68 protein-coding genes, 4 tRNA genes and 6 pseudogenes (1 of these 78 only partly in view) are annotated in these 54,309 nt (G+C 59.1%); 53 read left to right on the top strand and 25 right to left on the bottom strand.

Going from position 1 to position 54,309, the window contains the following annotated elements; genetic code table 11:
- The 8 genes from M3436_00875 to M3436_00840 form a co-directional block, all read right to left on the bottom strand.
- A protein-coding gene (locus M3436_00875; protein ID MDQ3562734.1) for a hypothetical protein crosses the window boundary here: on the bottom strand, positions 1–367 show its 5' portion. It extends 152 nt beyond the left edge of the window; the window shows 367 of its 519 coding nt (coding positions 1–367); it begins with the start codon at positions 365–367; the stop codon falls past the left edge of the window.
- Complete coding sequence (locus M3436_00870; protein ID MDQ3562733.1) at positions 288–944, bottom strand: terminase small subunit; 657 nt, start codon at positions 942–944, stop codon at positions 288–290. The genes M3436_00875 and M3436_00870 overlap by 80 nt, the downstream gene beginning before the upstream one ends.
- Before the next feature lie 59 nt (positions 945–1,003).
- The gene (locus M3436_00865) at positions 1,004–1,180 is read right to left on the bottom strand and encodes a hypothetical protein (GenBank protein MDQ3562732.1); all 177 of its coding nucleotides are present in this window, start codon (positions 1,178–1,180) and stop codon (positions 1,004–1,006) included.
- Between the two features lie 65 nt (positions 1,181–1,245).
- On the bottom strand, positions 1,246–1,620 hold the full coding sequence (locus M3436_00860; GenBank protein MDQ3562731.1) for a hypothetical protein: 375 nt from the start codon (positions 1,618–1,620) through the stop codon (positions 1,246–1,248).
- A 26-nt stretch (positions 1,621–1,646) separates the two neighbouring features.
- A complete protein-coding gene (locus M3436_00855) occupies positions 1,647–1,880 on the bottom strand; it encodes a hypothetical protein (protein ID MDQ3562730.1) in 234 nt (77 codons plus the stop codon).
- A 110-nt stretch (positions 1,881–1,990) separates the two neighbouring features.
- Positions 1,991–2,422, bottom strand: coding sequence for a hypothetical protein (locus tag M3436_00850; protein ID MDQ3562729.1), 432 nt, complete (start codon positions 2,420–2,422; stop codon positions 1,991–1,993).
- A 59-nt stretch (positions 2,423–2,481) separates the two neighbouring features.
- Positions 2,482–2,757: a hypothetical protein gene (locus M3436_00845; GenBank protein MDQ3562728.1), complete on the bottom strand. Its 276-nt coding sequence runs from the start codon at positions 2,755–2,757 to the stop codon at positions 2,482–2,484.
- A gap of 571 nt (positions 2,758–3,328) precedes the next feature.
- Positions 3,329–4,777 (bottom strand): helicase RepA family protein, encoded by a 1,449-nt coding sequence (locus M3436_00840; GenBank protein ID MDQ3562727.1) that lies wholly within the window; start codon positions 4,775–4,777, stop codon positions 3,329–3,331.
- Positions 4,778–4,807: 30 nt separating this feature from the next.
- Here M3436_00840 and M3436_00835 point away from each other — a divergent pair, with 30 nt between their 5' ends.
- Complete coding sequence (locus tag M3436_00835; GenBank protein ID MDQ3562726.1) at positions 4,808–5,074, top strand: hypothetical protein; 267 nt, start codon at positions 4,808–4,810, stop codon at positions 5,072–5,074.
- Positions 5,075–5,100: 26 nt separating this feature from the next.
- On the opposite strand, the gene M3436_00830 is transcribed toward M3436_00835, so the two are convergent.
- Both M3436_00830 and M3436_00825 read right to left on the bottom strand, forming a co-directional pair.
- A complete protein-coding gene (locus tag M3436_00830; protein ID MDQ3562725.1) occupies positions 5,101–5,352 on the bottom strand; it encodes a hypothetical protein in 252 nt (83 codons plus the stop codon).
- 39 nt (positions 5,353–5,391) lie between these two features.
- The gene (locus M3436_00825) at positions 5,392–5,595 is read right to left on the bottom strand and encodes a Cro/CI family transcriptional regulator (protein MDQ3562724.1); all 204 of its coding nucleotides are present in this window, start codon (positions 5,593–5,595) and stop codon (positions 5,392–5,394) included.
- 126 nt (positions 5,596–5,721) lie between these two features.
- Here M3436_00825 and M3436_00820 point away from each other — a divergent pair, with 126 nt between their 5' ends.
- Complete coding sequence (locus tag M3436_00820) at positions 5,722–6,141, top strand: helix-turn-helix domain-containing protein (GenBank protein ID MDQ3562723.1); 420 nt, start codon at positions 5,722–5,724, stop codon at positions 6,139–6,141.
- Positions 6,142–6,194: 53 nt separating this feature from the next.
- On the opposite strand, the gene M3436_00815 is transcribed toward M3436_00820, so the two are convergent.
- Positions 6,195–6,515 carry a hypothetical protein gene (locus tag M3436_00815; GenBank protein MDQ3562722.1) on the bottom strand — a complete coding sequence of 107 codons (321 nt, stop codon included), beginning with the start codon at positions 6,513–6,515 and terminating at the stop codon, positions 6,195–6,197.
- 264 nt (positions 6,516–6,779) lie between these two features.
- A complete protein-coding gene (locus tag M3436_00810; protein ID MDQ3562721.1) occupies positions 6,780–7,136 on the bottom strand; it encodes a hypothetical protein in 357 nt (118 codons plus the stop codon).
- A gap of 34 nt (positions 7,137–7,170) precedes the next feature.
- Here M3436_00810 and M3436_00805 point away from each other — a divergent pair, with 34 nt between their 5' ends.
- On the top strand, positions 7,171–7,431 hold the full coding sequence (locus tag M3436_00805; GenBank protein MDQ3562720.1) for a hypothetical protein: 261 nt from the start codon (positions 7,171–7,173) through the stop codon (positions 7,429–7,431).
- A 261-nt stretch (positions 7,432–7,692) separates the two neighbouring features.
- Here the strand turns inward: M3436_00805 and M3436_00800 are convergent, their stop codons facing one another.
- From M3436_00800 to M3436_00775, 6 genes and pseudogenes are all read right to left on the bottom strand, one after another.
- Positions 7,693–8,169: a helix-turn-helix domain-containing protein gene (locus M3436_00800; protein ID MDQ3562719.1), complete on the bottom strand. Its 477-nt coding sequence runs from the start codon at positions 8,167–8,169 to the stop codon at positions 7,693–7,695.
- 24 nt (positions 8,170–8,193) lie between these two features.
- A pseudogene (locus M3436_00795) lies at positions 8,194–8,358 on the bottom strand (transcriptional regulator).
- Between the two features lie 26 nt (positions 8,359–8,384).
- Positions 8,385–8,741: a hypothetical protein gene (locus tag M3436_00790; protein ID MDQ3562718.1), complete on the bottom strand. Its 357-nt coding sequence runs from the start codon at positions 8,739–8,741 to the stop codon at positions 8,385–8,387.
- A pseudogene (locus tag M3436_00785) lies at positions 8,738–8,890 on the bottom strand (DUF6516 family protein). The gene M3436_00790 and the pseudogene M3436_00785 overlap by 4 nt, the downstream one beginning before the upstream one ends.
- Before the next feature lie 200 nt (positions 8,891–9,090).
- A complete protein-coding gene (locus tag M3436_00780; protein ID MDQ3562717.1) occupies positions 9,091–9,414 on the bottom strand; it encodes a type II toxin-antitoxin system HicB family antitoxin in 324 nt (107 codons plus the stop codon).
- On the bottom strand, positions 9,411–9,662 hold the full coding sequence (locus tag M3436_00775) for a toxin HicA (GenBank protein MDQ3562716.1): 252 nt from the start codon (positions 9,660–9,662) through the stop codon (positions 9,411–9,413). Before M3436_00775 ends, M3436_00780 begins: the two co-directional genes overlap by 4 nt.
- A 206-nt stretch (positions 9,663–9,868) precedes the next feature.
- Here M3436_00775 and M3436_00770 point away from each other — a divergent pair, with 206 nt between their 5' ends.
- The 15 genes from M3436_00770 to M3436_00700 all read left to right on the top strand — a co-directional run bounded on the left by M3436_00770 (position 9,869) and on the right by M3436_00700 (position 18,785).
- Positions 9,869–10,051 (top strand): hypothetical protein, encoded by a 183-nt coding sequence (locus M3436_00770; GenBank protein MDQ3562715.1) that lies wholly within the window; start codon positions 9,869–9,871, stop codon positions 10,049–10,051.
- Between the two features lie 34 nt (positions 10,052–10,085).
- Positions 10,086–10,295, top strand: a complete 210-nt coding sequence (locus M3436_00765; protein ID MDQ3562714.1) for a hypothetical protein — start codon at positions 10,086–10,088, stop codon at positions 10,293–10,295.
- A gap of 236 nt (positions 10,296–10,531) precedes the next feature.
- Positions 10,532–10,702: a hypothetical protein gene (locus M3436_00760; protein MDQ3562713.1), complete on the top strand. Its 171-nt coding sequence runs from the start codon at positions 10,532–10,534 to the stop codon at positions 10,700–10,702.
- Positions 10,699–10,983 carry a hypothetical protein gene (locus M3436_00755; protein ID MDQ3562712.1) on the top strand — a complete coding sequence of 95 codons (285 nt, stop codon included), beginning with the start codon at positions 10,699–10,701 and terminating at the stop codon, positions 10,981–10,983. The genes M3436_00760 and M3436_00755 overlap by 4 nt, the downstream gene beginning before the upstream one ends.
- A 174-nt stretch (positions 10,984–11,157) precedes the next feature.
- Positions 11,158–12,093, top strand: a complete 936-nt coding sequence (locus M3436_00750; protein ID MDQ3562711.1) for a YqaJ viral recombinase family protein — start codon at positions 11,158–11,160, stop codon at positions 12,091–12,093.
- A gap of 505 nt (positions 12,094–12,598) precedes the next feature.
- Positions 12,599–13,669, top strand: coding sequence for a hypothetical protein (locus M3436_00745; protein MDQ3562710.1), 1,071 nt, complete (start codon positions 12,599–12,601; stop codon positions 13,667–13,669).
- Positions 13,666–14,676 (top strand): hypothetical protein, encoded by a 1,011-nt coding sequence (locus tag M3436_00740; protein ID MDQ3562709.1) that lies wholly within the window; start codon positions 13,666–13,668, stop codon positions 14,674–14,676. Before M3436_00745 ends, M3436_00740 begins: the two co-directional genes overlap by 4 nt.
- Entirely contained in the window at positions 14,658–15,140 is a 483-nt protein-coding gene (locus M3436_00735; protein MDQ3562708.1) for a hypothetical protein, read from the top strand. Before M3436_00740 ends, M3436_00735 begins: the two co-directional genes overlap by 19 nt.
- The gene (locus tag M3436_00730; GenBank protein ID MDQ3562707.1) at positions 15,140–16,876 is read left to right on the top strand and encodes an AAA family ATPase; all 1,737 of its coding nucleotides are present in this window, start codon (positions 15,140–15,142) and stop codon (positions 16,874–16,876) included. Before M3436_00735 ends, M3436_00730 begins: the two co-directional genes overlap by 1 nt.
- Positions 16,877–17,135: 259 nt before the next feature.
- Complete coding sequence (locus M3436_00725; protein MDQ3562706.1) at positions 17,136–17,672, top strand: hypothetical protein; 537 nt, start codon at positions 17,136–17,138, stop codon at positions 17,670–17,672.
- Positions 17,665–17,877: a hypothetical protein gene (locus tag M3436_00720; protein MDQ3562705.1), complete on the top strand. Its 213-nt coding sequence runs from the start codon at positions 17,665–17,667 to the stop codon at positions 17,875–17,877. The genes M3436_00725 and M3436_00720 overlap by 8 nt, the downstream gene beginning before the upstream one ends.
- Positions 17,874–18,107 carry a hypothetical protein gene (locus M3436_00715; protein MDQ3562704.1) on the top strand — a complete coding sequence of 78 codons (234 nt, stop codon included), beginning with the start codon at positions 17,874–17,876 and terminating at the stop codon, positions 18,105–18,107. Before M3436_00720 ends, M3436_00715 begins: the two co-directional genes overlap by 4 nt.
- A gap of 10 nt (positions 18,108–18,117) precedes the next feature.
- Positions 18,118–18,315 carry a hypothetical protein gene (locus tag M3436_00710; protein ID MDQ3562703.1) on the top strand — a complete coding sequence of 66 codons (198 nt, stop codon included), beginning with the start codon at positions 18,118–18,120 and terminating at the stop codon, positions 18,313–18,315.
- Between the two features lie 138 nt (positions 18,316–18,453).
- Positions 18,454–18,606, top strand: coding sequence for a hypothetical protein (locus M3436_00705; protein MDQ3562702.1), 153 nt, complete (start codon positions 18,454–18,456; stop codon positions 18,604–18,606).
- Positions 18,603–18,785 (top strand): hypothetical protein, encoded by a 183-nt coding sequence (locus M3436_00700; protein MDQ3562701.1) that lies wholly within the window; start codon positions 18,603–18,605, stop codon positions 18,783–18,785. The genes M3436_00705 and M3436_00700 overlap by 4 nt, the downstream gene beginning before the upstream one ends.
- Before the next feature lie 162 nt (positions 18,786–18,947).
- On the opposite strand, the gene M3436_00695 is transcribed toward M3436_00700, so the two are convergent.
- Positions 18,948–19,160 (bottom strand): hypothetical protein, encoded by a 213-nt coding sequence (locus M3436_00695; protein ID MDQ3562700.1) that lies wholly within the window; start codon positions 19,158–19,160, stop codon positions 18,948–18,950.
- Here M3436_00695 and M3436_00690 point away from each other — a divergent pair.
- The 6 genes from M3436_00690 (at position 19,146) to M3436_00665 (ending at position 23,239) form a co-directional block, all read left to right on the top strand.
- Positions 19,146–19,799 (top strand): hypothetical protein, encoded by a 654-nt coding sequence (locus M3436_00690; protein MDQ3562699.1) that lies wholly within the window; start codon positions 19,146–19,148, stop codon positions 19,797–19,799. The two genes, M3436_00695 and M3436_00690, sit on opposite strands and share 15 nt — an antisense overlap.
- Before the next feature lie 11 nt (positions 19,800–19,810).
- Entirely contained in the window at positions 19,811–20,194 is a 384-nt protein-coding gene (locus tag M3436_00685; protein MDQ3562698.1) for a hypothetical protein, read from the top strand.
- Complete coding sequence (locus tag M3436_00680; protein MDQ3562697.1) at positions 20,195–20,401, top strand: DUF4224 domain-containing protein; 207 nt, start codon at positions 20,195–20,197, stop codon at positions 20,399–20,401.
- A 417-nt stretch (positions 20,402–20,818) separates the two neighbouring features.
- Entirely contained in the window at positions 20,819–21,382 is a 564-nt protein-coding gene (locus tag M3436_00675) for a hypothetical protein (protein MDQ3562696.1), read from the top strand.
- A gap of 632 nt (positions 21,383–22,014) precedes the next feature.
- Positions 22,015–23,016, top strand: coding sequence for a tyrosine-type recombinase/integrase (locus tag M3436_00670; protein ID MDQ3562695.1), 1,002 nt, complete (start codon positions 22,015–22,017; stop codon positions 23,014–23,016).
- Positions 23,017–23,026: 10 nt separating this feature from the next.
- Positions 23,027–23,239 carry a hypothetical protein gene (locus M3436_00665; GenBank protein MDQ3562694.1) on the top strand — a complete coding sequence of 71 codons (213 nt, stop codon included), beginning with the start codon at positions 23,027–23,029 and terminating at the stop codon, positions 23,237–23,239.
- 101 nt (positions 23,240–23,340) lie between these two features.
- On the opposite strand, the gene M3436_00660 is transcribed toward M3436_00665, so the two are convergent.
- The 4 genes from M3436_00660 to M3436_00645 all read right to left on the bottom strand — a co-directional run bounded on the left by M3436_00660 (position 23,341) and on the right by M3436_00645 (position 23,794).
- Positions 23,341–23,416 (bottom strand) — tRNA-Lys (locus M3436_00660).
- A 27-nt stretch (positions 23,417–23,443) separates the two neighbouring features.
- Positions 23,444–23,518 (bottom strand) — tRNA-His (locus tag M3436_00655).
- 73 nt (positions 23,519–23,591) lie between these two features.
- Positions 23,592–23,668 (bottom strand) — tRNA-Arg (locus M3436_00650).
- Positions 23,669–23,717: 49 nt separating this feature from the next.
- A tRNA-Pro gene (locus M3436_00645) sits at positions 23,718–23,794 on the bottom strand.
- A gap of 1,470 nt (positions 23,795–25,264) precedes the next feature.
- Here M3436_00645 and M3436_00640 point away from each other — a divergent pair.
- The 6 genes and pseudogenes from M3436_00640 to M3436_00615 all read left to right on the top strand — a co-directional run bounded on the left by M3436_00640 (position 25,265) and on the right by M3436_00615 (position 28,339).
- A complete protein-coding gene (locus M3436_00640) occupies positions 25,265–25,441 on the top strand; it encodes a hypothetical protein (GenBank protein MDQ3562693.1) in 177 nt (58 codons plus the stop codon).
- A 27-nt stretch (positions 25,442–25,468) separates the two neighbouring features.
- Positions 25,469–25,657 (top strand): DUF6496 domain-containing protein, encoded by a 189-nt coding sequence (locus tag M3436_00635; GenBank protein ID MDQ3562692.1) that lies wholly within the window; start codon positions 25,469–25,471, stop codon positions 25,655–25,657.
- 219 nt (positions 25,658–25,876) lie between these two features.
- A complete protein-coding gene (locus M3436_00630; GenBank protein MDQ3562691.1) occupies positions 25,877–26,314 on the top strand; it encodes a CBS domain-containing protein in 438 nt (145 codons plus the stop codon).
- Positions 26,315–26,323: 9 nt separating this feature from the next.
- Positions 26,324–26,572: pseudogene (locus tag M3436_00625) on the top strand (hypothetical protein).
- Between the two features lie 282 nt (positions 26,573–26,854).
- The gene (locus M3436_00620; GenBank protein ID MDQ3562690.1) at positions 26,855–27,658 is read left to right on the top strand and encodes a DUF3014 domain-containing protein; all 804 of its coding nucleotides are present in this window, start codon (positions 26,855–26,857) and stop codon (positions 27,656–27,658) included.
- A 6-nt stretch (positions 27,659–27,664) separates the two neighbouring features.
- On the top strand, positions 27,665–28,339 hold the full coding sequence (locus tag M3436_00615; protein ID MDQ3562689.1) for a protocatechuate 3,4-dioxygenase: 675 nt from the start codon (positions 27,665–27,667) through the stop codon (positions 28,337–28,339).
- Between the two features lie 291 nt (positions 28,340–28,630).
- Here the strand turns inward: M3436_00615 and M3436_00610 are convergent, their stop codons facing one another.
- Complete coding sequence (locus tag M3436_00610) at positions 28,631–28,834, bottom strand: hypothetical protein (protein ID MDQ3562688.1); 204 nt, start codon at positions 28,832–28,834, stop codon at positions 28,631–28,633.
- Between the two features lie 176 nt (positions 28,835–29,010).
- Between M3436_00610 and M3436_00605 the strand changes: the two genes are divergently transcribed.
- The 12 genes and pseudogenes from M3436_00605 (at position 29,011) to M3436_00550 (ending at position 41,925) form a co-directional block, all read left to right on the top strand.
- Complete coding sequence (locus M3436_00605) at positions 29,011–30,630, top strand: glucan biosynthesis protein (protein MDQ3562687.1); 1,620 nt, start codon at positions 29,011–29,013, stop codon at positions 30,628–30,630.
- Complete coding sequence (gene mdoH / locus M3436_00600) at positions 30,615–32,741, top strand: glucans biosynthesis glucosyltransferase MdoH (GenBank protein ID MDQ3562686.1); 2,127 nt, start codon at positions 30,615–30,617, stop codon at positions 32,739–32,741. The genes M3436_00605 and mdoH overlap by 16 nt, the downstream gene beginning before the upstream one ends.
- A gap of 857 nt (positions 32,742–33,598) precedes the next feature.
- The gene (locus M3436_00595; protein MDQ3562685.1) at positions 33,599–34,462 is read left to right on the top strand and encodes a hypothetical protein; all 864 of its coding nucleotides are present in this window, start codon (positions 33,599–33,601) and stop codon (positions 34,460–34,462) included.
- Between the two features lie 452 nt (positions 34,463–34,914).
- Positions 34,915–35,511, top strand: a pseudogene (locus M3436_00590) (ribonuclease HII).
- A 318-nt stretch (positions 35,512–35,829) separates the two neighbouring features.
- Positions 35,830–35,979, top strand: a pseudogene (locus tag M3436_00585) (DUF4396 domain-containing protein).
- Between the two features lie 174 nt (positions 35,980–36,153).
- The gene (gene gstA / locus M3436_00580) at positions 36,154–36,753 is read left to right on the top strand and encodes a glutathione transferase GstA (protein MDQ3562684.1); all 600 of its coding nucleotides are present in this window, start codon (positions 36,154–36,156) and stop codon (positions 36,751–36,753) included.
- Between the two features lie 36 nt (positions 36,754–36,789).
- Entirely contained in the window at positions 36,790–36,948 is a 159-nt protein-coding gene (locus M3436_00575; GenBank protein ID MDQ3562683.1) for a hypothetical protein, read from the top strand.
- Between the two features lie 108 nt (positions 36,949–37,056).
- A complete protein-coding gene (locus M3436_00570; protein ID MDQ3562682.1) occupies positions 37,057–37,710 on the top strand; it encodes an MFS transporter in 654 nt (217 codons plus the stop codon).
- Entirely contained in the window at positions 37,641–38,267 is a 627-nt protein-coding gene (locus tag M3436_00565) for an MFS transporter (protein ID MDQ3562681.1), read from the top strand. The genes M3436_00570 and M3436_00565 overlap by 70 nt, the downstream gene beginning before the upstream one ends.
- A 415-nt stretch (positions 38,268–38,682) precedes the next feature.
- The gene (locus tag M3436_00560; protein ID MDQ3562680.1) at positions 38,683–39,057 is read left to right on the top strand and encodes a TlpA family protein disulfide reductase; all 375 of its coding nucleotides are present in this window, start codon (positions 38,683–38,685) and stop codon (positions 39,055–39,057) included.
- Positions 39,058–39,414: 357 nt separating this feature from the next.
- Positions 39,415–40,368: a M28 family peptidase gene (locus M3436_00555; GenBank protein ID MDQ3562679.1), complete on the top strand. Its 954-nt coding sequence runs from the start codon at positions 39,415–39,417 to the stop codon at positions 40,366–40,368.
- An 810-nt stretch (positions 40,369–41,178) separates the two neighbouring features.
- Positions 41,179–41,925 carry a hypothetical protein gene (locus M3436_00550; protein MDQ3562678.1) on the top strand — a complete coding sequence of 249 codons (747 nt, stop codon included), beginning with the start codon at positions 41,179–41,181 and terminating at the stop codon, positions 41,923–41,925.
- A 149-nt stretch (positions 41,926–42,074) separates the two neighbouring features.
- Here M3436_00550 and M3436_00545 read toward each other — a convergent pair.
- Positions 42,075–43,345: pseudogene (locus M3436_00545) on the bottom strand (Glu/Leu/Phe/Val dehydrogenase).
- 334 nt (positions 43,346–43,679) lie between these two features.
- On the opposite strand from M3436_00545, the gene M3436_00540 reads away from it, so the two are divergent.
- The 11 genes from M3436_00540 to M3436_00490 all read left to right on the top strand — a co-directional run bounded on the left by M3436_00540 (position 43,680) and on the right by M3436_00490 (position 54,204).
- Positions 43,680–43,955, top strand: coding sequence for a hypothetical protein (locus M3436_00540; GenBank protein ID MDQ3562677.1), 276 nt, complete (start codon positions 43,680–43,682; stop codon positions 43,953–43,955).
- Between the two features lies 1 nt (position 43,956).
- A complete protein-coding gene (locus M3436_00535) occupies positions 43,957–44,328 on the top strand; it encodes a type II toxin-antitoxin system PemK/MazF family toxin (protein ID MDQ3562676.1) in 372 nt (123 codons plus the stop codon).
- A gap of 92 nt (positions 44,329–44,420) precedes the next feature.
- The gene (lexA, locus tag M3436_00530) at positions 44,421–45,017 is read left to right on the top strand and encodes a transcriptional repressor LexA (GenBank protein ID MDQ3562675.1); all 597 of its coding nucleotides are present in this window, start codon (positions 44,421–44,423) and stop codon (positions 45,015–45,017) included.
- A gap of 129 nt (positions 45,018–45,146) precedes the next feature.
- The gene (gene imuA / locus M3436_00525; GenBank protein MDQ3562674.1) at positions 45,147–45,770 is read left to right on the top strand and encodes a translesion DNA synthesis-associated protein ImuA; all 624 of its coding nucleotides are present in this window, start codon (positions 45,147–45,149) and stop codon (positions 45,768–45,770) included.
- A 21-nt stretch (positions 45,771–45,791) separates the two neighbouring features.
- On the top strand, positions 45,792–47,231 hold the full coding sequence (locus M3436_00520) for a DNA polymerase Y family protein (protein ID MDQ3562673.1): 1,440 nt from the start codon (positions 45,792–45,794) through the stop codon (positions 47,229–47,231).
- 190 nt (positions 47,232–47,421) lie between these two features.
- Positions 47,422–50,517 (top strand): error-prone DNA polymerase, encoded by a 3,096-nt coding sequence (locus M3436_00515; GenBank protein MDQ3562672.1) that lies wholly within the window; start codon positions 47,422–47,424, stop codon positions 50,515–50,517.
- Positions 50,518–50,752: 235 nt separating this feature from the next.
- On the top strand, positions 50,753–50,962 hold the full coding sequence (locus tag M3436_00510; GenBank protein ID MDQ3562671.1) for a hypothetical protein: 210 nt from the start codon (positions 50,753–50,755) through the stop codon (positions 50,960–50,962).
- Between the two features lie 255 nt (positions 50,963–51,217).
- Positions 51,218–52,075 (top strand): hypothetical protein, encoded by an 858-nt coding sequence (locus M3436_00505; protein MDQ3562670.1) that lies wholly within the window; start codon positions 51,218–51,220, stop codon positions 52,073–52,075.
- 26 nt (positions 52,076–52,101) lie between these two features.
- Entirely contained in the window at positions 52,102–52,572 is a 471-nt protein-coding gene (locus tag M3436_00500) for an AAC(3)-I family aminoglycoside N-acetyltransferase (protein MDQ3562669.1), read from the top strand.
- Between the two features lie 87 nt (positions 52,573–52,659).
- Positions 52,660–53,460, top strand: coding sequence for a class D beta-lactamase (gene blaOXA / locus M3436_00495; protein ID MDQ3562668.1), 801 nt, complete (start codon positions 52,660–52,662; stop codon positions 53,458–53,460).
- Between the two features lie 126 nt (positions 53,461–53,586).
- Positions 53,587–54,204 (top strand): class I SAM-dependent methyltransferase, encoded by a 618-nt coding sequence (locus M3436_00490; GenBank protein ID MDQ3562667.1) that lies wholly within the window; start codon positions 53,587–53,589, stop codon positions 54,202–54,204.
- The last annotated feature ends 105 nt before the right edge of the window (positions 54,205–54,309 follow it).

Here is a 54,309-nt window from a genome sequence, read left to right as displayed (position 1 = left end):
AGTCACGGATGGAGATGTCTGACGAATAACTCGACGCCATCCAGCGGAGATCAGGCCGCCCGCCAGGTCCCCACTCCCACGCCGGCCAGAGCACCGAGACTATGAGGGACTTCGCGTACCCCGGGGGCTCGTTAATTATCAGATTCTGAATCTTGCCCGCACTGACAGCCTGGAGATGCACGCACTTGGCATCGAGGTGCCAGTTCCAATCGAGCGCATCGTTCGGCTCGACGTAGGGCCAGGCGCGCCGGACGAACTCGGCGAAGGACCCCGCGCACGCCAGCTTGTCAGCGCGGCGGTTCTTTTCCCGCAGCAGCAGGTAGTGCTGGCGCAGCGGCGGCAGCCGATCGAGCTTCGGCGTCAGCAACGCGTCTGTATTCCCCCCGGCCAAGCTCAATGATTCTCTCCTCTAACTCCTCATCAGGCAGCGTAGAGATTTCGCGCTCCAGTCCCACGATCCGCACCTTATCCTCGTACATCCCGAGGTGCCGGCAGAGCTTATCCAGCGCCTCGACCTTGCTGCAAAGCCTGATCTTAGTGACCCTCGCAGGACCACGATGGCCGTTCCTCTTACCATCTTGGATCTCCGTTACCTCGATCGAGCTTATCGCCGCGGCCACCTCTTCTGGCAGCTTCGGTACCTCAATGAACTGCCCGGTCTCATCGAACAACCGCCTCGGATCGAAGAACCCGATGCGCCCAAGTTCCAGCCGCACCCGATCCTGCGAAATCTCGGTGCGGCGTTCGATTGCAGCGCGCCGCGCGGCCATGAGGGCCTGTACCTTCGGATTACGCAGCAGCCATGACACACCCGTCCAAACGACCCCAGGACTGCGCCCTTTGTAGCCCGCCTTCCGGTACGCATGCGGGCCATCGAGTGTCCTTAGGTACTCATCGACAAACGTCTCGTAGCGCTTCTCGGTCGTCTTTTTCGGGACTGCCATTGCACCTCATTAGCATAATCCCAATCGCGCCTGAACCATTCGTAAGCCCAGCTCAGCCGCTATCGCACATGCGTCCAGGTCCAGTAATTCGCCGCCGACCACACCGTCATGACCCCGACCCCGAGCTTCCTAGCAATCTTCTGATACGACACCCCAGCCTCCCGAAGCACCCGGATAATGCGCACATCCTCCTCACAGAGCTTCGCCTGCGGGTGGCGCTCGCCGTGGCAGTACACGCGGCTACCTTGGGCAACCTCGGGGAGCGCCAGGGCCTCTGCGTGCTCGCCGGGCTATCGTTGGGTCATGCGGCATCACCGCCCTCTTCCGCTTCCTGGAACAGCTCTCCCTGAATGCCGAGCGAGCCGATGCCGCATATCATGGCGAGCGATTCATCCACTCGATCGAGACCGCCCTTGACCAACAACTTCCGGCGCGCTAAGGCCATGTTCACGGCCCGCCTGTTCAACCCTTTGCCCACCATCCGCTTCACGCCCACTTTGATATCCAGCCGCCTCTCCGCGATTTCCTCCTCGATTTTCTCGATTTTCTTGAATTCCCTGATGACCATCGCCCGCAGCTCTGGCGTAGTGACCAGCGGTGTATCGTCCTCAGCATCGCCATCGACCTTCGCCGTCCGCCCGATTCGACCGATTTCACCTGTCTGCTCGTAGTGCATAGAAACCTCCGCATGTGTTATTGAAATTACGCCTCAAACTTCATCCGTCCCGACAGGACGACGAATTCCGCCTGTATAAACACGCGCTCAAGCCCGTCCTCCCAGCGCACCTCCGCGCGCCGCTCGACGCGCATCACCGACTCTCCCCCGCAGTGCTCGCACTGCATGCGACAGCGGGCTTCCTGGACCAGCCCGTAGCGATGCATACCGGCATCGCAAACCAACCGCCGCCTACCCAGCCGCCGCTCAATCACGCCCAAAAACCCCCGCGGTCCTCGGGCGATACCTTCCCCGACAAAATCGCCTCAATACGTCGACCGCTAGTTCTCGATTGGCGAGATGCCAAAGTCTCGCTGCTTCCTTCTTTCGCTCAGGATCCTTGTATGGCATAGTCAAGCTTCTCCTTAAGCTCCATGGCATTGTCAACACATAAACCGCACCCGCCAGCGCCGTTCACCATTTCCAAGAAATTGGCTTGCTCCAATTCCGGCTTCTTGCCGCGACGCTTAGTTTCCACGGCCAAAAATCGTCCTCCGCGCAGCAATCCAACGATATCACTTGCGCCAACCTCTCCCCACTCCAACCAAGCAACCTGATTGCGATGTAACAGCCTGGCAGCGACACAAGCATCGAGTTGCGCCCTAAGCACTTTGTATGGGTTTGGCACACCAGCCTCGGGCCGAATAACAAACCCCTTTCCAACTGGATTTCGTGCCGCCCAAATAACAGCGGGATGAAAGGCCAGCAGCTTCTTACACGCCGCAAGCACGTCCCGCTCCGCGATGCCTGGGAGACGCTTCACCCGCACTCTTGCCTCACCCGTGAAGTTGAGAACTCCCTGGGATGGCCACCTCAGTCGGGTCACGTGCGGACCCTCACGAACCACAGCGCCGCCTTGTGCTTGCAGACTGCATTGCCCACCTGGTAAGTGCGCATCTCGTGGCTCATGGCAATCTCTCTCCGTGCATACAGGCGCTTGAGCGTAGCGCGGATGTTCTCGACATCGGTCTTGAGGGCGGTAGCGACATCGCTCGCGGTCAGCTTCTCGCCGCGGCGCCCGGTGAGTAGCTGGACAACTTGCTCCTTGCGGGTCTGGGACTGGGCGGTGCGCGTGGTGGTGGCGGTGGCGGGGGTCATATCTCGTTGTTGAAATCCCCGATAATCACCACAGGGTTTCGCCCCTCTTCGTGCGGGCCTCCCGGCTTTGGTTTTAGCCTAATTCTTTGTAGAAGCCTGACGGCTTTTCAACATCATCCGGGATTGAAGGAAACACATAACTGTCGTCATCTCCTTGTTCAATTACGATCGGTTTTAACATGACCTACCTCGTTAATGCGTCCGTCAACCAAACTGCGCAAACCTCGCCACCCCTTATGTGCGCCGTGTGTGGCGAGGTTTGCGAACTGTGTGGATGCAGCTCCGCCGGAATAACGCGCAGTTCGCGCTTCAAACCTCGCCACCACTCCCCTCTATGGGTAATTCGAAGACCGTTACGTCGCTACGCTCCTAACTATTACCCATAGGGGAAGTGGCGAGGTTACGCAAACGCCTGGCGCACTTGTCGTCGCAAACCTCGCCACATAAACCTCGCCAGTGCGCAAACTATGTGGCGAGGTATAAAAAATAGCCCCTCTTCGAGGCTGTGGCTGTAGGGTTCTGTGGCTAATCCACGGCTTTCGCCGTGGGCCTCAGTCAGACTCCCGTAGCCTTAATCAACAGGGTGGAGGTAGGTACCAGACCCCCGCCGCTTATCCTCTTCAGGCCGCTTCTCAGGCACGACACGATTCTGTGCCTCCAGCAACGCCATGGCAGCCCTGATTTCGTTTCTCCCCATTGCAATCACATCTCGAATATCCTCAAGCTGCTTTTTGCTGTAGCGAGTCCCGATCTGTAACTCGGAACGCAGGTATCGCCACACCTGATCCGCATCCTCCTGAGCGCTGCGCTGCGCTCGCTCTCGTTTCTCCTCCTTCGTCTGTTTCTCGAAGGCCGATTGCCACCGCTCCACCACGCCAACGTTGTCCGCCTCGAACTGCGGGGTTTCATTTCCAAGACAAACACTATGAAACTCATACCATTTGCGGTCCTTCGCCTTGGGCATGAAGTTCGCTTTCCCGTTGACGACGCAGAAGTAATAGCCCCTACGGTCATCTTCGACCCCCAGCTCTTCTGCATCCGCGCCGCTCATCGGGGCCATCAACCGCGTCGAGCGCGCGACGTTCACGATGCTTGTCGCGCCCCGCACGTCATCAATGGTGATTTCCTGGCCATTGAGTTTCCTTGAGTGGTGCTGGATCTCCACCGCAACCGCAGCATCCTCGGCTATCCCGCGCCACAAACTCATCACCTTCTCCTGCTTTACCGGATCGTTCTCCGAGACCTGATGGCTCGATACGCTCGGATCCACAATGATGGCGTCCATGGCAGTACGTTTGCACTCGCGAATGATCCCCTCCACGTCTGGCCGGGCGACCACAGAGACCATCCCTCCCTCCGCCCTCATCTCGACCGCCACACACACCGGGCGATCGCGCCCGGAATGCAGATAGAGATTCGGCAGGGACTCGTTGACCCCGTAGTGCAGGCAGACAGCCTCTATTTTTCGCATCATCTCGTCCTCGGGATCTTCGAGGGCCAGATACCAGACCCGCATCGGGCCATAGCGGATAGACTCGCCGGTGAAGAGACAACGGCCGAGTGCCATCGAAATCGCCTCGACAATTCCGAACGAGGACTTGCCACCGCCGCCCGGCGCGACCGTGGCGGAAACATAGCCCTTGGCGTAGTGCCTCGCGTAGACGAATGGACGAGGTGCAATCGTCCGCGGATCAATACGGCAATAGGACTTCGGAAGTAACTCGCAGGGCTCGACCATCGCGCCTCGCGCTCGCTCCACCATCCGATCGAGGGTGAGCACGTGGACCCCGATATCCTGTGCGATGCCGTCGCGCACCAGGTCGTAATCGACCTCGGAAGCCTCGGCCAGCTTGCGCAGACCGGCCCGCAGTTCCGGGCTATCGACGGCCTCCGAATACCCGTATTCATGCGGACTATGGTTGGTGCCGTTCTTGCGCCGTGCTGGCTGCTGCTGGCTAGTGGGCTTGGCCCGCGCATCGGAATGATCTGTTTCATCGGGGCGGTGGTCCAACGGATCCATGCCAGGGAATGCTCAGTCGCCGGATGGGTCATGCCGAGGGGTGTTGCGTGCGGCTTCCAAGTGGCGCCGCTCGGGGAGTGGAAGGATGTGCGAGAGACCCCGCAGGATCCGAGCGGCGTCCTCTGTTCGACCGCTGTCGAAGTATTCGAGGCAGACTTCGAGCCGCGCGTTCAGGGCTTTGAGAAGTTCTTGCACAGCACTCCCCCGGCCTGGTGCAGGACCAGGAAAAAAGGCATAAAGAGTTCCCATCACCACAGACCCAAGCAGCAGCCCCTCATCATCGCTACCACTCCCTGAGACTGCCGTAGGGCAGCCCCGCTCGATTACTTACATTCTTCTGTGCCTACCAATCCCGAACGCCGTGCCCTCTCGAACAGTACCCTCTGGGCATGCCAGAGGCCCATCACCCGCTCGGTGACCATCTCCCGGCAAAGCTCCGCCGCATCCTTGCCGGAGGCGTCCGCCAGCACGTCCACGCGCGATTTCACCTCGGGGTCGAGCCGCAGGTGGATGGATTTCAACTCCAAACTCATCACGTCATCCCTGATAGCCTCCCCGCCCAAGGCCGAACTCACATAACCGCCCTCCGCTCCGGGCTAGGACCGCCGCGCCGGTTAGGCCGCCTCGGTGGAGGGGGTTTCCACTGCCTCGACTGGCGGGATCAGCCCCCGTCGTATCGCGAGCAGGGTTATTTGGCTACGCCTCGGTTCGTCGATTTCCCCGTCCGGCCATTGGGAAACCGCCTGGCTCGTTACCTCGACCGCTCGCGCCAGGGCAACAACCCCTCCAAATAATTGGATTGCCTCAGCCTTTGTCATGCTAAATAGTAAATCCACTTACACGGCTTTTGTCAATCATAATTACGCCATTGTGCGGTAAGTTTGCTTACCGTGAGCTTTGGCGAAAGAATTAGGAAGCTACGAGGCGACAGAACGCAGTCGGAAGTGGCTCGCGCTGTAGGAGTAACCCGCGAGGCAATCTCTCAGTGGGAGTCAAGCGGAATCAAAGACTTGAAACCGGATAACCTCTTGGCTGTTGCCGATTATTTCGGTGTATCGATTCGATGGTTGGTCACAGGACGTGACAGTAAAGGACCACCTCTAGCAAAAGCGGCTGTCGGTGATGCTCGGAAATCTGGCCCTGCTCTTTCGCCGCCGGCACTAACCTCAGTAAGCAACCGCGGCGGCGCACTGCCGCCATTGGCGGAACCCGACCTCGACCCGAACGTGCTCGCGCTCGCGCGCACGATCGAATCCCTGCCCACAGAAAAAAAGGGCCATCTGTCGGCGGTTGTTGATGCGTTTACTAAATCGCTCGCCGGTGAGGTTTGGGACGGACGGGTAGAGCGGAGGAAGAAGCGCTGACCATGGATAGCTTCGCCATTAAGTACAGGAAAGAGGCGCTTGCCAGCATCGAATCACGTATCCGATCTAACAAAAACGCGCTCGTAAAGACGGAGAAAAAAGCAATGAACCTCCACGAAGAACAAACGCGCCTTCAGCAAGTAAATGCGCGCTTGCGTTCTGAAGAGTGCCCTTCGCTTGTATGTCCTGCGTGCTTCTACGAGCGTCATACGCCTTCCCCGCTTCGGTCCATACCCTTTCGCACCGAGGGCGTAGATCTTTTCCAATGCCAGGTCTGCAAGCAGGAGTGGGAGCAACCGGAGGAATGACAATATCTGAAGTTCGTTGGCTTCAGCGAGCATTTTATCGATGATTTTATCGGCTTCATCACTCATCGTAGCCTCTCATCAAACCGGGATCGCGAATCAGAGGCCGCTTCTAAACGCGATTCGCGCGCGGACAAAGCCATCTCAATTGCGCGCGAGGCTTCGGCTTCCGCAAAACGAGCCAACCGCATCGCTTTGATAGCTACGGCGATAGCAGCCGCACCCGTGATCAAAGAAATAATCGTCGAAGTATTCACATGAGCGCCCAGGCCAACCTTCAGAAGGTTACTGATGCGTTTGTTAAATCGCAAGCCCTAGTGAGTCACACCGGGATCACTTATGACCGACGCGAGAAAAGAACTTATGCAGGCTGCTCAGCGCATAGCAAACGACATCAAGGGTCGCTCGCTGGCACTTGAGCCAGAGAAACGCAGGATACAAACGCGCCTTACTGAGATAGATGCCATAGGCAATCTTGCGAGCCTCGCGTTGAAGCGCGCGGCCGAGTTTGTCCCAATAAGCGGGGTCTTTCATTCTTGCCCATCGTGCTGGGTTTCGCACGCGAAAAGCGTCACCCTCCAACCGCGTGAATCCGCAACGGATGCAGATCTCTTCGTCTGTAAGGAATGCGGGTTTGAGTTCCAAACCCAGATGCTTGGCTAGACGATCGATAGCGACCTTTTTGTCCAACAGACGTATCTCTCGATTCGGTGTAGGAGAAATCATGCCCAGCACGAAACCATTGTCAGACGCTGTTGATATTCTCGGCGTACAAGTCAGCGCGCTTTGGATGGTTTTACGCGCTTTCGCTGCGACCCATCCCGACCTTGGCGCGCTGATCCAACAGCTCTTGATGGTCGAACAAAAGCTGCTCGATCAGGGGATTGCCGATCCGGTTTCCGACCGCGCTTTGGAATTGTCGCATGCAACGCTTCGAGAAATGATTGAGTCGCTGGAGACGGCCCATAAAAATCGTCACACGTAATGATAGACATTTTCAAGAGCCTGGTTCCCCTCAATGATGGGATTTACGAGATAGATACCATCGAACACGAAGGAATGCTTTGGCTCGTGCCAGAATGGCTCGACACTCCACGTAAAGGCTGGTCAAGGCCAGCAAGAATAGTGTGCCTGAGCCTGCTGGAGCATACTCCAATGCCTCCTGAGTCCGGCTGTCGATTTAGAGTCAAGCAGCCACCACGCCCAAAGAATGCGGGCAACTGTGTAATCATCCGCTCCTAATTTCTCAAGCCGCCAAGTCCAATTGAAGTTGCCATTTCCTGTTATTCGAGCGCCTAGCAGTCATCCTTTGACCATCAATCGCATCCTCTAGGTCAGCAAGCTTCTCTAACTTGCTTCGGATACTTGTTCCGGAATTGTCGTGGATATGCTCGCGGTAGAGGACTCTAATAAGTGACTCTGCCGGCTTTGGAATATCGGCTTTGTTCTTTTCCCAACGATAGACGGTTTGCTCCGTTATCTCGAACAGTTTCGCAAGACTTGCCTGAGACAAGAGCATCTCCTTCCTAAGAAACCTGATTTCATTTCCAGTCAGGTCCTTTTTGCTCTCTATAAGTATTCTGCCGATCTCACGATGAAGCCCTTCAATATCATTAATTTTCAGATGCTTTCCTGAAGGAAGATCGACAAACTCATACCCATTGGCAAGCCAGATGTTATCTAGCCCACTCTCGGCGTAGTGATAGTTGTTTGTTATAGTCATAGTCATCATACTCGCATCAAATTACCGTAACAACTGAGAAATCCTTCTCTCGATGTCTCCCAAGGCTTTGGCGACGAAACTCGCATCGCCATCGGCTTCTTCGATACATGCCTCCAGATAGGCGGCCATCTCCTCCTCGGTTCTGAGATGCTCCGTTACGTCATAGCGTGTCGTGCGTGTCTTGGTCATAAGTTCTCCTCAGGTTTCGCGCTTGCCTACGCGGCGTCCCGCAGTCCCGCCCGAATAACGATCTCATCGAACGGAGCCGAGATGCGGCCGCGGCTGTCTTTATCGAGCAACCCGACTTCTACGAGTGCTTGAACATCCATGTAAACATTCTTGTAGTCACGATCGAGCATCTTGGCGATTTGGCGCGTGTTCAATCCCTTGTGTTCTAATACAAACCCAATGATCTCAAGCCGCTTCTCCGTGATAGCGGAAAACACCTCCGCCCAGCTTTCAAACCCGATGCGCGGGACAACCTCCTCACCGCGTTCGGCTTCCCGCCACGCCTTCTTGAACGCCTGCAGGGCCGCCTGCGACTGCAATACCTCGATTTCCACCGTTCTCATAACCACCTCCATCCGGCCAGCCTGACGCAATCGGCACGAAAATCTGCCACCAACTTTTCTAAAGACTCAAAGAGATATGGCTCTTCATGGGCGCCGTAGTGTCGATGATCGCCTTTGCCAACCTCGTTGTCGTAGCGCACCACGCATTCCTCGCCGCGACCGCAATCGCATCTCCGCCGCCTTAAGGTCTCTATCTCTCGCTAGGCCGGGCCGATAAGCTAAACGCGGCCGGTTCCTTCTGTCGGCCGGCCGCGTCGTTCACCGCGTCCCGTCCGCCTGATGAGGCGGGGCGCGGGTTTTAGCCCGCGCCCCGCCACAGGGCGCGCGTAACGAGTCGGGGGCGATGGCCTCAATCTCCCGCCAACCTTACGCTCACCAACCGGTTAAGACTCACTCCTTCTTCCGCGGCCTGCACCGTCAGCAGACGATGCAGCTCGGGCGGCACCCGCACCACAAAGCGTCCGCTATAGTCCCGATCTGCATAGGGATCTGGGATCATCTCCCCTGACTGCCTCAGATCAGCCACAACCTCAGCGACACGCTTGCGGATCCCTTTGAGCGCTGATTCAGGCGTCTTGGCCAGCCAACTGAGCGAGGGAAATTCCACGCACAAACCCACATGCTCCTTATCTCCCGCCGACCATGTCACACGATAGGTGTAGTGATCGCTCATGGTTTGTTGGCCTCCATCTTGTCGATCGCGCGCAATACTTGCTGCACTTGGTAAACCTTTGCTTTGCCTTTGCTACTCTGGATGTTAATTCGAGGGTCCCCAGGCCACGGCGTTTTGAAGACGAGGTGACTTGTCCCGGATTGTTTTGGCCGACCGAAATAGCTTTCGCATACTCGCCGTAGCTCGGCAAAACGCACCCCGGCAGGGTTGAGCCGCATCCTTGCGACGAGATCCGCTATCCGAGGCATATTCGCAATAGTATCACTATTGACCCTGTAGCGATACCTTTCAGCGACGGAGCCGCATAAGGCCACGCTTCCCTTAGTCCCTCCTAAGCCCGCCAGGGGGCTCTATTTCCGGCCCCTGGGCCTTCGCTCACTGGCGGGTTCCTGTTGAACGATTACTTACGTAAGTCTGCTTGACAGGTTATTAGGATGTAAGTAGCATTACGCCCATGCTCATCCAACTGCGCGACGAATCCGGTCTGACGCTTCAGCGGTCCTTCGCCCACGACGACATGGAGGGTGCCGCCGATTACTGCCTGGAACATTACGACTGCGGGGTCACCTGGCTCCCCGAGGGCGGCGAAGCCGACTGGGACGAGGAGGTATTCCTCGCGATGCTCGAATCACGCTAGGGGAGGGGGATTTAACCAACCTGGAGGTAATGGAATGAAAGCAACAGCAAGGAGACAACCGGCAGCCGTAGTGGCGGCCATTCAGACCCTAGTCAAACTCGGAGCCACCCACGGCGTCGAGGCCATCAACCTGGCCTACGCCGAGAGCATCGCCGAACACATGGCGTGTGAGACCCGCGATGTCTGGCGGGCGCGCATTACTGATGGCCAACTCGAAGCGTTTGCGCAGATCGAAGCTCGATGAAGGCCCCTGAAATAATAGTGGCTATTTTCATGGCCGTCATGTTCATTTGCTCATTGTTAACATCGTGAACAGAAAGGCCAGCGCGAACTAACGCTCATCGGAAACTAAGGAACATGGCTATCCCCGCTCGTGACAGCGAAGCACCCCTCCTCCCAGGAGGCCGCCCTCCTCCAAGGGCGGCCATAGTGCTTGGGTCTTGAGCGGGAAGCCACCTACCAAAGGAGAAGGAATTTGACATGAACAGTCGCCATGACGGGTATCCGGTGTTCGAGATTGAAGATGCGATCGAGGCCCTGGAAGATACGCTGTCAGGCGCGGATGAGGATAGAGAGCACGACAGCCGAATTTCGGGCGTCATTCGATTATTGCTGCACCTCAAAGCAGAGGGCGCAGGACTAAACAAATGAACGAGATTCTCGAAAACTTCCCACGCACGGTTGCCGCGCTGGGCTCTCTCATGGATGAGTTCCGAGAGTCGGCTACTGAGAATCCGCGCCTGATATTGCGTGAACTGGACGAGAGCCGCGACGATGAGATCCGCGAGAAGATTATAGAGCTGGCCCGCGATGCCGTGGATTACCCGCCGATTTCTGCATGGTACCGCGAGATACTGGATAGAGCATCACTTCGATACGCACAACGAAGGATAAAGGAAATAGAGAACGAGACACGGGAGGACAAGACGTGAAGGACACCAACGACTACTTGGCGAAATGCGGTTGCGGGAGAACAACCTCGAAGGCTTATGCGCTCGCACACGCGGGCCGCTGCAAGGCGTGCGTGAGTGGCACTACGGATTTTGAGCGAAGGGGGTATGGAATAGGCTTTGGCCTCGATTGTAAGCCAAATCGTGATGGAAGATATGATGAGCACAAACCTGAGTAAATCAACAGAATGGCTGGCCACTCATCGAGCGACAATCGGCGGCAGTAACGCCGCCGCCGCGGTTGGCCTGCACCCGTACAAGACCCCTACCGCCCTCTACTACGAGATGGTGCTCGGCCAGGCCGAGGACCTGGAGAGTAACCCCGATGCGCTGCGCGGCACGCTCCTTGAACCCATTGCCCGCGAGCGGCTGCGCACCGTGCTCGGAATACAGATCATCGAGCATGACCAGAACGACTTTATCCGCAATAAAAAGTATCCGTTCGCGCATTGTCTGCCCGATGGCTGGATCGTCTTCGAGGGCGAGCGCATCCCCATCGAATTGAAGGTCCCGCACCCCCGTAACTGGAGGCGGTTGGATGTCGAGGTCCCGGACTATATCCAGGCGCAGGGGGTCCACAACGCGGCCGTCTGCGTGGCGCCGGCGCTGATGCTGTGTTGCCTCAATCCAGTGACCATGGAGATTTACAGGCAACTCTACGAACCCAGCCAGGACGCCATCGACGCACTGATGGAAGCCGAGGAGCGGTTCTGTGACCAGTACATCATTCCCAGGATCGCGCCTCCCCCGCAGACCCACGACGACCTGAAATTACTTTTTCCCAGGCACATTGATGGCAAGCGTATAACGGCGACAGAGGATATCGAAATCGCGTGGAACGAACTCATCGCCGTCGGAGCGACAGCGAAACATGCTGAGGAACGCAAGAAGGATCTAAGTTTCGTAATCAAGAACTTCCTTGAAGATGGGGAGACATTGGTGAGCGAGGGGGGGAAGATTTTAGCTACGTACAAATCTCATTTGGAGACCCGCATAGACACGAACAAACTGAAAGCGGACATGCCGGAAATCTACCGGCAGTTCGCTAGTGAAAAACCAGTACGCACATTTCTCGTAAAAAAGCCGAGATGAAAGCTTGTTCAATAACAGGCTGTGATGGGCGTGTGCTGGCACGTGGTCTATGTATGCGGCATTACGAGTCGTGGCGCAATTATGGAGACCCGCTTGCAGCAAAACAGGCAAGGACAAAGGGAAGCGGGACAATTACAAAGGGTGGGTATCTGCATAAGAGAGCTGGGGGCAGGAGGGTGCAGGAGCACATTCTGATCGCCGAGAAAGTTCTCGGAAAACCCTTGCCTGATAATGCCCAAGTGCATCATGCCAATAACGATCGTCTGGATAATAGCCACGCCAACTTGGTCATTTGCCAAGACCAGGCGTATCACTCTTTGTTGCACGTAAGGCAGAGGGCAATGGACGTGTGCGGCAACCCTAATTTTAGGGCATGTGCCATCTGCCGCGAGTACGGAGACCCGGCGCAGATGGCCATTAAAGACCACTGTGGCAGCGGGACCTATGTTCACCGCAAATGCAGACTAGAACGTCAACAACAGTACCAACAGAAAAGGAGATCGCTATGTCAGACACAGCCAACGCCCTGATCGACAAACTGAAAGCCCTCGCTCCGCAGCAGGAGAAGGGCCTGGCCCACACCAACATCGCGACCATGCTCGCAGCACAAGCCAAGGCCGCAGTCGAGGCGCGCTTCATCATGGCGCTGAACAGGCCACGCAATTGGGACGACGTTCGCATCAACCTTCTCGCTGAGTGCCGCCGGCCGGCCTTCGCGCAGAACAAGAGCGCCTACTACATCAAGCCGATCGGCAAGGGTGTCGAGGGCCTTGGGATCCGCTTCGCCGAAGTCGCGCTCCGGTGCATGACGAATGTCTTGGTCGAGACGACCACTCTGCACGACGACACGCTGACTAGGATGATCAAGGTAAGCGTGACCGATCTCGAAGCGAACGAGACCATCGATAAGTCTATAACGCTCACGAAAACAGTGGAGCGCAGCAAGCCGCTCGATGACGGCAGTTATATCTCGGTGCGTCAGAACTCGCAGGGCTATAAGACCTACATCGTGCCGGCGACCGATGACGATCTCCTGAACAAGGAGGGTGCGCTTGTGAGCAAGGCCATCCGCGTACTCGCGCTCCGCATCATTCCAGGGGACCTGCAAGACGAGTGCGAGGCCATCATTCTGGAGGTACGCAAAAATACCGCGGCGAAGGACCCGGCCGCCGAGCGCAAGAAAATCGCCGACGGGTTCGCGGAGATCAACGTCAAGCCTAGCGACCTATCCGAGTACCTGGGGCACGACTTCGGCGCCTGCTCACCGGCGGAGTTGGTCAAACTGCGCGGATTGTACGGCGCTATCCGTGATGGCGAGACCACCTGGGCGGCTGTCATCGATGCGGCGCGGGCTTCGATGGCTGAGGCGGGCGCAAAGAATGTCCGTGACGCTTTGAAGCAGAAGCCGGCGGCGGCAGCCGGCAAGAAGCCGCCCGAGCCCGATCACACGCCGAGGGCTGGCGTACCACCCGGAAACATCGGCGCAGATGAGAGCGATGCCGGCACGCAGGAAGCGGAGCCACCCCCCTCCACGCGCCAGAGGGTCAAGGCGCCGGCGGGGATGATCGTGGAATGAGACCTGAACATCCGGCAGCAGCCATCTTCCCGCTCCTCATTGGCGAAGAGTTCGAGGATTTCTGCGCTGATATCGCAGAGCATGGACTATTACAGCCGATCCAGCTTCTCAGCGACCACATCATTGATGGCCGAAACCGCTACCGCGCCTGCATCAAGCTCGGCATCGATCCGGTGTTCGAGGAGGTCGATGTACAGATGGATGCGCTTGCCTACGTCGTCTCCGTTAACCTTCATCGCCGGCACCTCAACGAAAGCCAACGCGCGATGATAGCGGCCGAGATCGCGAACATGCCAGCCTGGAGGCCGCAAAGAAGTCCGCCAATTGGCGGACTTTCTCAGCCGCAAGCGGCGAGGATGCTCGCTGTCAGCGAACGCTCGGTACAACGTGCGACGAAAGTTCGTAAGTCCGCCGCCCCCGAAGTCGTCGAAGCGGTGCGCTCGGGCCAACTTCCGGTAAGTCGGGCAGCCGACATCGCGGAGATCGCGCCAGAGGCCCAAGGCGTCGCGCTCAAGCAAAAACATGGTGTTCATTTCTCCAGTGAGACGCCAGAGCATTACACGCCCAAGGTCGCGCTCGATGCGATCATCTCCTGTCTTGGCGAAATTGACCTCGATCCCTGCGGCAATCCAGGCGAGCCCAACGTACCGGCGCATCGCCATTACACCGAGGCCGATGATGGACTCGCGCAAGACTGGCACGGACGCGTCTTCATGAATCCACCCTATGGCCGGGAAATCGGGGCCTGGGTCAGAAAACTACATAGCGAATATGGGGAGGCGCGCAGAGTCACGGAAGCGATCGCCCTCGTTCCATCACGAACCGACACCGAATGGTTCCGTGTGCTCCGCGATTATCCGGTGTGCTTCATCTCGGGCAGACTCACGTTCGTTGGGAACTCCGACCCCGCGCCGTTTCCGTCGGCCATCTTCTACCTTGGCGACAACCTGCGCTCCTTCACGTCATCTTTCTGTGGTCTTGGAGACATATGGGCACGCGTACGCTAACGCATTCATTCCAAGCGAAACTCCGCCAGGGTGAAGCCGTCGAACGCGACCTCGACGAGCATTTCAGCGAGAGGTATTCGATACGCAGGGTCTCGATGGACGATCAGCGCAACGGTATCGACAGAGTGTTCACCGACAGAGAATCAGGCGAGCGTTTCCGCGTCGAATACAAGGCCGATTGGCGGGCTACCGACACCGGCAATGCCTTCATCGGGACCGTCTCTGTCGATACGACCGGCGTGCAGGGGTGGGCGCTGACCTCGCAAGCCGATTGGGTGGTCTACGCATTGCCACCGCTGCGGAAATATCTGCTCATACGCCTCGCGGAGCTGCGGGCCGCCCTCACGGAATGGTGTGAGAACTATCCGACGGCCGGCGCGAAGAATCGCGATTACACGACGCACGGGGTATTGGTCCCGCTCATGGAGTTCGCAAAACTCGCGCATGCCGAGGAGGAGTACTGATGCGCATCAACCGCATAAAAATTCAAAACTTCCTCGGCATAAGCGCACTGGATATAAAAATAGACAAACCTCTGCTTTTTATCGCTGGGTCCAACTGTTCTGGAAAAACCTCTACCGCACATGCGCTACGCTTCGTACTTAATGACGAACTCTGCCGGGTTGAGCACAAAAAGAATATCCGTGAATTAGTCAAGGAGGGCGCCAAGAACGGAAGCGTCGAACTTACGGTTGATGGTGTCGCCTACCAACGAAGTGCCGCCACAGGCCATATTGTCTCGAAGGATCAACCACCGAAGCCGCATCCAGCATTGCACTACGTTTTAGACCCGCCCGCCTTCGCGGAGATGGATGCGAACGCACGCCTTAGTTTTTTGTATTCCTTGATGGGGGTCAACAGGAGCGCGACCAGCATCACCAAACTCCTCGAAGAACGCGGCCATGCCAAGCCGCATATTGAGCGCATCGAGACCAGTCTCAGCGGTGGGTTCCAGGCGGCGCATCAGCACGTTAAGGAGTGCATTACACTGCTTACCGGGGAGTGGAGGGGCGTTACCGGAGAAAATTATGGATCTGTAAAGGCCGCGGCGTGGTCGAGCGAGGTGCCAGGCGTCGCGCCTTCCGACATCACCCGGCTCAAGGCGGAAATCACAAAACATGAGCATGAGATCGGGCAACTGCAAGCCCGCTTGGGTGCACAGAAGGAACGCACGCGGTTCGAGCAGTCTATGAGAGAGACCAAGCGCATCGCCAGAGAGCTGGAGGCGCGCACGGCCGCGACAAAGGAATGCCAAAAGAAGATGGATGATTTAACCGCCGAGGAGCGCCAGATCAGTGAGGCGCTAGGGAAAGCCCAAGCCGCGCTCACGATCGAATCGCATGCCGTACAGGGATCGTTTTTCCAGTGCCCGGCGTGCGGTGAGTCCCTGGTTTACTCCCGTGGTGAGTGCAAGATGGTGGGCAATCCGGTCGCCGTGGACGTGAGCGCCGAGATTGAGGCGACCGAGGCGCAGGTGAAGGAACTCAAGCTCGCGCTGACTGAGGTGGGGAATCGCAAGCACATCGGTGATCGACTGATGGTCGATACCCTGAATGCCGTGGGGCAATCGCAGGCGGCAACGAACGCGCTCGCCGATCTGAAAGAAGCGCACGAGAGCGACACACAAGGAGCGGCGGGAGTCGAGGAGCAAATTACGGCGATGACCGCCGCACGCGCCGAGGCAAGGCAAGCGTTGGATCAACTCGAAGCGGCTACCCGCAATCATCACGAGGCCGTCAACAATACCCAGCGGGCGACTGCGCTCCACGAGGAAATCAAAGCCCTCACCACGTTGGCCGCGGATCTCGCGCCCGATGGCCTGCCGGGGGAGTTGCTGTCACGTGCGATGCGGCCCATCAACGAACGGCTGCGCGATAGCAGCATCATGGCCGGCTGGTCGTCAGTCAGTATCACCACCAATGGGATACTGATTCATAGCCGCCCCTGGGCGCTCGCGTCCGGATCTGAGCGCTGGCGAGCCAACGCGATGATTGCCGAGGCCATCGCGCACCTCTCGGGTGTCCAGTGCTTCGTGCTTGACTCCCTCGATATTCTGGAGCCAGCGCAACGCGCGCAGGCGCTTGGGTGGCTTTGCGAAGTCGCGAAGGATCACGAGACGGTGATCGTGCTCTGCACACTGAAAGCCCAGCCGAAGGAGCTGCCGGACACTATTCAATCTGTGTGGTTGGGGGGCGCGTGACAGAAGAACGAAACATATACATGGACGCCCTTCTTTGGTGGAAGGCAGAGGCCCTTTTGCAGGTGTGCGGCAGAGGGGCGGGACGAGACCAACTATTGATCGCGGCTGTAATTCTAGTGCCAATACCCAACGATGTTGCCGAACAACACATGAAGGATGCCCAAGCGGCCATAAGGGAAACGGAGTCCGCTTCTGTAACCGATCCGCCGCCTAAACCGGATATCAATCTACAGGGAAGCACTCGCGGGCATGACGGATCATGCCCCTGAAATGTCCCCACTGCGGGCGAACCAACGCCCACAAAGACAACGACGCCGCTTCCGGCACGATGTTCTTCCCGGTGCTGGACTCCAGCGATAAGGATCTCGTCTTCTGTGTTGCGTGCCGGAACGTCGTCTCCGGCCCACCTGGTAAGGGTGGGTGTCTCGTTCTCCCGAGTGATGAGCGGCTGGCGGCAGAGCTAGAGGCTATCCAGCAGACCGCAAAGCTCATCCTGGATGCCGAACGGAAAGTAAACAAGAAAGTCGAACCACGGCCCCATGAGGAGGGCGATTCCCCCGGCGAGGGGTATAACGTCCGCGACGATGGCGCGATCGAGTTCTGTTTCAAAAAATCCCGCACTGAGAGGTTCGTGATGAACATAGTGAAAGGGACCCTCGATAAGCTCGGTTTCGCCAATGCTCACCAGACAGGGGGATCCTCGGCCTTGTGCCGCCGACAGTGCCCGAGCAAGAAAGGCTACCAGCATGTCATGGTGAAGATCGTCGCTATCACCGTCGAGGCCGAAAATGGATGATAAGAAGAAACTCGTCGAGGAGTGGAATGCCACCTATCCAGTCGCGACACGGGTGATCGTGACTCTGGATAGTGGCAAAGGAATGGACACAAAAACCAGAAGCGAGGCGTGGTTATTGGGAGGCCATACAGCGGTCGTTATGGTCGATGGAATCGTAGGCGGTTATAACTTGAAACGCTGCCGCGCGATACCGGCGGACTCATGAGCGACATCACCCTCGACGAGCAGCTTACGTGCGTGCGGCGCGAGATAGCGATGCGCCAGCGCGTGTACCCCAAGTGGGTCACGCTTGGGAAGCTCTCCGCGGTGAAGGCAGACCACGAGCTTCTTTGCATGCAGGCGGTGCTGGAGACACTGTTGAGAGTCCAGGGCATTGAGAAAGACTACCTTGAAGCGAAGAACAGGTTATCCACACAAGACACCAACGAGCAATGATGAATGGCAAATGGCCGTTGACATCGCCGAGGGCGTCCTGGTGCTTGACTCGGCGCGCAAGTACCGCCTGGTCACTGGCGTGCCGAAGGTCAACGTGGACAGGTGCGTCAAGATCCTTAACGCGGGGCGCGCGCGCGACATCGTGCCGAGTCCGGATGCCGTTGAGCGCTTCGTAGCATGTGTACAGCATGAACAAAAACCTGACTGACGCTTGGGACGAAGCCGGGCGCAATCCAGGGACCCCCGTGGATATAGGTCAAATGGTTTGTTGCGATTTCTGCTCGGAAGATTTTAGCGACTCTGACGCCCAAGGGGGTTCCTGTTCGGGTCGTATGGGGTGTGCCCGGTGTGCGCCGAGAGCTTCGAGTTGCAGGTCCATGCGTGCGGGGAGGGTAAGTATATCCGCGCCAGCGCCGAGCCCGACGAGACCTTCAGGGCGTTCGTCCTGCGCATCCGGGCGGGAGATAACACCGTGTCGATAAGACGCTTCAGCGTATGACCCACACCTACGCAGTTCTCGAAGTGAGCCAGGCGACCTACGACGAGATCAAGGCCAAGCTCATCGAGGCCGGCTACAACCACGCTTTCCACGCGCACCTGATCGACATGCATGGCATCGCGTTGAAGCCGCCAGACCACCCCACCCCTGAATACTTCGGGGTACACCCAGGCGCATGAGCAAACCGCCAGATGCCGTAGCGATAGGATCACGGGCACCTGCTCGGTGACAACAAACTCGGCGAGCACCTTGCCATCCGTCTCCTGCAATGGCAGATCACCGTGCGTCTCACCGAATATAAACACCGGGAACCCGCTGCGTAGACCCCAAGCGGCAAGCTCTCAGCCGCGATCGAGGCGAAGCAGCAGGATGACCCGAAGCTTCTGCGAGCGCGAATTGCCGAGCTTCAGCGCGAACTCGCGAAGAAACCGCAGCAGCCCGACCCCAAAGAACTGGAGGGCTTGCTGGAGAGCACACGGCGACGTGGCCTCATTGACGGCTACGACAAGGCGCTGCACGACATAGCCGGCGAGATCTCGGTGACGAAATGCCAAGAGCAGTTGGAATCGGCGCTAACCGGTCTGAAGGCGCTGCACAAAGCATTGGGGAAAACGCCGCATGCCGAGCCAGGTCTAGTCGCAGAAACTGCAAAACGGCCCAACCCTGTAAAGTTGTCAAGTACAGCTTTACACCCGGTTAAGCATTCCGCCGACGGCAATTCGCATCTTCGCGCGGGAGCTGTGCGGATTCTTCGCGAGCTCGCCGCTCGTTATCCCGCTGGCTATTCCCGCCCCCAGGTCGGCGTGCTCACACGCTTCACGCACACGGGTGGCACGTTCCAAACCTACCTTGGCGATCTGCGGAGAGCGGGTTACATCGAAGAGATTGACGGTCTCATCTACGCGACGCAGGCCGGCATTGAATCGGTAGGGGCTGACATTCCGCAAGCGCCGACATCGCACGCTGAGGCGATGGCGATGTGGCGTGGCGCACTGCGCGCCGGGGCGTTCCGCATGCTTGAAGCCGTTGTCGCGGCAGGCAAGCACGGCCTCTACAGGGAAACCATTGCCGAGGCGGTCAACATGGAGAAGACCGGCGGAACGTTCTCGACTTATCTGGGAGACCTGCGCCGCAACGGACTGATCACGGAGCGCGGCGGCATCGCCATCGCCAACGATATTTTGTTTCCATGAATAGCACGCTCATGAGTAACCAGACCGCAAACTACAGTCCCAAGCTCCGCGAGGCCATGAGCGAGATCATCGAGATCATCAAGCGCCACGACATCGCCGCGCATGTAGTGCTCTATGAGGACCACCTTAGTGAATTTCTGCTCGCCATCGACCCCTCGTGGAGTATGGCGTGGTTCGAGGGTCCTGGCTTGCGGATACGCTCGAAACTCGAAGACTACGGCGGCGATCGCGATGCGCAACGTACGGCATTGGAGCGCACGGTCGGCATGCTGCGGCATTTCTCCGATCTGGCCGAGCGTGACCACAACCTATTTGAAGCGGTGCTCGCGGACCTTGGCAGACGGTTCGACATCGAGCACACCGGCGGCGAGGTAGCCCCAAGGAGTGATCATTAGATGTTCCTCACCGACGAACAACTCGTGATCCTCACCGGCCGTAAGCGGCGCGCAGGGCAAATTGCCTGGCTCGCCGAGCGGCGCATCCCGCACATCGTCTCAGCCGCCGGGTTTCCGGTGGTCGCGGTGCGCGAGGTCGAGCGGCGGTTAGTGCAGGACCCGAAGATTAGAACCAAGGACCGGCCGCGGTTGGAGCTGGTGAGATGACCATAAAACTACCATGGCAAAGCATGGACGAGAGCACGGCAAAGAGGGTACAGCGCTTTGCACAACTTACGGGCTTGAAGCCGTCCTTAGCGCATCAACGAGTTTTCGGAGAGCACGGCGAGCGTTACCCGCATGGGGCTGACCATACAAATGTGTGGCGCGACGGAGCGTCCTACGTTATCACCACAGAGCCCTATCGTACTGCCGACACCAGCGGACTAGAGTCGTGGTGTACGCTGCACGGATGGATCTGGCGCACGGTCGCCGACCTTGACATGTGGAACCCACCGCACACGATTCTGTATCTATTGTCGCCGCCTATGATTGGTGGGGATATCGAACGCATTCTGAGGCGCGTCGTGGGAAGATCCGCCAAGTTGGAACCTGACCGCTAACGGGGCTACTGGAGCTGGTGAGATGACGGCCTGCGCGTTGACATTCGCACGGCGGCGGGTTTACCCTGCGTCTTGGAGTCTGAGAAACTCCGAGACAAGCGGTAAAGCCGCGACCGACAGACGCGGCTTTGTTGTGCCCGATGCTTTCATTGTCGGGGCGGCGCGAATACAAGACCCGAAAGGGGAATTACCGCGACCGACTTGTCTCGGTTTCTTAAGCCCCGACGCCTTCGCGGGCGCGACTAAGAAACGTTCCTGCGAGGGATTTATTAACCTCGGCAAGGAGTGTTTCTATATGTCAACTCAAGACCTCCCGGCGTTCACGCCGGAAACGTTTTTCATCCCAGATCCCACTGCTTCGCACGAGCTTCATCTGGACCTCTTGTCCACGCTTCTCGCTCGCGCTCATGGAATCGTCATGCTGCTCTCATCCGATGCGGAGGAGCGGCTGGCGGAGGGCAATTCCGTGGAACTGATTTACGTTGCTAACGCTCTGGATGCCGTCGATGGTCTGCTGAAACAAGTGGATACCGTCATCCTGTATTCAATCATGGCCGAGGCCGAGAAGCTCCAGCAGGAGCGGTGAGATGAGAATCACCGCCACGATGTTCCAGGCGATCGAGTCTGCCAGGAAGAATGGTGGGAGGCTGAGACTCTACGATTTTGGTCATTGGGCTGGGGACGATGGGATTGGTGGAGAAGATGCTCCATACACCAAGACCATAGAAGCACTTGTCCAGTACGGGTTAGCTAGGTATACCGCTTGGCGCCATGTCAAGCCATCGATATGCCGAAGAAAGAAACAACCTATCGAAGTCGCCCTGATCACCTCTGCCTGTGATGGGATCAGGCAGGGAAAGTGGCCACGCACGCCATTTGAAGTAAGATTTTGGCACAAGGTTAATAAAACAGAGACGTGCTGGCTTTGGACTGGGCACACCAATTATTCAGGGTATGGACTGTTCAGACGCAGTAGGGGCTCTCAAGAAGTACGTGCGCACAGGGTTTCCTGGGATCTTCATTATGGCCAGGTGCCTGAAGGGCTGCTTGTACTACATAAATGCGATGTCAGAAATTGCGTTAACCCAGATCATTTATTCTTGGGAACGCAACCAGACAACGTGCGAGATTGTGAGGTTAAGGGCCGGGCCTGGCATCAAACTTTGGATACCAATGAGGTATTAAAGAAAGCCTGGACCACAAGGAGGAGAAAAGGTCATGTATGATTCTGGCGCTATGGGCCGCAGCAAGATCCACAACACCCACCTCCCGCCCCGGATGGTTCTCAGGCACGGGGCCTTTTTTCACACGCCACGCATCGGCGGGCGCCAGCAGATGGTGCGGCTCTCCGCCAACTTCACCGAGGCCATCAACCTCTACTACCAGCGGGAACAACGGACCCTCGCCGGCAGCACGGTCAACGACGCGCTTAGCCGCTACGACCGCGAGGTCCTGCCTGGCAAGGCCGAGAAGACGCAGAAGGACTACCGGCGCTATATTCGGCATCCTGGAGAGCTGCGCAAGGTTTTCGGCGACTCCCAGCTCACTTCCGTTCGCCGTTCCGACATCGCCCAATACCTCGATCGGCGATCGGCCAAGATCGAGGGTAACCGTGAGATCGCTTGCCTGTCCTCAGTCTTCCAGTCCGCCATCCGCTGGGGCTGGTGTGACGAGAACCCCTGCCGCGGCGCTCCTCGCAACCCCGAGCGCAAGCGGAAGCGCCTGCCGAGCGATGCCGAGCTGGCCGCCATTCACATTGCCGCTAGCGAGCAGCTCTGCTGCATGGTCGATCTGGTGCTTCTAATCGGCTTGCGCAAGGGGGACATGCTCAAGATCCGACTGTCCGACATCACGGCTCAAGGCTTGCGGGTAGAGGTCCAGAAGACTGGCGCCATTGTCACCTTCGAGTGGTCCGAGGCGCTGCGGGAGGTCATCGACCGGGCTAGAGCCCTGCGCCGGCGCGTGGGGTCGCTGTACCTATTCGCCAACCGCCGCGGTCAGCAGTACACCACCAGCGGGTTCGACTCGATCTGGAAGAGCGCGTTACGGCGAGCCGGTGTCAAGGGTTTGACGTTCCATGACCTGCGCCGTCGGGCCATTAACGAGGCCAACCGCCAGGGAGGGCTCGACTACGCCCAGTCGATCGGCGCGCACAAGAGCCGGCAGGCGACCGAAGGGTATTTGGTGCCTGGGGAAATCTTGGTGAGGCCGTTGCGATGAGGAACGGGTGATGGGAAGACACAAGGAGTCGAACATGCATTTGCCGCCGCGCATGGTGTTGAAGCACGGGGCTTACTACTGGACGCCCCGTGTTGAGGGCCGGCAGGTAATGCGGCACTTGGGAAGGGACTACCAGTTAGCGCTAGAAGCCTACTACGAGCTGGAGGGGGTTGCTCCTGGAAGGGACCGGCCAGGCTTGTGGGATAACGAGCGCTTTTGGTGATGGCCTGTTAGTTATTTTGTTAGTTATCCGTTATTTCTGTGGCTCAGAAAAAACAAAACGACCACTCACACGCGCGGCGCCATTTGCAAGTTATTGATTTTTGGTGGGCCGTGTAGGGCTCGAACCTACGACCTACTGATTAAGAGTCAGCTGCTCTACCAACTGAGCTAACGGCCCATTATGTACACCAACATGCCCGAGCGATGGGGTGAGCGATGGGACTCGAACCCACAACAGCCGGATCCACAATCCGGGGCTCTACCATTGAGCTACGCCCACCATGACCTTGCGTCTTAGCACGCAACTTGGTGAAGGGCTTCCGCCGCAGACCAAGCTTTTCCCAAGTCCACATTGGCGCGCCTGGCAGGACTCGAACCTGCGACCCTCAGCTTAGAAGGCTGATGCTCTATCCGGCTGAGCTACAGGCGCGTATCCCAAGATGAGTCTTTCGCCCATGTAAACCCATGCGCGGCGAGGTTGGTCGGGGCAGAGGGATTTGAACCCCCGACTCCCTGCTCCCAAAGCAGGTGCGCTACCAGGCTGCGCTATGCCCCGCTAGACAGATCCCGCGAAAGCGAGGCGATAATACGCACGGCCGGTGATCACGTCAATCCTTCCTTCACGCGTGTCCTGGGTCCAGGAGCGGGGACTTTCCGGGATATTTATCGGCCCGAGGCGCCAGGTTTCGGAACGTTTTGGCGTCTTGCGCGAGTGCGGACCAAGGGAGGTTGTGGGCTCAGTGAGCTGAACCGGATGGGAGGGGTAAGAGTCTGGGATCGGGCCATTCGAAGTCGATCGAATGGCCGCGCCGGTGAGCGGGGCGGTGCCCGGGCGGACAAGCTGAGATGGGTGAGGATCTTGGCAATAACGTGGGGATTTTCGATGGCGGCGATGATCTTCAAGGTACCGCCGCAGTGGGGGCAGTGCTCAATAGGCCTCTCCTCTCAACGTTAAAATAGGTCCTCGCACTCCCTTAACTCTGCCGCAGCGAGATTTACCGGCGCTAACACCGAATGGCTGGCGACCCACTGGGTATATAACCAATAAGCGTGTCTTTTGTGATAGTTCCGCAGAAACCTATTAACGACCCAAGCGCCAGACACGAAACCGAAAAGAAACGGTAACACCAATACAATATCCATAATCCTATACTCCTATTTCTTTACCGCGCGCGTTGAAAAGTCCTCGTGGAATTTTTTTCTCCTGGCCGAGGACTGGCTCGCCCTCGGGGTCTATCCTGGAATCCCTTAGTGCGTTTACGCTTGCCATCAGTCCTATTACCGAAGCTACAAACGTGTACGCAGTTACGCCTATCAATGACGCCAGTGCAAATTTGGAAAATCGTATAGCCATATCCATATGTTAGGTCCTGTCGTTTATTCCTATGATGCATAGTATCGGTTACGCGCGCGCAACCGGTCAAGTTATTTATACGTATAGCGTATAGGATTTTTAAACGCCCTTTTTCCTCAAAAGTGAAGGTACTGCTTACCCTGCAGGGTGTCAATCACGCGTGTCCTGGGTCCAGGAGCGGGGACTTTCCGGGATATTTATCGGCCCGAGGCGCCAGGTTTCGGAACGTTTTGGCGTCTTGCGCGAGTGCGGGCCAAGGGAGGTTGTGGGCTCAGTGAGCTGAACCGGATAGGAGGGGTAAGAGTCTGGGATCGGGCCATTCGAAGTCGATCGAATGGCCGCGCCGGTGAGCGGGGCGGTGCCCGGGCGGACAAGCTGAGATGGGTGAGGATCTTGGCAATAACGTGGGGATTTTCGATGGCGGCGATGATCTTCAAGGTACCGCCGCAGTGGGGGCAGTGCTCAATATCGAAATCGTAACCCGCTTGAGCAGCCGGGCCCAGCTGATGGGTGCAGGCGCCGTGGGCTGTGCAGCATCGCCAGCGCCTTCTTACTTGACGGCTCGTAGAGGTAGCTGACACCATGCTCGGCTTTGCAGAGCAGCAAATTTGTAGAAGTAGAAATTTGATCTGACAGCTTCTCGTCGGCGTGTGGACGCGGGCGGCGGGCGTTGTGATCGCGATCAACATGGTCATCGCGGTAATGCATGCGTACCAGGTCTTCACGATGTCCAAAACGGGCGGCTGGGCGCTCGAGCTGCAGGGGATGTTCGTCTTTGCGGCGCTGGCGGTAACAGTGCTGGGCGCGGGACGGCTCAGCATGGGCGGCATCAATGGTCGCCTGAACTAAAGGACCACTTAGGATAGGGAGAACGCAATGGCAAAGTACGGGAAAAAGGCATCGGAGAAAGTCAGGAAGGTCATGCACGAGCGCAAGGCAGGCACGCTGAAGAGCGGCAGCACCGGCAAGAAGGTCAAGAGTCGGAAACAGGCGATCGCGATCGGGCTTTCCGAGGCCCGGCGCGCAGGCGCCAAGGTGCCGCGCAAGAAATCATCGTCGAAGTAGCAGCCGAATCGGCAGCGACAGGAAAACGGCTCGAGCGCCGGGACATTCGCCGCTCGCGAGGGCGTGCGACCGCGCGCATATAAGATTCAGTCATATAGGATCACTCATAAGAATTCTAATGGTCGAACTATCATCGTAATGTTGATAGGGCTTTTGGCGCTTGGCTACTTGCATTAAACCAACGACAATAAGCTTTATAATTCAAGAAAGGCCAACCCCATGAAGAAATGTAATGAAGTGATGACGAAAAACCCGATTTATTGCTTGCCAACCGACGCGGTGGCAAGGGCGGCGCAATTGATGAAGAACGAGAATATCGGTCCGATTGCTGTCATTGAAAACGAACAGACTAAAAAGTTAGTCGGCATCGTGACCGATCGCGATCTGGCTTTAAAAGTGGTTGCCGATGGGCGCGACCCCAAATCCACGAAAGTGGAAGAGGTGATGACGCGCAAGGTCGTGACCTGCCGTCCTGATGATGACCTGCAAAAGGCGCTGGATGCGATGTCTGAGCATCAATTGCGCCGCATTCCTGTCGTTGACGATGACAATAAACTTGTCGGGATCATCGCCCAGGCGGACGTGGCGACGCGCGTTAACCAGCCTCAGAAAACCGCTGAAATAGTCAGAGAAATTTCACAATCCAGCCCGAAGTAAGAGAGCGATCGGCCGGTCAACCTGACCACCCTGGCACCGCACATCGTCGCAGCCATCTTGGACGACACCTCGCCGAATCACACCACGCTGTTTGATCTAGCCGTCGATCCACCCGTGCTGTGGCATGAACAGCGGGAGACGATCCGACATTCCGCGTCAATTCCCGACTTGCCTGACGCATCACGGCAATCCTCGAGGAGAGAGCTAGTCCGCCATGATCAGAGCCACGAGGATATCCGGCGAGCTTGTCATTCCTGAAAATTCATACGCAACGAATTGACGGCCACACGGTAGCTTTTAGTGCATCACGGCGTGTACTGGAATTCGATGATAGATCGCTTTTCGGGAGTTTTGCGGGACTCAGTACGACACCGTTAGACACTGTCCGCCATTTCACGTGCAACGGGCGCGGGCAGACAGTTAATTAAAACAATAAGTTACGATCCGAGCGGAGTCCTCATAATGCTGAGGTCGGTGGTTCGAATCCACCCATAGCCACCAATAATATCAATTAATTAAACCCATCCCGAGCTAAGGCGCATGACGACAACGAGATGGATTGTCCTGGCGATCGCGGCGGTGCTCACTGCCGCTGCGGCCGTTTTTTATTACAGGCAAGACCCGCAACCAACGGAGACCGCGAGCGCTCCGCCGCCCAAGCCGTCAGCGCGGGCGCCCGAAACCGCTCAACCGGAGATCCACTACCCCGTTCCGGCGACCGAAGCGCCGGAGCAGGCGCCGCCGCTGCCCGCGCTCGACGAGAGCGACGAAGCCGTGCGGGGCTCTATGGAGAAAAGCTTCGGCAAGGCGCCCATTGATGCCTTTCTTCTCCCGACGGAGATCATTCGACATTTGGTCGCGACGATCGACAGCTTGGATCGCGGCCCCGTGCCGCTACACTTCCGCCCCATGAAGCATGTCCCTGGGCTGCCGGTGGTCAACGCCAAGGGCGAGACAATCATCACCCTGAGTCCGGACAATGCGAAGCGCTATGAGCCTTACATTTCGGCACTGCGCGCAGTAGACGCCAAACGGTTCGCGGATGTGTACCAGCATTACTACCCGCTTTTTCAGAAAGCTTACGAGAACCTGGGCTATCCCGGCCGCTACTTCAACGACCGCCTGATCCCGATCATCGACCATTTGCTGGCAACGCCCGACATCAGCGACCCCATCCGGCTCGTCCAGCCCAAGGTGCTCTACCAGTTCGCCGATCCAGAATTGGAAAAACGTTCCTGGGGCCAGAAAACCCTGATCCGCATGGGACCCGCGAACGCGGCGGCGGTCAAGGCAAAGCTGCGCGAGATTCGGGCGTCGATCGCCGTCAAGGCTGATACGCCGTGAATACTCATGAGTAATTCCGTGCTGCTCCCGAACCGCCGTGTCTTTCTACGTACACTCACACTAGGCGTGATGACCTTGATGGCTCGCGGCGCAGGCGCCCAAGCGCTCGTGCCGACGCCGAGGCAGACCGAAGGGCCCTTCTACCCGGATAAGCTACCGTTCGACACCGACAATGATTTACTTGTCACCAACGAGGACCTAACGCCCGCAGTGGGCGAAGTCACGCACCTCAGGGGCAGGATCCTCGATGTGCATGGGGACCCCATCAGGAACGCTCTGGTCGAGATCTGGCAGGTGGACAACCAGGGCGTCTACCTCCATTCGGGTAGCGCCAACCGGAAGAAGCGCGATATGAGCTTTCAAGGATTCGGGCGTTTCCTGACCGGGCAGAGCGGTGAGTACTATTTCCGGACCATCAAGCCAGTCCCCTACCCCAGCCGTCCCGCCCCTCACATCCACTTTGCCATAAAGATGAAAGGCCGAGGAAAGTGGACCACCCAGTGTTATGTCCAAGGCCACCCGGGGAACGAACGCGATGGCATCCTCAATACCATCGAGGACCCACAAGCGCGCCGTGCGGTCATAGTGGATTTCGCCCCGATCGAGGGGTCAGGCGTCGGCGAACTCGCCGCGCGCTTCGACATCGTGCTGGGCCTCACCAGAGGGCTAGCCCGAATATGAGGTCTGTGCCGTTGTTGTGTTTTGACCTATAGCGCCAATCACCATGCCAAAGAGGGCGCCGCGCTTCTGCGATGGGCGTGGGCATCTCCGCCTTTTGGGTCCACGCGTAGGTTCGTGCGACACCTTGCCTTTCGATCGTCTGGGGCGCGCTGGTCGCGGGTTGCACGCCCCTGCCGCGGACATAGAATAGGTAAGCTCCTACGACCACCCCGAGGAACAAAATGACCACTGCAGTTCTCATCTTCGCTCCGCCATCCACCAAGGGCCATAACCTGTAGAATCACGCGTATCCTACGATTCCTTGATACCGCCGCTGTCCGCCAATTGCTCGCGTCCAAGCGTCGTCAATTGCAAACCACCTTCGACCAACTTGATCGCAAGCCCTTGCTCGACCAGCCGCGCTGCGATGGATTCCGGCACCTCAGGCTTGATTGGGCTGTCGGTATCCAGGTTTTTCAACCAACTCAACTCTTCCGCGGTCAGCTTGGGATCCATAATCGTGTCGTCTACCATGTGATAAAGCCTTTCAGCAATTACAGGGAAGATACGACTGGACCTGTTAGCTGTCAATCACGCGCTATTTCGGTCCGGAATCGGGGAACTCTCGGGCTACTCGTCTGCCAGACCTCTATAAACTTCAACAAGGACAAGCGGGAGCCAGTGGACTTCGGATGACCCCAACAGAGTTCTCCAACGAACCTGTTTCCGTCACTTCGAGCGATGGCGCGAAGGTGCGCGCTCTCGCAGCAAGGCGCCGGGAAGCTCGCCCCATGCGCCGGTACTGGACGCTCCTTCTCGCCGTCACGTTTAGCTGTGGCGCGGGCGCGGCCGCGACGCGGACCGAACCCCAGGCGAAATCCGCGACGCAGCAAGTGTTTACCGCGAATACGGTGATTGAAGCCGCGCGCCGCGCGGCGGCGAGCCCCTGGGCGCCGAAGAACCTGGACGGCTCACCGGCGCTGCAACAACTGACGTACGACCAGTATCGGGACATTCGCTTTAACGCGGACGAAGGCATCTGGCGAAAGGAGCAGGTGCCGTTTCGCGTCGAGTTCCTGCCGGCGGGCTTTATCTTCAAGAAGCCGGTCAAGGTGTCGATTGTGGAAAACCAGATTGCCCGGGATGTTCGCGGCGCGCCCGGAATGTTCTCTCTCGGCCCGCTGGTTGCGAAGCAACTCGCCAATCAGTCGTTGCCGCTCTCCGGCTTTCGCATGCGTACGCGCCTGAACTCACGCTCCGTCTGGGACGAACTCCTGGTGTTTCAGGGCGCCTCCTACTTCCGCGCGATCGACAAGGGCGGCGCGTACGGGCTGTCGGCGCGTGGGCTTGCAATCCGCACGGCGCACGCCATGGGCGAGGAATTTCCGGCGTTCACAGAGTTCTGGATTGAGCGGCCCGCAGCCAACGCCTCCGGTATCGTGGTGCACGCGCTGCTCGACAGCGAATCGACGACCGGCGCCTATCGGTTTTCCATCATTCCCGGCAGCGAGACGATCATAAACATCGACGTCACGCTGTTTCCCCGCACAGCGCTCGACCATGTCGGCATTGCGCCGCTCACGTCGATGTTCCTGTTCGATGAATCTGAGCGCACGCGCATCGATGATTTTCGCGATGAGGTGCACGACTCCGACGGCCTGCAGATCGTGCTCGCTTCCGGCGAACGCGTATGGAGGCCGCTGCGCAATCCGACGCTGTTGCAGGTATCGAGTTTCACCTCCGAAGCGCCGAAAGCGTTCGGCCTGATTCAGCGCTCGCGCCGCGCTTCCGACTATCACGATCTCGAAGCGCACTACGAGGATCGGCCGAGCGCCTGGATCGAACCGACGAGCCAATGGGGAGAAGGTTCGGTGCAGCTGGTCGAGATTCCGACCGACAACGAGGCGAACGACAACATCGTCGCGTTCTGGCGTCCGAAGCACGTGATACCGGCGGGCAAGCCGTGGCATACCTCGTATCGCATACGCTGGAATTCGCAGCCAAAGCTTCCGCTGGCGATCGGCAAGGCGACGGCGACGCGCACCGGCCCGAGCCTCGACGGCAAGCGGCGTATCTTCGTCATCGAGTTCAGCGGCACCGGCCGTTCGATCGAGGGACTGAAGCTCCGCGCCGGCACGTCGGCGGGCAAGCTCTCGAACCTCGTGCTGCAACCGAACCCGCTCACGAAGGGCGTGCGCGCCAGCTTCGAACTCGACCCGGGCGACGCTGAGGTCGCCGAACTGCGCTTACGTGTATTGCGAGGCAAGCGTCCCGCGAGCGAGACCTGGTTGTATCGATGGACAGCCAGCTGAAGTCGGCGATTCCGCCGGAAGGCCGCGACGTAATGCGCGGCGGCATGCCTTTCGAGCGCCCGCTCGACATGCCAGTGCAGGATCTGCGCCGCGCGCCGGCGTCGCTGCAGATGGAAGCCGCACCGGCGCGCGCGATCTTCGCGCGCGCATTGACTATCCTCGGTGCGCTTGCGATCACCGGCTACGGCGTCTATGAGATGCTCGGCATTGTGAGCTTCGCGAACATGACGTTTCTGCAAGGCGTCATGATCCTGTTCTTCGCGGTCACCCTCGCGTGGATCGCCTTCGCAGCCGCATCGACAATCACTGGCTTTCTCGTGCCTCCGCCACGCGGCAATCCGGACACGTCGATCGCCGGCAGTCACACGGCGCTCGTCATGCCAATCTACAACGAAGATCCCTCGCGCACGACCGCAGGCTTGCAGGCGATGGCGGAAGCACTTGCGCAGAACGACGCCGCACAACATTTCGAAATCGTCATCATTTCCGATTCGACGAACGTCGACGCCTGGATCAACGAATCACTCGCGGCCGATGAACTGCGTCGCACGCTGCGCGAAACCATTCCGGTCTGGTATCGGCGGCGCTGGCACAACGCCGGGCGCAAGGCTGGCAACGTCGAAGAATTCGTGAAGCGCTGGGGCGGCCGTTACGACTACATGATCGTGCTCGACGCCGACAGTCTGATGTCTGCTTCGACGCTGGTCGAACTCGTGCGCCGCATGCAGGCGGATCCGCGTCTGGGCATTCTGCAAACCGTACCGATGCTGATCGGCCATGCGAGCGTGTTCGCACGCATTCAACAATTTTCAGGCCGCGTCTATGGCGCACTGATCGCGCGCGGCGTCGCCGCGTGGTCGGGCAATGAAGGAAACTACTGGGGCCACAACGCGATCATTCGCCTTGCCGCGTTTGCGCAGGCCTGCGGTTTGCCGCAGCTGCCGGGCCGCCGACCGTTCGGCGGCCATGTGTTGTCGCACGACTTCGTCGAAGCGGCGTTGATTCGGCGCGCCGGCTGGAAAGTGCGCATGGCGCCGGAGCTGGACGGTTCGTGGGAAGAAAGTCCGCCATCGCTGGTCGATGTCGCGATCCGCGATCGTCGCTGGGCGCAGGGCAATCTGCAGCATTCGAAGATCATCGGCGCGGACGGTCTTGCGTTTACGAATCGCGCGCACTTCTTCATCGGCATCATGAGTTATCTCTCATCGCCCTTGTGGCTGATGCTGCTGATCGTAGGCTTTGCGCTGACGCTGCAGGCGACGCTGATTCGTCCCGAGTATTTCAGTCGTGCGTTCCAGCTCTTTCCCGACTGGCCGCGATTCGACGCCGAGCGCATGATCGAACTCTTCATCTTTACGATGATCGTGCTGTTGACCCCGAAGGTGCTTGGGTTAGTCCGGACGCTGTTCACGCCGAAGGTTCGCAAGGGCTGCGGCGGCTTCATCGGCGTGACCGCAAGCACGGCGCTCGAGACGACCATTTCTGCGCTGTATGCACCGATCATGATGCTCCTGCAGACGAATCACGTGCTCGAAATTCTCACGGGCCGCGACTCCGGCTGGAATTCGCAGCGCCGGCACGCCTCGATGACCGCCTGGAGCGAAGCGTGGAGCGTGCATTGGCCGCACCTCATCATGGGCGTTCTGATCGGCGTGATCGCGTATCTGATTTCGCCGACATTGCTCGCCTGGCTCTCGCCGACGCTGGTAGGCCTGGTGCTCGCAGTACCACTGTCGAAACTGAGCGGCAGCGTCGCGGTCGGAAAGTTGTTCGCATGGTTCGGCCTCTTGCGTACGCCGGAAGAAAAGCACGCACCGCAGGTGGTGCGCCGGCGCGATGAATTGTTGGGCCAAGCAGCGGCGCGGCAGAAAGACGGCCTGCGCTATCTCGCGCGCAATCGCCAGGCGCGCTACGACCACATTTCCGGCAATCTGCCGCGCCCCGCTGAATCGCGCGGCCACCCTGATCCGCACCGCCTCACAGCAGAACGCAAAGTGCTGGATGCAAAAACGCTCAATGAAGTTTTTGCATGGTTGGGTCCCGCCGAACGGGTGCACGTCGCCGGGGATCCGCGATTGCTGGAGCGGATTGCGGAATTGCCGGATAACTAGAAGCCTTGATTGCAAACCATCTTTACGAACAGGTCAAATTTCGCAAGGAGTCAACTTTGCGGTCTGAATATGTTGAGCGACTGCCTGTTCAAGACGATTCAGCGCCTGTTGCGATCGGCGAAGTTGCAGGAGCAGCGAGCCGTTCACCGGGCCGTAACACCCGGCGAGTGGATGAAATACCCCGGATGAACGCGCCGACCAGGTCGCCGGCCGCCGCGCCGATCCCCATGCCTTCGCGCCAGCGATCGGAGAAATACCGAGTTCATCGTTGGCAGCGGTAAGGATTACGCTCGCCGATGTAAATTTTACAGCCCGCGTTGACCATACCTCGTCGGCCACCACCCGCGCTTGCTATCGACTGGATCGTTTCAGGCTGTCTCACGGTCGGCGTGGACGTATCAAAGAACCGGCTTAAAGAATGGTACACTTTTAACGCGGATCTACGATTAAGCGGTTGTGTTTCGTCATAAAGTCGATACTTATTCAGAAGAACCAGATGGAGCTATGCAGGTGCATACACGGATCACTTGCGAGGTTTACAACCCTCGTGCCAGAACATCTCAGCACGTGATGTGGAGCAATAATCACTGGTCGCGCCGCATGGCATAGGTCTTGCCCAAAACTGATGCACCAGCGAATATGGGGCTTGCCCCTGCGTCGCTGAGGTGTCGGCAGCGCCGGCGATCATTATGTTTTCGGGAGAGCATTCATGAACGGCATCATTTATCTAATAGGTATGATCGTGGTGATTCTAGCAATCCTATCCTTTCTGGGGATGCGTTGACCGGCTTATACGGTAACTCCTCAGCACGCGCTGAAACAGGCGCACAATTACACCACAAGGGAGACTTGATCTTATGAATCCTGCAGCGAGACCTGACGAAGTCATCAGCTCGAAGGCGTTGGGAACACCCGCCTTTGTCGACTGGCCTGCCATAGTTGCCGGCGCGCTCCTCAGCGCCGCGTTTGCTTTTGTTCTGGTGACCTTCGGATCGGCCATCGGGCTGAGTGTAGCGTCGCCATACTCGGGGGAAGGCTGGTCCCGAACCGGGTTCATTGTCGCGACGGGTCTGTGGACGTTATGGGTGATCGTCTCCAGCGTGATGGCCGGCGGATATCTCGCTGGCCGCATGCGCAGGCGCATCGCCGACGTAACGGATCATGAGGTCGAGGTGAGAGATGGCGTCCATGGATTGGTTGTATGGGCGTTGGCTACGCTATTTGGGGCATACCTTGCGACCACTGCGACGCTGGGTGTTGCCAAAGCGGGTGCGGAAGTCGCAGGAACTGTAACGGCAGAGGTCGCGGGCAAAGCAATGGAGAAGGTCGATCCTTTGAGCTTGACCGCGGATCGCCTATTACGCTCCAACGAGTCGGTATCGTCGGAAGCGATCGGGCGTGTATTGGCGGCCAACGTCGACTCGGAAGCTTTGCCCTCTGCTGACCGGCGATACCTCGTGGACGTCGTTGCATCCCGCGCCGGCCTGTCGCAGGAAGAAGCAGCCACACGTGTAGATGAGGCCTTCGCCGCTGCCCGACGGCTCAGCGAAGAAGCCAAGGCCGCCGCTGAGGCTGCGCGAAAGCTCGGAATTCTGGTGGCGTTTCTTACCGCGGCCTCCTTGTTGGCCGGCGCCGCAGGCGCTTGGTGGGCTGCTACAATAGGGGGGCACCATCGAGATGAAAGAACGGATTTCAGTCGTCTAACGCGCTGGCGCCGATAACGGCCCATTCTGTCTATAAAATATCGTCAAGGAGATAATACCGTGAAGGGTTTGATTTTATGGTTATTGGGTGTGCCGATCTCGGTAATCATCCTTCTCTACCTGATTTTCTGATTCAGCTTACGGTCCATGGGTGCATCTCAAAGCACCCATGGACACGTTGTCGTTCCTGAAAATTCATACGTGCGAGTTTGGAGGGCGATCTAGCTGCTCCTATCTCAAGGCGCTTGTCTGAGATAGTGATGGTGTAGACCCTCCTACTACGACTATTGCCATGGAATGTTTCATCTGCCTGTTGCCGCATAAGAGTTGGAATTCGCAACAAACACCCTTGCGGGACCGGGACACAGCGCGATGGATTTTTGTCAAGCAAATTTTCGCTGTGGTTTTAACTGCCCTGGATGCGTGCGGCGCAGCGGGGTAGAATCTCGCAAACTTTAACAATAAACCGCATGAGGAAACTCAAGCTTCCCGATTTAAGCTTTGAACGCGCAGCGCACGGTGTCGTCGCGGGCATTGATGAGGCTGGATGCGCACCGCTCGCTGGACCGGTCGTCGCGGCAGCGGTTGTCCTCCCGCAATGGGTACGCAAACCGCGCGCGCTCCACGGCTTAAATGATTCGAAGCAGGTTCCCGGACCCGAGCGAGAGCGCCTCTACGCCGCAATTATCCAAATCGCACGCTTCGGCGTCGGCATCGCTACGGTCGAAGAAATCGATACGCTCAATATTTACCAGGCGAACATGCTTGCCATGCGCCGCGCGGTCGCCGACCTGGGGATTACCGTCGATACTGCGCTGATCGACGGCAACCGCAAGCCGGGCCTCGCTTGCCACATGACCACGATTATCAAAGGCGACGCGCGTTGTTTGTCGATCGCCGCGGCTTCGGTGATCGCCAAGGTCACGCGCGATCGAATAATGCATCGCTTAGCCGAAACCTATCCTGGATACGGGTGGGAAACGAACGTTGGCTACGGTACCGATGAACACTACCTCGCACTGTTGCGCCTAGGGCCTACGCCTGAGCATAGGCGCAGTTTTGCGCCCAACTTGTTTTTCAGCAGCAGCGATACGCGTTTCAGGTGCCGCTTCGCGGCCGCGGTCTCCGCGAGGCTAGAGCGCCTGCAGTTGCTCCAATTGCGCGCTGATCTGCACGCGGTCTTCGACGCTGCGGATAGCCACGTCGGCGTACTCAAATGGCTGCACGGCGGATGGTTTTTTAAAGCGATCGGTTATAGCGCGTCGGGTGAAGCTGTGTTGGGTGCAGGCCCGCTCGCCGCTTTTCACAATCGCGCGGTCGCCGAACCCCACGCGCCTGCGCTGCTCGTCGCCCTCAGCGCCTAAGTGCATCGGAGTTTGCCGGCGGGTCCGTTCGGATTGTTGCTCTACGTTATGGCCGACAAGGAGCCGCGGCCGGGCGAGCATGAGGCATTTGTCAGGCCGCTCTGGAAGCAGGGCGTAGGTTCGACCATTCACTGCGTCGCCGGTGACGCGACCGGCATCATTCTGGCGGCTGCGAAATGCGCTTTCTCTCTACGGAGAGACGGTTGTAATAGGAAAAGACCATAGGCGAGGAATGCGACGCCTGCCAATTGTACCGGAGAGCGTTTGCCTACCGGCCCGGCTTGAAATGAATTCTCCTCTGAGATCGTGGTCGTACGTGGGGAGAAACAAAAAGGGGAGTCAGAAATGAAACTTTATTACTCACCGGGCGCTTGCTCGCTTGCAGCGCACATTGCATTGCGGGAATCCGGCGCCACGTTTGATCTGGAAAAAGTCGACCTTGGACAGCACAAGACCGCGAGCGGCGGGGATTACTACCGAATTAATCCAAAAGGCTACGTTCCCACGTTAGAGTTCGACGATGGCGGAATGTTGAGTGAAGCCGGAGTTGTACTCCAATACATCGCGGACAAGAAACCGGAATCAGGTCTCGCGCCGAAGCCGGGCACGATGGAGCGTTATCGTTTGATGGAGTGGCTGACTTTTATCTCGAGCGAAATTCACAAAGCGTTCACCCCGTTCTTCCATCCCGAAGCGGGATCGAAGGACGCGGCGAAAGCGCAACTTGCGAAGCGATTTGATTATGTCGACAAGCAGCTCGCAGAAAAACCCTGGCTCATGGGAGATACGTTCACTGTGGCTGATGCGTATCTCTTCGTGGTCACTAACTGGACCAACATCCACGAGATTGATCTCTCTAAATGGCCAAAGCTCAAGGACTTCATGGCGCGCGTAAAGGCTCGTCAGAAAGTGCAAGAGGCGATGAAGGCGGAGGGGTTGATCTAATCGTCTTGACGTTAGCGGACCAATAAGAGGGCGGTAGTGCTCTTGCGCTTGCCCGGCCAGTCCAGCGAGACCGTTATCGAGGTCCAGGAGCAGGCCGGGCAAGTGCTCCAGCGACTATCCGGATCTCGCAGCGGCGGGTCTTTTTTGCCGAAGTCGTTTGCCGCATCGCTGGAGCACACGTCCGCACGCAAGTGATGCAAAATGGATGTGCTGATCGGCCTGTTCCGCGAGATCTCGCGGGCGCCGGACTTCGGCGAGTTCCTTACCATCCCGGCCTACAAGCTGATCGCCTGAAAACGCTCTATGCAACCCTCGCGCCGCAGTCAGCGCGGGCTCGACTGGTTCGCTTTCTTTCTTGCCGATGTGCAGACCGGATGGGGTCCGTTCGTCGCGGCCTATTTGACGTCCGTTGCGTGGACGCAACTCGACATCGGGCTGATCCTGACCATCGGCACGCTTACCGGCCTCGCTATGCAAATTCCCGTCGGCGCGCTGGTCGATCGCGTGCCCGCCAGGCGTCTGCTCGCTGCATTGGCTGTATTCGCGATCAGCGCCAGTGCGCTGCTGCTCGCGCTTTGGCCGACCTTCGGCGTGGTTGTTGTCGCCAAGGTTCTGCACGCAATCGCAAGCTCCCTCACCGGTCCGGTGCTCGCCGCGATCAGCCTCGGGCTGGTCGGCCATGCCGCCTTCAGCGTGAGGCTCGGACGCAATGCCCGCTACCTGTCTCTTGGAAACGCGATTGCCGCAGGCGCGATGGGCGCCTTGGCGTACTATTTCTCCAATCGGGCGATCTTCTTTCTCACCGCGGCGCTTGCCATCCCGACACTCATCGCATTGGCGCGCAGATCCGGCCGAGCGAGATCGATCCGGATTTGGCGCGCGGCGGCGTGCGCAAAAGCAATCCCGGCTCCTGGTTCGATGCCATTGCAAGCCTCGCGCGCAGCCGAGCGCTGCTGATCTTTGCCGCGGCGATCGTGCTGTTCCAGCTCGCCAATGCGGCAATACTGCCGATTATGGCAGGCCTGTTGACGATGCGCGCGCCCGAATGGGCCACGCCTGTCCTGGCGATCTGCATTCTCGCGCCGCAATTCCTGGTCGCAGCCATCGCGCCCTGGGTCGGGCGCACGGCGCAGAGCTGGGGCCGGCGTCCGCTGCTGGCTTTGTGCTTCATGGCGTTGTCGATCCGGGGCGCCGTGTTCGCGGCGACAAGCGAGCCTTACGTGATCATCGCGGCGCAGTTCCTCGACGGCATTTCGGCAGCGGCGCTCGGCGTGCTTGTGCCGCTCGTCATCGCCGATACCACGCGCGGGAGCGGCCACTTCAATTTCGCCCAAGGCGTCGTTGGCGTCGCCGTCGGCATCGGCGCGTCGATCAGCACGACGCTCGCCGGCTACATTGCGGATGCATCCGGGAGTGTCGCTGCGTTTCTTTTCTTGGCCGGGGTCGGCGTCGCAGGTTTCGCGCTTGTTCTTACTCGCATGCCCGAGACGCGAGAAGCGCCGTCGGGCACTTGAGCGGTAATTACGCCGCCTTGGCCGGTGCGCCGGCCTTCTCCACCTTCACGCCGACGGCACGCCAGCGCACGATCCCGTCGGCTTTGCACCGAGCGACCGCCGGCGAGACAAGCCATGGCCAACGTCATGCTCAAGGGCACCGCCCGTGGCTAGTCGCGCCTGTTCATAGCGCCCACTGCAGCGCAAGCCGGCGCCGTGGGCTATCATGTTGCCATGCGCTGGATCTTTCCCCTCGTCCTGCTCGCGGCATGCACTGGAGCCTCCGCACTCCCGACCGCGGCCCACCGGCCACCGACGACCTCAGCGGCCTCATCAGCCAGCCTGCGCCCGGCTGGAAGATCGAGCATTGGTTCAACTCCGAGCCGCTCGCGCTCCAGGACCTGCGCGGCAATGTGGTGCTGGTGCGCTCTGGTTCATGGGTCCGCGCTGCCCGTTCTGCAGCGCCACCGCGCCGGCCCTGAACCGTTTCGACGAGGAGTACCGCGGCCGCGGCCTGGTCGTGATCGGCGTGTATCACCACAAGGACCCCGAGCCGCTGGATGTCGAGACCGTGCGCGGCTACGTCGAGCACTACCAGTTCCGCTTCCCCGTGGCCGTGGACCCCGACTGGCAGACCTTGAAGCGCTGGTGGCTCGACGGCCACGAGCGGTCGTGGACGAGCGTCAGCTTCCTCATCGATCGGCACGGCGTGGTCCGTCACGTGCACCTCGGCGGGAAGCTCGCGCCCGACACCGACGACTTCCGGGTCATGCGCGCGAAGATCGAGGCGTTGCTCGGCGAGTATCCCTAGCCGTGCGCGGTGAGCGGCACCTGGAACGGCGGCAGCTTTGCCGGCCGTCGACGTACGGTGAGGCCGTACACGCATGCCAGCTCGCCGACGACGAGCGTCCGGCCGCTCATATCGAGTCATCCGGCGGTTTGATCGCGAGGTCAATGTCGAATGGACGCTTGTCGCAATACGATGCGGCCGCGCGGTGTACCATGTCCATGCGTGGAATGAACATGCCAGAGATTGAGGACGTAGGCCTAACGCTCCGCACTGCGGTGAGCCGAGCTTAACTTGCGGCGCAGTCTACGATCTGCATAAACACGGTGTACTATTGAGTGCCGCGATGCTATGCGCAGGCGATTGGGTTCTAGCTTGTTAATGGGCTTCCTCGTTGTGACCGGCGTGCTGGTCGTTGCCTGGGCGCTGGTGACGCAGCCGCTATTGCCGCGCGCGCCGAAAGCTGCAACCGTCAATATCGATCCTGCCAGACTGGAAGTACACGTACGGATGTTGTCCGAGACGCTGGTGCCGCGGGACGAGAGTCACCCACACATGCTGGATCGCGCTGCTGCATACATTCGCCGCGAATTTGAACAGGCGGGCGGCACGGTTTCCGAGCAGCCCTACGATGTGGATGGAAAGACCTACCGCAACGTCATCGCGCTATTCGGACCGGATACCGCCGAACGCATCGTGGTCGGCGCGCACTACGACTCTGTGGCTGCAGACGTGCCCGCCGCCGACGACAATGCTAGCGGTGTCGCCGGGCTAATCGAGCTCGCCTATTGGCTGGGCACGACATCGCCACGCATGCAGATAGAGCTCGTCGCCTACACCCTGGAAGAGGGGCAGCATTTTCGTACGCAGCATATGGGAAGCTTTGTGCACGCCCGTTCGCTCAAACAGCAAGATGTTCCAGTGCGCGCGATGTTCTCGCTGGAAATGCTGGGCTTTTTTTCTGACGCGCCCAATAGCCAGCGTTATCCGCATCCGCTGATGAAACTCTTCTATCCCACGCAAGGTAATTTCATCGCCGTGGTCGGCAAGCTGAATCAGCCTACGGTCGTACGGCGCGTGAAGGCGGCCATGCAAGCTGCCTCTCTGCTGCCAGTGTACTCCATCAATGCCCCGCGCTCGGTGCCGGGGATCGACTTCTCGGATCACCGCAACTACTGGGAAGCGGGTTACGACGCGGTGATGATCACCGACACGGCGTTCTACCGGAACCCGAACTATCACACTCCCCGAGATACAGCGGAGACGCTGGACTACCAGAGCATGGGCGGGGTGGTGCAGGGTGTGTACGCTGCGGTGTTGGCCCTGGCGCAGTAGCATCACTGCACCTCTTGCCCATTGAGCATTGTTCCACCTACTCCACGGCGAGGATTGCCAGGCCTGCGGGGATCACTAGCGGTCCATCGGTTCAGGCACGCGAGTTTCGCCGACACGGTCACGTTCCACCGTCGAGGTGGTTTGCACGGACTTACCCACAATTCCGTTCCTCACAATATTATAGCCTGAACAAATATCGTAACTGCTGCCGTTGAAAGCACGTAGATAACTGGTATTAACACTCTCATTGTCTAACCTTTCCTTGGGTAAGTTAATTCGGTTATACCTCTATGGGTGGTAACTCCACCACGCAGGGGCGCTTGATCATTTCCGCTTCCTTACTGCAAGGGGCATACCTACGCCGATGTGAGGGTCTACACCGAGTTCGAGGGTGACAGCGAGAAACGACCGACCAAGACGGGCCCTTTCCGCCACTGCTGCATCTATCGTGTGCGCAACGCCAAACTGGCTAACCGACCTCACGCTCCGCAACCTCGCCATCGGCAACAGCCTGATCGACCTGCGGTTCTGGCGTTAGGACGAGCGCAGCCGCTGGGATGCCACCGTCCGGATGGGCGATGTCGAAATGGTCGAGCAGCCGTGGCGGCCCCGGCGTGACGAAGAACCGGGAACCGAGAACGGGCACTCAACCGCGAACCAAGAATCGCGAACCAAAACAGTGAACAAACTCTATCCGCCCAATGATTGGGGCGGATTTGTCGCACACGGATCGACCCCTCAGCGCTTGAACTACCCACGAAAACAAGACTCGAAAGAACCACCCACAGGGCCGCATGAATTGAGCCTCTCATGACAGACTGGTACCCGAAATATTTTCGTGTCTACATTGGTGCGTTGTGCAGAATCTTGTCGATAGCAGTCCTTTTTGCCATCGCCTTTTCTGGGCCCGTTTGGGCCGAGAATCCATCAGGAAAAGTGGTCTTCACGCTGGACTTTTCAGATCAAGCAGACGGTGATGCCAAGCCATGGCTTAAAGCGAACGGGTTTCAATTCAAGCTGGACGCCGATGCCCTAAGCCCGCACTTCAGCCACAAACGGTTAATGTTAGAGACAAACACTGAGGCAGCGGGTTATTTTCTGAAACGCGTGAACCTCCCGAACGTCAAAGGCATTCGGATCTTATGGGGTGTCGACCGCTATCCCCAAGGCGCGGATTGGGAGCAAGGGATCTACCGAGTCCCCATCGCAGTCGTCATCTCTTTTGGAGAGACAAAAATTGACGGCGGTTCCTTTTACATCCCAGATGCCCCGTACTTCATCAGCCTGTTTCTTGGAGAAAAGGAAAAAAGCGGCCGCGCTTATACGGGAAAATACTACAAAAAAGGCGGTCGATACTTCTGTGAACCGTGTGGAGTACGACCGGGTGGGACTGTGGTTACTGAATTCGATCTAGCGGAGGCCTTCAAATTCCAATTTGGACAACCGGAAATACCTCCCGTCAGTTCGTTTGGATTCCAGATGAACACGGAAGATACGCGAGGTGGTGCGCGCGCCTTTCTAAAAAAGGTAGAGTTTCTCGGGGACGAGACTTTATGACCGATAAGTCACGGCTTTCAACTGCACAAAGGAAGCTTGGACATCGGTGAGATTTGGTATCCGAGCGCGCGCCCGATCGGCAGGTGTGCTGCGCGAGAGGGACAGGTGGGAGCGCCTGTCCGCGCGATAGCGTGGTGATTGTAAGTTATTCAGGGAAAGATGCCGCGGACGGTGGTGGCCTCGACGACGCGGGTGACGGCGAGGACGTACGCCGCTTCGCGCATGCTGATAGATTCCTTCGCCTGCAGCGCCGCAACCTCCTGGAATGAACGCTTGATGATGCGCTCGAGGCGAGAATTGACCTCGGCCTCTTCCCAGAAGAACGACTGCAGGTCCTGCACCCATTCGAAGTACGAGACGATGACGCCGCCTGAGTTGGCAACGATGTCCGGCGCGACATAGATGTTTCGCTCGCGCAATATCCGGTCGCCTTCGGCGGTGGTCGGGCCGTTGGCGGCCTCGATGATCATCTTGGCGCGGATGTTTCCGGCGTTGGCGGCGTGGATCTGGCCTTCGGTCGCGGCAGGAACGAGAATATCGACCGGCAGCTCCAGCAACTCCGCGTTCGTGATGCGGCGGCCGGGCGCATCGGGGGGGAGCGAGGCGCGGTCGCGCGCCATCGCGATCAGGGCATCGATGTCCATGCCGGCTTCATCGTGAATCCCGCCGCTCGCGTTGCTGAGGCGACGATCTTGGCGCCCGCATCGCGCAGGAGCTTTGACGCGACGCTGCCGACGTTGCCGAAGCCCTGCACGGCGACGGTTGCGCCTTCAAGCGGCAAGCCGGCGTACTTGCACGCCTCCTGCGTGACGAACATGACGCCGCGTCCGGTCGCCTCGTAGCGGCCGCTGCTGCCGCCGATCGTCACGGGCTTACCGGTGACGACGGCGGGGACGGAGTGTCCGTGCATCATGCTGTAGGTGTCCATGATCCACGCCATGATCTGCGCATCGGTGCCCATGTCTGGCGCGGGCACGTCTTCATCGGGGCCGATGAGCAGCCCGATCTCGGCGGCGAACCGTCGTGTCATGCGCTCGAGCTCGCCGGCGCTTAAAGCGCTCGGGTCGACGATCACGCCGCCTTTCGCGCCGCCGTACGGCAGGCCGGCGACAGCGCACTTCCACGTCATCCACATGGCGAGCGCGCGCACTTCATCGAGCGAGACGCGCTCGCTGTAGCGCAGGCCGCCCTTCACCGGCCCGCGCGCTTCGTTGTGATGCACGCGATAGCCGGTGAAGACGCGGATAGAGCCATCGTCCATCTTCACCGGGAAGTTCACTGTGAACTCGCGCTTGCAGTGGCGCAGGACGTCACGCATGCCGGGATCGAGGCCGATACGTTCTGCGACGGCGTCGAGCTGTGCGATCGCGGTGTCGAAGGGATTCTCCGCTGACGGGTGCGCGACCGGTGCGTTTGCCATGCTGTGTGCGGTCACTTATGGCCTACGAGATTCTCTGTGTACGTGCGCATCGTCTGGGCGCTGCTCGCGCACGATACAACTTCCAGACGAACTATACACCGACGGCTGCTGGCGCGTAATGGGGCCGTTAGCCCACCCCTCGCGCACGCTCAGCCTCTTCTTTACCGAATCGGCCGAGGAAGCGGGGCCCGGGGCCCGGCCTCCTACTAGGACCGCCTTCGTGCGCTGGCGCAGGTGGTGAACATATTATAGGACGACCTTGTGCGCTAGGGCACCGATGTTTGTAGTTTATACTGGTATATACGGTGTAGTTACGAGTGGGGCGGACAATCGAATGGCAAGCAATGCAAGGTTTGAGACAACCATACAGCCCTGGGGCAACAGCCTAGGATTGCGCATCACTAAAACGATAAGCGACTTGGCGCAAATCGGTAAAGGTGCGAAGGTAACCGTAGAGGTTACCAATAATGGTTTGGTTATAAGGAAGAAAGTTGTTAAAAAGACCTTCCGGATCCCCTATTCAGAAGCTGAACTGCTCAAAGGCATGACGCCTCGTAAAGCGCATGCTGATGAGCTGCTTTCGCTTCTGACGGCTGAGTTGGGGGAGTAATGTGGCAAGGCCTTATGTGCCTCAGCGAAATGATATTGTCTGGTTAGATTTCGAGCCAAAGAAAGGGAAGGAGATCGGCAAGTACCGGCCTGCTTTGGTACTGTCAAGTCGCGCGTATAACAAACAAACCGGACTGATGATTTGTTGCCCGATTAGTACCAGTATCAGGAATTCAGGTACGGAAGTACCTATTAACAACCTAGAGCAGCCTTGTGTAGTTGCTGCCAATATTATTCATACGGTGGACTGGCGAGAACGAAAGGTGAAACTCGCAGCGCAAGCGGAGTCCGGCGTGATGATCGAAGTCTTATTACGGGTCATCCCGTTGATCGGTGCCGATGCGGTGATCGCGGCCTTGATCGAAAAGGGCTGAGAGCTTGCGGAGTTTTGCGGCTAGCCGGTTGGCCCCTCTTGAAAGTTCTCTCAAAGTTCTCTATCCTTGGATAGAACTTTCGAGAACTTTCCATGCTAACCCCTGCCGAACAGCGCGTACTGGAGATCTTCCGGGATTACACCGAGCGGGAAGGTCAACCTCCGTTGCTCAGGGAAATCGGGCAGGCGCTGAGTATCAGATCCAAGGGCACTCTCCACCGTTATGTGCGATCCCTGATCGGAAAAGGCTACCTCCAGGAAGGGCAAGGAGGCTGGCGGGGTATTGCTTTGGCCCCACCACACCGGCGCCCGCTCGTATTCCCCTTGCTCGGGCGCATCGCGGCCGGCCGGCCGCTCGAGGCCATTCCCGGCCAGGAAGAGATCGATTTGGCTTCTCTCCTCGGCGGGGGAGATACCTATGTCTTGAAGGTGGCCGGTGACTCCATGATCGCGGCCGATATCCTCGATGGCGATCTCGTCTTCCTCCGGCGCCAGGAGACGGCGGAGAACGGAGACATCGTCTCGGCCCTCATCGACGGCGAGGAGGCGACCCTCAAGCGCTTTCGCCGGCGCCCAAACGCCCAGGTGCTCCTCATCCCCGAGAACCCCGCGCTGAAACCCATGGCGTACGACTCCGCGCGCGTCACGATCCAGGGGGTCTTGATCGCCAAGTTGCGCCTCTATCGCTAATTCCGGTTCCAGTTCAAAAGTAGAACGCGAAGCCGACGAGCGAGCGACGAGACATACCGTGGGTGGTAGGCGAGGAGCGAGCGAGGAAGGCGACAAAGTTATACGAATGAAATGGAAGCGGAATAAGGTATGAGCTTGGAGGCGGTGCTACGCGATCCCCGGCTTTGGCGCTGCGGCCGGGCGTTGCCCGAGGCGGAAACCATCCCTAGCGGTTTCGCCGAGATCGATGCGCTCCTCCCCGGCGGCGGGTGGCCGCGAGGCGCGCTGACGGAGATCTTGAGCGACATGGAAGGCGTCGGCGCGTTGCGGCTCGTGATCCCGGCCCTCGCGCACCTGAGTCAATCCGAGAAGTGGCTGGCCTGGATTGCCCCGCCGCACCTCCCTTATGGCCCGGCGCTCGCCGCCCACGGCGTCGATCTCGCACGGCTGCTCCTGGTGTGGGGGATCGAGAGCCCGCGAGAGCGCTTCTGGGCCCTGGAGCAATCCTTGCGCGCAGGGGCGTGTAGCGCCGTGCTCGCCTGGCCGTGTGGTCTTGACGGGCGTGGACTGCGCCGCCTGCAACTCGCCGCCGAGGCGGACCGAAGCCTGGGCCTCCTGTTTCGCCCCCTCGCGGCCCGCCGTGAGGCCTCGCCCGCCGCCTTGCGTTTGATGTTGGAACCGCACGGGCCGCTCGCGGCAGTAAGCATCCTCAAGCGCCGGGGTGGGGCGGGCGCGAGGCCTGTGTATCTGGATTTGCGGGTTCCCTCTCGGTGAGGGTCCTCCCTCGGGTGAGTCATGCGCGCCTCGCTCTGGCTCTGTCTCGGTCTTCCCGCCCTAGCGCTCGAGGCGCTGGGGCTCGGGGACTCGCCGCAGGCGTGCGTCCTCACGACCGCCGGGCGCGAGCCGCGGGTACGGATAGGCAACCGCGCCGCCTACGCGCTCGGCATCGCGCCGGGGATGCGCGCCGGGGCAGCGCAGGCGCTCGGAGATGTCGAGATTTACACGCGCGGTGGATCCGCGGAGCAAGCCGCCCTCGAGGCGCTCGCCGCGTGGTGCGGGCAGTTCACCTCGGTGGTGAGCCTGGCGCCGCCGGACGGTCTGCTGCTCGAGATCGGGCAGAGCCTCACGCTCTTCGGGGGCGTTGCCACGCTTGTGGAACGGGTGCGGGCGGGCGTGGTGGATCTCGGCTACCAACCTCTCCTCGCGATCGCGCCCACGCCGCTCGCGGCGATTTTTTTCGTGCGGGCACAGCAAGAGGTTTGCATCACCGATCCGCGGCAACTGCACGCGCTACTCAGCCGCTTACCCCTTGCGATCCTGGGCGTCGATGTGCGCATTGCCGAAGCCCTCGCCGGGCTCGGGCTACGCGAGGTGGGGGAGTGCCTGCGCCTGCCCCGCGATGGATTGGCCCGGCGCTTCGGCCCGGCGCTCGTGCGCTTGCTCGACCGCGCCTCGGGCCGGCAGCCGGACCCGCGTCTACCCTTCGAGCCTCCCGCGCGCTTCGGGCGTCTCCTCGATCTCCCGCATGAGGCCGAGGACACCCAAGCTTTGCAGTTCGCGGCGCGGCGGCTGTTATTGGAACTGACGGGCTTTTTGCGGGCGCGCGGGGCGGGTGCGCGGCAACTCGATTGGCGGCTCTTTCATCGCGACCGGCGCGAGACACAGTTCAATCTTACGCTCCTCACACCCAGCCGCGATCCGGAGCATCTCGGCCAACTGCTGCGTAGCCGGATCGAGCGGCTGGTACTCCCCGAGCCTGTCCGCGCATTGAGGCTCATCGTCGACGATCTTTGCCCCTTGGCCGGCGTCACGCTCGCACTCCTGCCCGGCGGCAAGGAACAAAGCCAAGCGCAGTCCCTCGCCTTCCTCGAGCGACTGCGCGCCCGCTTAGGCGAGGATGCCGTCCGTGGCCTGCGTCTGCTCCCCGATCACCGGCCCGAAGCGGCGTGGTGCTTCTGCTCGCCCGGGGAGGCAAGTTCGTCACCGGGCATGCGAAGCCGTCCCCTGTGGTTGCTCGACCGGCCACAAGCGCTCGCGGCCGCGGAGGGACGGCCGCGGCTTCGGGGGCCTTTGGAGCTAATGGAGCGCGGGGAGCGCATCGAGAGCGGCTGGTGGGATGGACAGCCCATGGGGCGCGATTACTTTGTCGCCCGCAATCCCCTCGGCGCTTGCTATTGGGTCTTCCGCGAGGTCGAGGGGAAGCGGCGCTGGTTCGTACACGGGATCTGTGACTGAGTTACTCATGCTAAATCGAAGTGATCCGTCACCCCGGCAGGGATTGCCGGGGTCCAGTGGCCAAGGATGGCGATACCGCGCGGATTCACATCCCTGTCCTGGATTCCGGCATTCCCTGCCGGAATGACGCAGCTAATCCAATCATCTTGACTGACTACTAGGGTGACGTGGCGCTCGGTTGTTATCTCCCATGCCAGACTTGCCCCGCTACGCCGAGCTTCACTGCCTCTCGAACTTCACCTTCTTGAAAGGCGCCTCCTTCCCCGAGGAGTTGCTGGCAGAAGCCCAGCGACTCGGCTACACGGCACTCGGGCTGACCGACGAGTGTTCGCTTGCCGGTGTGGTGCGGGCCCATGGCGCGGCCAAGGACCGCGACCTCAAGCTTGTCATCGGCACCGAAGTGAAGTTCCTCGACGGACCGCGGCTCGTCTTCCTGGCGCAAGATCGAGAGGGTTACGGCCAGCTCTCGGCGCTCATCACCCAAGGGCGGCGGCGAGCGACCAAAGGCGACTACCGGCTGGAACGCGCGGACATCGCCGCCGGTCTCGATCATTGCCTCGCCCTCTTGCTACCGGGACGGCGCTTGGACGAGCCGCAAGGACTCAAGGTCGAGGCCGGCTGGCTCGCCGGGCGCTTTCCCGGGCGCCTTTGGATCGCTGTCGAGCTACTGCGCGAGGGCGACGATGGCGAGAGGCTCGAAAGGCTCACTGCCTTGAGCCGTGAGACGGGCATTCCGCTGGCCGCCGCGGGGGATGTGCACATGCACGTGCGCGAGCGCTGCGCCTTGCAAGATACCTTGACGGCGATCCGGCTCAAGACCACGGTTAAGGCGGCGGGCTATGCGCTCTATCCGAACAGCGAGCGTCATTTGCGCCGGCGCGAAGTCCTGGCGCGGCTTTATCCGTCTGCATTGCTCACCGAGACGATACGCATCGCCGAGCGTTGTAGCTTCTCCTTGGACGAACTCCGCTATGAATATCCCGACGAGCTCGTGCCCGCGGGCGAGACGCCGGCCCGGTATCTGCGGAATTTGACCGAGACGGGCATGCAACGGCGCTGGCCTGCTGGCGCGCCGGCCAACGTGCGCGCCCAGATTGAGCACGAGCTGCGTCTCATCGCCGAGCTCGGTTACGAGAGCTATTTTTTGACCGTCCACGATATTGTCGCCTTTGCCCGCCGCCGCGGCATCCTCTGCCAAGGACGGGGGAGCGCGGCCAACTCCGCGATCTGTTACTGCCTCGGCATCACCGAGGTGGATCCCTCGCGCATGGAGATGCTTTTCGAACGCTTTGTCTCCAAGGAGCGCCAGGAGCCGCCCGACATCGACGTCGACTTCGAGCATGAGCGGCGCGAGGAGGTGATCCAGTACCTCTATGAGAAGTACGGGCGCGAGCGCGCCGCCCTGGCCGCGACCGTGATCACCTACCGTGCTAAGAGCGCGATCCGGGATGTCGGCAAGGCGCTCGGGATGAGTCTCGATCAAGTCGAGCGGCTGGCGAAGAACATCTACTGGTGGGATGGGAAACAACTCGCGCCCGAGCGTCTACGCGAGGTGGGCTTCGATCCCGATAATCCGGTTTTGGCCCGATTAACCAGGCTCGTTGCAGAGCTCGCGGGCTTCCCGCGCCACCTCTCCCAGCATGTGGGCGGGATGATCATCTCCCGCGGTCCCCTGGCCCATCTGGTCCCCATCGAGAATGCCGCCATGCCCGAGCGCACCGTGATCCAATGGGACAAGGATGATCTCGATGCGCTGGGGCTCCTCAAGGTCGATTGCCTGTGCCTCGGGATGCTCTCCGCGATCCGCCGCGCCTTTGATCTTATCGAGAGGTTCGAGGGAAAGAAGCTCACATTGGCCACCGTGCCCTCCGAGGACCCCGCGACCTACGCGATGATCCAAAGGGCGGACACCATGGGCGTCTTCCAGATCGAGTCCCGCGCGCAGATGGCCATGCTGCCGCGCCTGCGGCCCGCGTGTTACTACGACTTGGTGATCGAGGTCGCGATCATTCGGCCGGGGCCTATCCAGGGCGAGATGGTGCATCCGTACCTGCGCCGGCGGCATGGGATCGAGCCCGTGAGCTATCCGAGCGAAGAGGTGCGCGGGGTGCTGGAGCGCACCCTGGGGGTACCGCTGTTCCAGGAGCAGGTCATTAAACTTGCCATGGTGGCCGCGAGCTTCAGCCCGGGCGAGGCCGATCAGTTGCGCCGCTCCATGGCCGCCTGGAAACGCAACGGCGGCCTCCAGCGCTTCGAGCAACGGCTTGTCGAGGGCATGCGCGCGCGCGGTTATTCGGAGCGCTTCGCCCGCCAGATCTATAGACAGATCGAGGGCTTTGGCGAGTATGGCTTCCCCGAGAGCCATGCCGCGAGCTTCGCGCTCTTGGTCTATGTCTCCGCCTGGCTCAAGTGTCACGCGCCCGCGGTCTTCACGGCCGCCCTTTTGAATAGCCAGCCCTTAGGCTTCTACGCCCCCGCGCAGCTCGTGCAAGACGCCCGCAGGCACGGGGTGGAGGTGCGTCCCGTTGATGTGGGTGCCAGTGTGTGGGACTGCACCCTGGAGCGGGGATCGAATGCTCAACCCGCGCTTCGTCTCGGGCTCCGCAGGGTCAAGGGCCTTTCGAAGAGCGGTGCCGAGCGCCTGGTGGAAGCGCGCACAACGGGGGCCTTCATGGATGTCCAGGATCTCATGCGGCGTGCCGAACTCAATCGCCGCGATCTCGAGGCGCTCGCTGCGGCCGATGCGCTGGTGCAACTCGCCGGCCAGCGGCATCAGGCGTACTGGGCCGTGCTCGGCATCGAAGCACCGACGCCGCTACTCGCCGCCACCGCCGTCAATGAAGCCTCGCCATTGCTGCGCCGCCCCACCGAGGGCGAGGCGATCGTCGCCGATTACGGGAGCCTCGGTTTGACGCTCCGGCGCCATCCCCTGGCGCTCTTGCGCCCGCGCCTCGAACGGATGGCCTTTGTGACCGCCGAGAGGGTCCTATGTCTTGCGCACGGAGACACCGTCCGCGCCGCCGGTTTAGTGATCACGCGCCAGCGTCCAGGGACCGCGACCGGGGTGATCTTTGTCACACTCGAGGACGAGACGGGCTACCTCAATCTCATCGTCTGGAGCAGCTTGGTGGACAGCCAACGAAAAGAGCTTCTGGGCTCACGCTTACTGGCGGTCATTGGAGAGGTGCAACGCGAGGGCGAAGTGGTACACGTGCTGGCCCGGCGACTCGAGGACCATACCCATTTGCTGGGACGCCTGTCGATCCGGCCGCGAGAGTTTCATTAGGGCCGAGCAGGGCATACCTGATCCGTCCGACAGCGGACCCGCCCATCGCCGACACGGAGCAACCTATGGATGTCAGAGTGACACTCAAACCCGGTCAAAAAGGAACGAGACGACTCGCGACGCGATACGGCGACCGCCTCGTCTGCGTCCGCTATCGTTATGACAAGGTCAAGCGCAAGCGTTACAAACCATTCAGTTGATCGCAGATGAAGAAGCCTGGATTGCAAGTCTTCGAATGCCGCCCCGCCAGGCTCCCAACACCAAGCCCGTCGGCCCCGTGCTCGTTAACATCCACTATCGGGAAGTCGAACTCAGGGACAAGGCCAAAATGGCGGGCGGCCAATGGCAACTGCAAGAAAAGCTTTGGAAGCTCCCTTACGAGACGGTAATTAAACTCGGCCTCGATAAGAGAATCATACAGTTCGTCATGAGCAACCAGGCGTGAGGCGGGGTTAATATATCTATAAACTCGCTCGCGCTAAGGTTACTATGTATATAAACAAGTTTACAAAAGTATAAACTGTTTCTATATGTATAAACGAGGTCGAATTCTAGTTAGGTCTCAATGCGCATCCCACCCAAGGAGATTGCAGCCCGAGTGGCGTCGGCGCTGAGGTCGACCCGTCAACCGAAGAGAAGATCCATTGATCGCCTTCTCAGTCAGGTGCGCGGGTCAATGCGGAGAGCGATCGCGGAGAACATGCAAGCGCCAATGGTGCTTCTTGATGAGGCCATCCGCTTCATGCTGGCCTTCGAGGACCATCAGTTCACGCGGAAGTTGACTGCAGAGAGTTCGACCTTTGCGCTACACCTCACTCGTCTTCGCTCCGACCTTCTTGCCGTGCGCGAGATGGTCAGCTTGGGGCAAGAGTCAGCTGCATTGGCGTTGGCAAGGGTATTCTTCGAGGACATCGAGATTGCGATGGGTCTAGCAATTGATCCCGAGTTCGCAATCGCGTATAGCAACGCCACCCAAGACGATGCCTTTTGGTCCAAGCAGATTGGCTACGGAAAGATTTATCCGAGAGTGCGCAAGTTCATGGAGGCCGGAGGCGGCGACACCGAGCACGTGGATGGGAAGCTAAGCCATCACAAGGAACTAAAGTCTTTCCTGTCTGGCCACATCCACCCGACAACCTCGTCAGCATTCCGCGCAGCTTTCCCGCTCGCTCTCAACCATCCGGGAATGTTTGCCAAACGTCCCCTTGGTTCTCTTGGAGAAAACCTACGCCCGTTGTGCCTGACCCTGGCTGACGAAGTGCATGTGTTCGCAGCGTGCTGCATAAACATGTTCATCAAGCCGAACCCGCCCCCCGCTCTCGCGGGCTATGAACCGTGCGGCGAGATGGACGACTTCCTTGCCGCAGCTCATGTCCTTCAAGAGCTTGTCGTTAAGTACATGGAGCCTCTGTGGCAGCTGCACAGAGAGGCGATGGCGGTTTGGGAAGGAGGACTTCGCGGGGATGAGATAACCCCTCCATCGAGCGGACACACAACGGCGAGCTGCGTTTGCTCGCTTCGTCACGAACTGCGGCGCCGTTGTGTGCGGCTCATGTAAAACGTTATACAGCTTTGGAGTTGCACGTGTCTCTAAGCATTCGCCAACTCACACCCGATGACGTCGCGTTGATGGAAGCCCTGTTAGCGACCTTCGGTGAAGCCTTCAATGAAGTGGATACCTATAGTGGGAACCGACCTAATGCGGTGTATCTCCAGCGACTGCTCGGCAGTGACTACTTCATCGCGCTCGCTGCGTTGAAAAGCGGCAAGGTCGTCGGCGGCGTCGCGGCCTATGAGCTGAAAAAGTTCGAGCAGCAGCGCAGCGAGATATACATCTACGATCTGGCTGTCTTGGCAACGCATCGACGGGAGGGCATCGCAACGGCATTGATTGGCGAACTTAAGAAGATAGCTGCACGTCGAGCGGCCTACGTCATTTTTGTCCAGGCGGATATCGGCGATGAACCAGCCATCGCGCTGTATACGAAGCTGGGAGTTCGCGAAAACGTACTGCACTTCGACATAGCAGTTTCAGGCGGCAATGGCGCTGCATAACAAGGCGCTCCAGCCGACGGTCTTGCCTCCGCTTCGCTCCGGCAAGCCCGCGGCTGAGCTTGGGCGTTGGGCGTCAATGGAGACAATATGAAGTTTCGTATCGCGCTCCAGCTTCTTGTGCTTTGTTTGCCAGCGATGGCATCAGCCCAGGAATGGAAGGAACGTTCAGACTGGACCAGATTTTTCAGTGAGGCCGGCATTACAGGAACGATTGCAGTGGTGGATGAGCGCACCAAGCAACATTTCGTATATGGCGGAGAGCGCTCGCAGACCCGCTTTATACCCGCCTCAACCTTCAAAGTTCCACATGCACTATTTGCACTCGATGCTGGCATTGTTAAGGATGAGTTTCAGGTGTTTCCTTGGGATGGTGTAAAGCGACAATTTCCCTCTTGGAACCAAGATCAAGACCTTAGGTCTTCGCTCCGGGCATCAACCGTTTGGGTCTACCAGTCATTTGCTCGTCAACTGGGTGAAAGGCGAGAGCGTAAGTACCTTCGTCGCATCGGTTACGGGAACACAGATACTTCGGGGGGCGTAGATCGCTTCTGGCTTGATGGTGGGTTGCGAATTTCGGCACAAGAGCAGATTGTCTTTCTAAAAAAGCTTTACGGAAATAGACTGCCGTTCCGTGTCGAGCACCAGCGTCTTGTCAAGGACTTGATGATCGTGGAAGCGGGGCATGACTGGATACTTCGCGCAAAGAGCGGGTGGGCGTTCGATGTTGAGCCGCAGATCGGTTGGTTTGTCGGCTGGGTCGAAAAGCCAGAAGGACCGGTATTCTTTGCGCTCAACATCGACATGCCGGGAAAGGCTAATGATGTTGCCAAGCGCGAAGCCATTGCTCGTGCTGTACTGCGCTCTGTGCACGCATTGCCGCCCAACTAGCCATTGCAGCGGACGCCTTCGGCGCCGCTGAATTCAACGTTGGGCGGCAGGGGATTGGCAATGACATCTAAGCTCGGTCAAGCCGGAAAACCGCATGGAGTTGTCGGACGCGTGGTCGGGTGGATCATGAGCCGGTATAACCGCCCAGACAACGAATGGACTGTTGCGCTTCTCGAAATATCAACAAGAGACGCGATCCTTGAGGTTGGCTTTGGTCCAGGACAGGCCGTGGAACTTGCCGCGCGCAAGGCGACAGAGGGACTGATCGCCGGCGTCGATCACTCAGCGGAAATGGTTGCTGCGGCATCGCGCCCAAACAAGATCGGCATTGCGTCTGGGCAGATTGATCTCAGGGTTGGCACGGTGATGGAGTTACCCTACCGTGATTCACTTTTTGATAAAGCGTTTTCTATCAACTGCATTTACTTTTGGGAGAATCCAGTTGCCGGATTGAGAGAGCTGCATCGGGTGTTGAAGCCACAGGGTCGACTGGCGATCACCGTGCGTGAAAGTGAGCGTTCAGTTTACCAAGCATTCATGCCAGAAAAACTGTCTGAGCTACTGAAACAAGCCGGCTTTCGCTCGATCGAGCTGCATCGCAACGGTGATCCATCACATCCGCTCGCTTGCGCTATAGGTGTGAATGAGAAAGATTGCCCAACAAGGCGCTCCAGCCGACCGTCTTGCCTCCGCTTCGCTACGGCAAGACGGCGGCTGAGCTTGGGCGTTGAAGCTGTCGAATAAGTCTCTTTTTGCGTGTCTTATGGTAGAATGACGCTATCTGATCATAACAACAGATGACCTACCCATGGCACGTTACAAAGACTATTCTTACGATCAGCATAAGCT

It is taken from the genome of Pseudomonadota bacterium (assembly GCA_030859565.1).
Classification (GTDB): domain Bacteria; phylum Pseudomonadota; class Gammaproteobacteria; order JACCXJ01; family JACCXJ01; genus USCg-Taylor.
Note: the sequence above shows the minus strand (reverse complement) of the source record. Positions and strands in the feature narration are given on the sequence as shown.

Excerpts from the sequence above, each read along its gene's own strand:
- M3436_00870 (MDQ3562733.1), bottom strand. The coding sequence starts at position 944 with ATGGCAGTCCCGAAAAAGACGACCGAGAAGCGCTACGAGACGTTTGTC.
- M3436_00860 (MDQ3562731.1), bottom strand. The coding sequence starts at position 1,620 with ATGCACTACGAGCAGACAGGTGAAATCGGTCGAATCGGGCGGACGGCG.
- M3436_00845 (MDQ3562728.1), bottom strand. The coding sequence starts at position 2,757 with ATGACCCCCGCCACCGCCACCACCACGCGCACCGCCCAGTCCCAGACC.
- M3436_00840 (MDQ3562727.1), bottom strand. The coding sequence starts at position 4,777 with ATGGATCCGTTGGACCACCGCCCCGATGAAACAGATCATTCCGATGCG.
- M3436_00835 (MDQ3562726.1), top strand. The coding sequence starts at position 4,808 with ATGCCGAGGGGTGTTGCGTGCGGCTTCCAAGTGGCGCCGCTCGGGGAG.
- M3436_00825 (MDQ3562724.1), bottom strand. The coding sequence starts at position 5,595 with ATGACAAAGGCTGAGGCAATCCAATTATTTGGAGGGGTTGTTGCCCTG.
- M3436_00815 (MDQ3562722.1), bottom strand. The coding sequence starts at position 6,515 with ATGAGTGATGAAGCCGATAAAATCATCGATAAAATGCTCGCTGAAGCC.
- M3436_00805 (MDQ3562720.1), top strand. The coding sequence starts at position 7,171 with ATGCCCAGCACGAAACCATTGTCAGACGCTGTTGATATTCTCGGCGTA.
- M3436_00800 (MDQ3562719.1), bottom strand. The coding sequence starts at position 8,169 with ATGACTATAACAAACAACTATCACTACGCCGAGAGTGGGCTAGATAAC.
- M3436_00790 (MDQ3562718.1), bottom strand. The coding sequence starts at position 8,741 with ATGAGAACGGTGGAAATCGAGGTATTGCAGTCGCAGGCGGCCCTGCAG.
- M3436_00780 (MDQ3562717.1), bottom strand. The coding sequence starts at position 9,414 with ATGAGCGATCACTACACCTATCGTGTGACATGGTCGGCGGGAGATAAG.
- M3436_00775 (MDQ3562716.1), bottom strand. The coding sequence starts at position 9,662 with ATGCCTCGGATAGCGGATCTCGTCGCAAGGATGCGGCTCAACCCTGCC.
- M3436_00770 (MDQ3562715.1), top strand. The coding sequence starts at position 9,869 with ATGCTCATCCAACTGCGCGACGAATCCGGTCTGACGCTTCAGCGGTCC.
- M3436_00765 (MDQ3562714.1), top strand. The coding sequence starts at position 10,086 with ATGAAAGCAACAGCAAGGAGACAACCGGCAGCCGTAGTGGCGGCCATT.
- M3436_00760 (MDQ3562713.1), top strand. The coding sequence starts at position 10,532 with ATGAACAGTCGCCATGACGGGTATCCGGTGTTCGAGATTGAAGATGCG.
- M3436_00755 (MDQ3562712.1), top strand. The coding sequence starts at position 10,699 with ATGAACGAGATTCTCGAAAACTTCCCACGCACGGTTGCCGCGCTGGGC.
- M3436_00750 (MDQ3562711.1), top strand. The coding sequence starts at position 11,158 with ATGATGAGCACAAACCTGAGTAAATCAACAGAATGGCTGGCCACTCAT.
- M3436_00745 (MDQ3562710.1), top strand. The coding sequence starts at position 12,599 with ATGTCAGACACAGCCAACGCCCTGATCGACAAACTGAAAGCCCTCGCT.
- M3436_00740 (MDQ3562709.1), top strand. The coding sequence starts at position 13,666 with ATGAGACCTGAACATCCGGCAGCAGCCATCTTCCCGCTCCTCATTGGC.
- M3436_00735 (MDQ3562708.1), top strand. The coding sequence starts at position 14,658 with ATGGGCACGCGTACGCTAACGCATTCATTCCAAGCGAAACTCCGCCAG.
- M3436_00730 (MDQ3562707.1), top strand. The coding sequence starts at position 15,140 with ATGCGCATCAACCGCATAAAAATTCAAAACTTCCTCGGCATAAGCGCA.
- M3436_00725 (MDQ3562706.1), top strand. The coding sequence starts at position 17,136 with ATGCCCCTGAAATGTCCCCACTGCGGGCGAACCAACGCCCACAAAGAC.
- M3436_00720 (MDQ3562705.1), top strand. The coding sequence starts at position 17,665 with ATGGATGATAAGAAGAAACTCGTCGAGGAGTGGAATGCCACCTATCCA.
- M3436_00715 (MDQ3562704.1), top strand. The coding sequence starts at position 17,874 with ATGAGCGACATCACCCTCGACGAGCAGCTTACGTGCGTGCGGCGCGAG.
- M3436_00710 (MDQ3562703.1), top strand. The coding sequence starts at position 18,118 with ATGGCCGTTGACATCGCCGAGGGCGTCCTGGTGCTTGACTCGGCGCGC.
- M3436_00700 (MDQ3562701.1), top strand. The coding sequence starts at position 18,603 with ATGACCCACACCTACGCAGTTCTCGAAGTGAGCCAGGCGACCTACGAC.
- M3436_00685 (MDQ3562698.1), top strand. The coding sequence starts at position 19,811 with ATGAGTAACCAGACCGCAAACTACAGTCCCAAGCTCCGCGAGGCCATG.
- M3436_00680 (MDQ3562697.1), top strand. The coding sequence starts at position 20,195 with ATGTTCCTCACCGACGAACAACTCGTGATCCTCACCGGCCGTAAGCGG.
- M3436_00675 (MDQ3562696.1), top strand. The coding sequence starts at position 20,819 with ATGACGGCCTGCGCGTTGACATTCGCACGGCGGCGGGTTTACCCTGCG.
- M3436_00670 (MDQ3562695.1), top strand. The coding sequence starts at position 22,015 with ATGTATGATTCTGGCGCTATGGGCCGCAGCAAGATCCACAACACCCAC.
- M3436_00665 (MDQ3562694.1), top strand. The coding sequence starts at position 23,027 with ATGGGAAGACACAAGGAGTCGAACATGCATTTGCCGCCGCGCATGGTG.
- M3436_00635 (MDQ3562692.1), top strand. The coding sequence starts at position 25,469 with ATGGCAAAGTACGGGAAAAAGGCATCGGAGAAAGTCAGGAAGGTCATG.
- M3436_00630 (MDQ3562691.1), top strand. The coding sequence starts at position 25,877 with ATGAAGAAATGTAATGAAGTGATGACGAAAAACCCGATTTATTGCTTG.
- M3436_00620 (MDQ3562690.1), top strand. The coding sequence starts at position 26,855 with ATGACGACAACGAGATGGATTGTCCTGGCGATCGCGGCGGTGCTCACT.
- M3436_00615 (MDQ3562689.1), top strand. The coding sequence starts at position 27,665 with ATGAGTAATTCCGTGCTGCTCCCGAACCGCCGTGTCTTTCTACGTACA.
- M3436_00610 (MDQ3562688.1), bottom strand. The coding sequence starts at position 28,834 with ATGGATCCCAAGCTGACCGCGGAAGAGTTGAGTTGGTTGAAAAACCTG.
- M3436_00605 (MDQ3562687.1), top strand. The coding sequence starts at position 29,011 with ATGACCCCAACAGAGTTCTCCAACGAACCTGTTTCCGTCACTTCGAGC.
- mdoH (MDQ3562686.1), top strand. The coding sequence starts at position 30,615 with ATGGACAGCCAGCTGAAGTCGGCGATTCCGCCGGAAGGCCGCGACGTA.
- M3436_00595 (MDQ3562685.1), top strand. The coding sequence starts at position 33,599 with ATGAATCCTGCAGCGAGACCTGACGAAGTCATCAGCTCGAAGGCGTTG.
- gstA (MDQ3562684.1), top strand. The coding sequence starts at position 36,154 with ATGAAACTTTATTACTCACCGGGCGCTTGCTCGCTTGCAGCGCACATT.
- M3436_00570 (MDQ3562682.1), top strand. The coding sequence starts at position 37,057 with ATGCAACCCTCGCGCCGCAGTCAGCGCGGGCTCGACTGGTTCGCTTTC.
- M3436_00560 (MDQ3562680.1), top strand. The coding sequence starts at position 38,683 with ATGGGTCCGCGCTGCCCGTTCTGCAGCGCCACCGCGCCGGCCCTGAAC.
- M3436_00555 (MDQ3562679.1), top strand. The coding sequence starts at position 39,415 with ATGGGCTTCCTCGTTGTGACCGGCGTGCTGGTCGTTGCCTGGGCGCTG.
- M3436_00550 (MDQ3562678.1), top strand. The coding sequence starts at position 41,179 with ATGACAGACTGGTACCCGAAATATTTTCGTGTCTACATTGGTGCGTTG.
- M3436_00540 (MDQ3562677.1), top strand. The coding sequence starts at position 43,680 with ATGGCAAGCAATGCAAGGTTTGAGACAACCATACAGCCCTGGGGCAAC.
- lexA (MDQ3562675.1), top strand. The coding sequence starts at position 44,421 with ATGCTAACCCCTGCCGAACAGCGCGTACTGGAGATCTTCCGGGATTAC.
- imuA (MDQ3562674.1), top strand. The coding sequence starts at position 45,147 with ATGAGCTTGGAGGCGGTGCTACGCGATCCCCGGCTTTGGCGCTGCGGC.
- M3436_00520 (MDQ3562673.1), top strand. The coding sequence starts at position 45,792 with ATGCGCGCCTCGCTCTGGCTCTGTCTCGGTCTTCCCGCCCTAGCGCTC.
- M3436_00515 (MDQ3562672.1), top strand. The coding sequence starts at position 47,422 with ATGCCAGACTTGCCCCGCTACGCCGAGCTTCACTGCCTCTCGAACTTC.
- M3436_00510 (MDQ3562671.1), top strand. The coding sequence starts at position 50,753 with ATGCCGCCCCGCCAGGCTCCCAACACCAAGCCCGTCGGCCCCGTGCTC.
- M3436_00505 (MDQ3562670.1), top strand. The coding sequence starts at position 51,218 with ATGCAAGCGCCAATGGTGCTTCTTGATGAGGCCATCCGCTTCATGCTG.
- blaOXA (MDQ3562668.1), top strand. The coding sequence starts at position 52,660 with ATGAAGTTTCGTATCGCGCTCCAGCTTCTTGTGCTTTGTTTGCCAGCG.
- M3436_00490 (MDQ3562667.1), top strand. The coding sequence starts at position 53,587 with ATGAGCCGGTATAACCGCCCAGACAACGAATGGACTGTTGCGCTTCTC.